This window comes from Kitasatospora sp. NPDC002040 (genome assembly GCF_040296785.1).
GTDB lineage: Bacteria > Actinomycetota > Actinomycetes > Streptomycetales > Streptomycetaceae > Kitasatospora.
In genome coordinates this window covers 568,998-626,668 of the sequence record NZ_JBEOXV010000002.1, presented here as the reverse complement: position 1 = coordinate 626,668, position 57,671 = coordinate 568,998, and the positions used below count along the sequence as shown (strand labels likewise).

Here is a 57,671-nt window from a genome sequence, read left to right as displayed (position 1 = left end):
CCGCGGTCTGGCCGGCCACGATCAGGTCGAGCACGCCGTCGTCCGAGAGGGTCAGGAGCCTGCCCAGCGGGTAGCGGCGGTCGACCCGCGCCGAGGCGATCGCATCCGCCGGAACGGTCAGGTCGAAGAGGGCTCCGTAGCGGATCCGCAGGGAACCGTCGGCGCCGACCACGTGCGGCCGGGTCACGCATGCGGCCTGGAGGCCCAGCACCTGGAGGACGCCGTACACGTCGAGGACCAGCATCGCCAGGTGGACGGCGGGCCACGGGATCAGGAACGCCAGCGCGATCGTCTCGATCACCGAGACGCAGAGCAGTACGTACAGGAGTGCCGTCTGCGGGCTGGTGTATCCGGCAGCGTGGTCCCCGGGGCGGACGCCGTGCTTCCTGCGTGCGACCCATCGGCCGAGGGAGGCGGCCGCACGCAGCTCGTGCACCAGGAGACGACGGACCTGCACCGGCAGCAGGTCCCCGGCGGCGAGCCGGGCCGACCGCCGTCGTCGGGGTTCGACTGCGCTCATCCCCGGCCCCTTTCCGTGAACGCTGCCATGACCCTGCGGATGACCTCCGCCTGTGCGGGGGCGTACTCGGCGAGCAGCGCCTCCTGGAATCCCGCGTGAACCGGCCCCTCGGCGGGGACCGCTGCGAACACCTCGTCAGGAACGGCCGCCACCAGCTCGGCGGCGAGCGCCGGGATCCGCGGATCGTCGGTCGACGCCTCGTCGAGCTCGTCGAGACGTTCGTACAGCGCGAGCACCGCCGGGTCGGCCGCCAGCGGTCCGAGTGCGGCGTACACCTCCTGGCCGCCGGCGCCCGCCGTGTCGAGCAGGGTGAGGTGCTCGCGGTCCTTCGCGGCGGTGGGCGAGGCGGTGTGCGGGGCCTTCGCGAGGAGGGCGGCGAGCGCGGGGGACAGCGTTTCGGTGTCCCCCGGACCCGCGGCGAGCAGCACCGCGAGGCGCTGCTGGCGCTCCCTGATCCCGGCCTCCTGGCGGGCGAGGTCGGCGTCCAGCTCCTCCAGTACATCGGCCAGTTCGCGGCCCGCGTCGTCCGCGAGGACGTCGCGCACCTCGTCGAGGCTCAGCCCGAGTTCGGTCAGCCGCCGTACCCGGGCCAGCAGGACGGCGTCGCGGACGCTGTAGGCCCGGTATCCGTTGGGGCGCCGCTCCGGTTCCGGGAGCAGCCCGACATGGTGGTAGTGCCGGATCGCCCGGGTCGTGACCCCGACGAGCGCGGCGATCTCTCCGATCCGCATGACCTCAGTAGAAACCCTGCCGCTGCGACAAGGTCAAGCGGGCCGAAGCGCCTGTTCCCCGTGATCGCGCGCCAGTGGGCGGCCGGCTCCGCGAAGAAGGAGGGTTCGGCGCACAGGCCGCCAGGGCCGTCGCCGAGGTAGGTCCGGCTGCGCGGCGGCGTCCTCTGACGAGACACCCTGAAACGCCGTCACCGCCTGACCCGCGATCAGTTACTGATCACGACGGGCCACCCTCGCTGCGGCCTGGGCGCGGCCGTATGTCCCCACTTCCATGCGGCTCCCGGCCGGGTTCAGGACGTGGGGTCGAGGGAGTCGAGGAGGGCCGGAAGGGAGGTGATGCTGTCCAGGATGTGGGTGTGCGGGACGGTGGCGAAGTCGGTGTCGGTGTGGGTGCCGGTGCGGACGGCGGCGGCGATCCGGGCGCCCGCGCGGTGGGCGGCGAGCAGGTCGCTCGTGGTGTCGCCGGCAGCGGCGAGCCGGTGGACGGAGTCGGTGCCGGTGCGCAGCAGGGCGGTGAGCAGCATGTCGGGGTGCGGGCGGCCGCGGCCGGCGTCGGCGGGGGAGAGGGCCAGGGACACGAGCGACCCCCAGCCGAGGGTGCGGATGATGCGGTCACGGGTGACGGGGGAGAAGCCGGTGGTGAGGACCACGTGGCGGCCGGCGGAGCGCATGCGCTCGATCGCGTCGGCGGCTCCGGGGATCTCCCGGGCGCCTTCGGCGGCTGACGCTTCGTCGTACGCGGCTTCGAAGGCCCGGTTGCCGAGCGCGGCGCGGTCCTGGTCGCCGCCGGTCAGGGCGCGGAAGACCTCGATCTTCGACTGGCCCATGGTGTCGAGCGCGAAGGTCACGGCGGCCGCGTGCTCGGCGGTGCCCTCGGCGAGGCCGATGGCGTCCAGTGCTCGGTGGAAGGCCGCCAGGACGGTGCCGCCGTCCTCGACGGTGGTGCCGGCCATGTCGAGGCAGACGAGTCGGATGGCAGGGCGGGAGAGGGACATGACGGTCCTGTCGTGGAGGTGACGGGGGAGGGGCGAACTTGTCCTTACAAGACGCCGGGCGTTCACCCGTGCCCCTGTAGGGTCGGGCTGTGAAGGAATCACTGCACGGCGTCGTCGCCGCCCAGCTGCGCGGGCGCATCAGGAGCGGTTCGTTGAAGGTGGGCGAATTCCTGCCCTCGGAAGCCGAGTTGTGCGAGGAATTCGGAGCCTCGCGCACACCGGTGCGCCAGGCGCTGGCCACCCTCCGGGAGGAGGGGCTGATCAGCGGCGGCCAGGGGCGACGCTCGGTGGTGCTGGACGCGGTGCCCTCGCAGCCGTTCGAGTCGCTGCTCTCCTTCACCACCCGGGCCCGGCTGACCGGCCACACCCCGGGGCAGCGGCTGCAGGAGGTCGCCCTGCGCAGGCCGCCGACGGCGGTCGCCGCGGTACTGGAGGTCGAGGCCGACGCGCTGGTGGTGCAGCTGCTGCGGCTGCGCCTGCTGGACGGACGGCCGGCGATGCTGGAGCGGATGACGTACGTCGAGTCGGTGGGCCGGCCGTTGCTGGGCGCCGACCTCGACGCGGGCTCGATCTACGCGTTGCTCACCGCGAACGGGGTGGAGCTGGCCACGGCCCGGCACACCTTCGACGCGGTGGCCGCCGACGAGGTGGACGCGGAGTTGCTGGAGGTGGAGGTGGGGGCGCCGCTGCTGCGGGAGCGGCGGCTGACCACGGACGCCCAGGGGGTGCCGGTGGAGTGGTCGGAGGACCGCTACCGGCCGGACGTGGCCAATGTGACGGTCACCAACACCCGCTCGGCGCGGTCGGCGCAGCTGTAGGGGTGCCAGGATCCTCCGCCGGCTTCGCGCCGTCATGGGGCCGGTGTGGCGTGGGGGGCGAGCGCCTGGCGCGGTGCGGTGCCGGTGCGGGCCGCCTCGATGGCCTCGGCGATCCGTTCCAGCGGGTGCGCGGCGGCCACCAGGGAGGCGAACGGGAACGCACGGTGATGCTCCGTCAGGAAGCGGACGGCGGTGTCCAGGTCGTGGGGGTGGTAGTTGTGCACGCCGACCACGGTGTGCAGCCCGCGCACCAGGCGTTCGGGGTCGAGCGCGACGGTCGGGCCGGGGGAGACGGAGCCGACCAGGACGGCCCGTCCGCCGACGGCGAGTGAGTCCAGGCAGCGCTGGACGGCGGCGGGGTGGCCGGAGAAGTCCAGGGCGATGTCGGCCTCGGCCGGCGGCTCCGTGCCGTCGGAGACGGTGCCCGCACCGAACTGCAGGGCGCGGGAACGGCGTTCGGGGTCCGGGTCGACGGCGCTGACCTGCGCGCCGGCGGTGGCGGCCATCGCGGCGGCGGTCAGGCCGAGCATGCCAGCTCCGGTGATCAGCACCCGACGGCCGGCGAGCGTGCCGGTGCCGCCGACGGCTGCGAGCGCGGCTGCGACGGTGGCGGTGGCGCAGGAGGCGGGGCTGGCGACCTGGTCGGGCAGCCCGGCGGGGACGGCCACCACGGCGGTGCCGGCCAGCACCACGCAGTGGGTGGCGAATCCGCCGTTCAGCGGGGAGCGCTCGGACCAGGGCTCGTGGCCGTACTTGCGCAGGTGGAGGCACTTCTGCGGCAGCCCGTCCCGGCACCGCTCGCAGCGGCCGCAGGAGGCGGCCACCGACCAGACCACCCGCATGCCCGGCTCGACCGGCGTGCCGTCCACGCACCGCACCCCGCCCGTTCCCACACCCACCACCGTGCCGACCTGCTCGTGGCCCAGCAGGGAGGGCGCGGGGGAGGGGCGGCGGCCCTCGACGGTGTGCAGGTCGCTGCCGCACACGGTGGCCAGGTCGATCCGCACCAGCAGTTCGCCGGGGCCGGGGGTGCGGGCGGTGGTGCTGACCAGCAGGGAGAAGGGCCGGTCCACTCCTTCCCAGCGGGCGAGACGGACCGGGACCGTGTCAGGGGAGAAGCTCATGTCTCGAACTTGTCATGGAAACTCGTTCAGATCAAGTACTTGTCATGACAGGTTGGCGGAAGAATGGATGAACCCCCTGCCCCGCGCGGGCGGGGGCAGGGGGTACGGGGGACGGCGGGTCAGGGAGCCGGGTGGCCCAGCTCGGTGGCGGTGCGGCGGACCTCGAACAGCCGCTTGCCGTCCCGGTTGATCCAGGTGGCGGTGAGCGTGGCCGGGGAGACCGTGGTGTCCGCGACCAACTTCAGGAAGGTGTACGGCTGGACGGCGCTGGAGACCAGGGCCGGGTTGGCGGCGTTGAGGCCGGAGATGGTGCTCCCGTGCAGCGGGCTGACGACGAACTGCCAGAGGTCGTAGCCGATCCGGGGCCCGTAGTTGAGCGCCTGCGAGCTGTGGATGTCTCCGCTGACCAGGAAGCAGCCGGGGATCCGCTCGGCGGCCAGGAAGTCCAGCAGTGCGTCCTTCTCGTGCTGGTAGGTGGCCCAGTCGTCGGTCTCCGCGTTGCCCTTGTCGTCCCAGATCATGCCGGAGGCGATGGCCTTGAACGGGGCCGTGCTCGCGCGCAGCGCGGCCCGCAGCCAGTCCCACTGCAGCTGTCCGAGGCAGGTGGTCTTCGTCGGGTCGGCCCAGCTCGGCCCGGTGTTGCTGAACCACCGGGGATCGAGCAGGAAGACCTCGACCGGGCCGCGCCGGAAGGAGGTGTAGACGGCCTGGCCCGGGGTCCTGGCGGTCAGCCGGGTGCCGTCGTCGGCATGACCGAAGGAGGCGTTGGCACGGTAGTCGACGAAGGCGGTGCGGGTGTTGACCTTGCCGGCGAAGGAGCCGTTGACGCTGTTGCCACCGAAGTCGTGGTCGTCCCAGGTACCCCAGGTCGGCATGGTGGCGACCATCCGGGCGATCTCCGGCTGGGCGAGGAACTCCCGGTGCTTGGTGCGCGCCACCGCCAGGTCGCCGGAGTCGACGTACGGGGTGTCCCCGAGCAGGACGAAGCTGTCGCAGCCCTCGTTCACGATCCGGGTCCACACCGTGTTCGGGGTGGACGGGGCACAGGAGCCGAGGCCCATGGTGACCACGGCGGCCGCGCCGTCGGCCGGGGCGGTGCTGAAGGAGCCGGCCAGCGGGGTGAACCCGGGGGCGCCCTGGACCGGGGCGATCGTGAAGTCGTAACGGGTGGCGGGCTGCAGACCGGGGACGTCGGCCAGCAGGGTGTCGTCGTTGGCGGCGGACACCGGCACGTCGACGGCGGTGGACCAGCCCGCCGCCGTGCGCACCGTGCAGCGCCAGACGGGGTAGACAGCGGTGTCGAGGCCGGGACGGGCCCAGAGCCGCGCGGTGGTGGTGCCGACGTGCCCGACCAGTGGGCCGACCGGCGGCTGGGCCGGCATCGGGGTGGGCGGGACCGCGGGGGCGGTGCCCGCGCGCACCTGGGCGACGTACCCTGCGAGGGCGGTGAAGAAGGTGACGCTGTCCTGGACGGCGGTCGCCGAATGCAGGGCGGTACCAGCGGAGTTGAAGCACTTGTCGACGGTCAGGCTGGTCACCAGGAACCGGCCCGCGCCGTGCGCCCCTTCGAGCAGGCACGGGTTGGTGCCGCCGGTGGTGCAGGCCATCAGCACCCGCATCGAGCGCCAACTGCCGACGGTCTCCCAGCTGACCCGGATGTTGGAACTGCGGCCGGTGAACAGCTTGCCGGAGCGGACGGGCAGGGCCGAGACCAGCGGGTGGTCGGCGGCCACCGCCAGCACGGTGTCGAAGTCGGTGTCGGTGCGCACCGCGCCGAGCGCGGGCGGCAGGTAGGAGACCGTCGCGCCGAACTGGTCGGACTGGGCGAGATCCAGCACCACGCCGCCGGCGGCCGCGAAGTCGCGCAGCGAGGCGGCCTGGGCGGCGACGTAACTCGGGTACTGGGAGCCGTTGTTGGTGAAGCTGCCGAAGGCGATCAGGTCGACGCCCTGGGCGGTCGCGGAGCGGCCGGTGTCCAGCGGGACGACCGTGAAGCCGGCGCGGCGCAGCAACTCGGCCAGGCCGGTGGCCTTGGTCCACTGGTCGGTGTACTCCAGGACGGCGGCCCGGAGTTGGCCGGTGGTCGCGGCGTGGGCGGGGAGGGCGGTGGCGACGGCGGTGGTCAGCGCGGCTGCGCCGCCGACCAGGAAGGACCGTCGGTGGATTCCGTCTGGGCTCATGGGTGGCAACGGTCGCAGCGGAGGTCACCAAGCGGCAAGTACATATCACTACAAGTCATGCAGTGTTCACTCGTCGAGATGCGGAGTGGATCGGCCGCCGATCGGGCTGATGCTGTCACTTCCAGGGATGATGCGATGTCATGCCCGCCTCGGAGTGGTTCCCATGGGCCCCCTTGAGGTGGAGTGATGGGGCTACGGGCAGGTGAACGACAGATGACTTGTCACAACAAGTGGTTGACCTGGCGTGCCGGAGCTGACAGCTTTTCGGTGCCGGCCCCAACCGCGGTGCCTCCCCGGCCACACCGGTCCACGCCGCACCCCGCCAGCCCGGCCCCTCCCCGCTGCTCACCCCGGAGCCCACCGTGCGTCTTCGCCCTGCCCTCCTCGCCGTCACCGGCGTTCTCACCGCCGTCTCCCTCACCGCCTGCGGCAGCGGCGGCGGTACCTCCGCCGACGCCGGCGCGTCCGCCACCTGCCCCGGCGGGAAGATCCGCTTCGGCGTGGAACCCTTCGAGGACCCGGCCAAGCTCACCCCCGCCGCCAAGGTCCTCGCGGAAGCCCTCGGCGAGCAGCTGCACTGCCCCGTCCAGCTCGCCGTCACCGAGGACTACGCCGGTGAGGTCCTCGCCCTGCAGAACGGCAAGCTCGACATCGCACTGTTCGGCCCGCTCGGCTACGTCTTCGCCCACCAGCGCGCCGGGGCCGAGGCCGTCGCCTCCTTCGGCGACAGCAGCGGCAAGGTCTCCAGTTACACCGCCGGGCTCTGGGTCCCCGCCGACTCCCCCGTCCGCGAGGTCAAGGACCTCGCCGGGCACTCCCTCGCACTCTCCTCGGTCGGCTCCACCTCAGGCGACGCGCTGCCCCGCAAGGCCCTCGCCGACGCCGGCCTGAAGACCACCGACCTCAAGACCAACTACGCCGGCGGCCACGCCGAGGCACTGCTCGCCCTGGCCAAGGGCACCGTGGACGCCGCCGAGATCAACTCCCAGCAGCTGGCCAGCGCCACCCAGTCCAAGACCTTCGACCCGGCCAAGTTCCGCAAGATCTGGGCCTCCGATCCCATCCCGAACGACCCCATCGCGCTGCGCAAGAACCTGGACCCCGCGTTCAAGAAGGCCGTCACCGACGCCCTCCTGCACCTGCCCGCCGACAAGGTCGGCCAGCTCGGCGCCCTGCTGGCCGTGAAGCAGGCCGCACCCCTGGTCGCTGTCGACAAGTCCACCTACCAGCCGCTCTTCGACCTCGCGGACACCCTCAAGCTGACCGACAAGGACCTCTGATGCTCGAGCTCTCCGGCATCACCGTCCGCTACGGCCCGAAGCAGGTCCTGCACGGCATCGAACTCACCGTCCCGCGCGGCCAGTTCCTCGCCGTGCTCGGCGCCAACGGGTGCGGCAAGTCCACCCTGCTGCGCGCCGCCGCCGGGCTGGAGCCGGTGGCGGAGGGCACGGTGACCGTCGACGGCCGGGCGGGAGACCCGCTCGCCCTCGCCATGGTCTTCCAGCAGACCCACCTGGTGCACCGGCGCACCGTCCTCGACAACGTCTGCGCCGGGGCCCTCGGGCGGCTGCCGCTGCGCCGCTCGCTCACCCCCCGGCTGTTCCCGCCGGAGCTGCGCGAGGAGGCCATGGCCTGCCTGGACCGGGTCGGCCTGGCCGGCCGGGCCCACGACCGGGCCGGCCGCCTGTCCGGCGGCCAGCAGCAGCGCGTCGCCGTCGCCCGTGCCCTGTGCCAGCGCCCCGACGTCCTGCTCGCCGACGAACCGGTCTCCGCCCTCGACCCCGCGGCCTCCGAGCAGGTGCTCGCGCTGCTGGCCCAACTCGCCCACGAGGAAGGGCTCGCGGTCGTCGCGGTCCTGCACCAGCCCTCGCTCGCCGCCCAGCACGCCGACCGGGTGGTCGGCCTGCGCGAGGGCCGCGTCGTCCTGGACGGCCCGCCCGGCCAGAACCTCGACTCCCTCTACCAGCCCGCCGACCGGACCACCCGCCGGCCCGCACTCGCCGAAAGCCCGTCATGACGACCGCACCCGCCCGCGACGGCGTCCGCCGCCTCCCCGTACCGCCCCGCCCCCGGCGGAGCCCCCGCACCGTCGCGACGACGGCGGTCCTCCTCCTGCTCATGGCCGCCGTCCACGCGGTGGCCTGGGACACCACCGAGATGTCGTTCACCGCACTGGCCGAGGGCTGGCAGGGCATGGCCTCCTTCCTGGACGAGGCCTTCCCGCCCCGCCTGGACTGGGCCGTCCTGAAGACCAGCTCCGCCGCCGCCCTGGTCACCCTCTGGATCGGCCTGCTCGGCACCACCCTGTCGATCCCGCCGTCCCTCGCCCTCGCCCTGCTCGCCGCCCGCGACGTCGCACCCAACACCTGGGTCTACCAAGCCGCGCGCTCCGTGCTCTCCTTCCTGCGCTCCGTCCCCGACGTGGTCTTCGCGCTGGTCTTCGTCACCGCCGTCGGCCTCGGCCCCTTCCCGGGCGTTCTGGCTCTCGTCGTCCACAACGTCGGCGTGATGGGCAAGTTGTGGGCCGAGGCGATCGAGGACGCCGACCCCGGACCGTCCCGGGCCCTCCGGTCGGCCGGCGCGAGCCGGGCACAGGTCGCACTGCACGCCCTCCTGCCGACCGTCACCCCCAGGCTGGCCGGGCTCCTGCTCTACCGGCTGGACGTGAACGTCCGTGCCTCACTGATCCTCGGACTGGTCGGCGCGGGCGGCATCGGCTTCCTCATCAACCAGTCGATCAAGCTCTTCCGGTTCGACGAGATGCTCACCCACATCCTGGTGGTGCTCGTCCTGATCGTCGCGGTCGACCGCCTCTCCGCGACCGTCCGCCGCCGCCTCGCCCTGGACCCGAAATAGGAAGGACCGTCTCCCCGTCGGACACCGGCAACGCCGACCGGCGGTCCGTACGGACGGAGCGCGTGGGCCGCAGGTCCGTTTCGTGAGCCCCGGCGTGGCCCGGGGGCGCGTGCGGGCAGCTGGGGGTATGCAGGAGTCATGGACGTTCGGCGACGTCTCGCGGATCTCCGATGGCCTCGGCAGCAGAGCCGCGCGCTCGTCGCCATCCCGCTCGTCCTGATCGTCGTGATCTCCGTCGTGGACATCCTGGCGCCGTCCGAGGTCCACCTCGGGCCGCTCCTGGTCGCCGCCCCCGCGATCACGGCCTCGTTCGCCGGTCCGAGGACGACCGCCGCCGTCGGAGCCCTCGCCGTACTGGCCCAGAGCATCGTGGCAGCAACGCGGACCACCCTGCTGGACCTGAACCACTCGGTCCAGATCACCTCGCTGGCCCTGATCTCCGCGCTCGTCACCCTGTTCGCCCACCTCCGTGAGCAGCACGAGAGGAGGATGACCCAACTGCGGTCGGTGGCCGAAGCCGCGCAGACGGTGGTCCTACGGCCGCTGCCGCACCGGATGGGCCCACTCCGGATCGCCTCCGTCTACCTCGCGGCGGAGGCCGAGGCGCAGATCGGCGGCGACCTCTACGCGGCCGCGCGCACCGCCCGGGGTACCCGGTTCCTGGTCGGTGACGTCCGGGGCAAGGGCCTGGCAGCGATCAGCGACGCCTCCCTGCTGCTCGGGGCATTCCGGGCGGCGGCCTACCGGCAGCCCGACCTCCCCACCCTGATCACCCACCTGGAAGGGGCCGTCTTCCGCGACCGCGAGGATCCCGACACCCCCGTGGAGCGGAGCGAGGAGAGCCAGGAGTCGTTCATCACCGCGGTCCTCCTCGACATCCCCGACACCGAACCGGCCATCCACCTGGTCGACTGCGGACATCCGCCGCCGCTGGTCCTGCGCGGCGGTCGGGTGACCTCCCTCGACGTCAGCCGACCCGCCCCGCCGCTCGGCCTCACCGGACTGCTCGGCGACGACTTCGTCGTCGAGACCTTCGCCTTCGAACCCGGCGACATCGCGCTGCTCTACACGGACGGGGTGATCGAGGCCCGCGACCGTTCAGGAGCCTTCTACCCCCTGGCGGAACGGATCGCCTCCTGGCCGCCCTGCGATCCGCAGACCCTCCTGCGGCGCCTGTGCGCAGACCTCGTCGCCCACGCCGGCGGGCGGTTGGGCGACGACGCGGCCATGGTGGCCGTGGAGCGCCTTCCGGCAGCGCCCGAACCCGACGGCCCGTGACACGGCGGTCAGGATCTCCTCCCGTACCTGCTTCGGCCCGAACGGCCAGGTGCCCTCCTTCCGGGCCCAGACCAGGAAGGCGCCGCAGCCGGCCGCGACCCGGAGCAGAGAGAGCTCGATCGGGTGGAAGCCGGGAGCGTTCCGGTCCGCGAGCGCGGCGCGGAGCTCACCGGGGCCTGCTGACAGTGGAGTTGGCATGCCGTCAGCGCACAGTACGGGTCCGGCAATCGCCCTCACCCCTGCTCCGGCGGTCGACGGTGATCCCGCTCGTGCGTACGGAGGGCGCAGCCGGGAAAGTAGGACGGTATGACCGCTGACGATTCCGGCCGGCGCGGTCCCGGGCCACGGCAGGACCTGGCGCGGCGCTCGGCACCCTTCCTGCCTGCCGGTAGCGAGATCCGGCAGGTGTTCATCGCACAGAGCGCGCCGAGCGCCTGGTTCTTCGTTGTCACCTACCTCACCGGCCTGACCATGTTCTGGATCAGGTACCGGTGCGTGGTGGTCACCCAGGACGCCGTCCACGTGCTGGAAAGCGCCAAGCTGTCCGGCGGCGCCGACCCACAGCGGCTGGCGGGCACGATGCCGCGCCGTACCCGGCTGGGGCCGGTCTCCGGCCGTTGGGGGCAAGTGGACCTCCTCGGCGAGCGCCACTGGGTCCACCGGCGCTTTCACGACCAGATCGCCGCCGCGGATCGGGAAGCGGGCTTCGTCCCGTAGGTCACGATCTACGGCTGGAGTGCCAGACGTGCTGGTGCGGGTGAACGCGGGTTTCCCTCGGGGGCCGACCGGCGCGAAGTTCGGTAGCGGCCGGTACAGGCCACGGGAACAAGAGTCTGGACCGACCTCCCCCCGGCCTCCCTGCACCGCCTGGCAGTTGACGTCTCATCGGGTGAGCGTGGGGGCGGTGATGAGCGGGGTGGTGACGGACTTCGGCGCATCAGGGTGAACGGTGCCGAAGTGCCTGATGGGCGTGGTGTGGTGGCTGTATCCGGTGGTGTGAGGTGTACGGATGAGGGAGGGCTGACGGGTGCGCCGGCGACGTCAGGGTGTCGGGCGGGGGCCTCCCGCTCCCGCTCGCAGACGGGCGGGGGCCACCAGGGAGTGGGCGTCCAGGACCAGGTCGTCGATCCGGTGCCAGTCCAGCGGTTCGGCATCCAGGCGGACGCCGATCCAGCCGCGGTGGCCGACGTAGGGCGGCCGGAAGAAGCGGTCCGGGTCCTCGGCGATCAGCGCCTCCTGGGCGCCCGGCGGGGCCGGGCACCAGAAGGCGAGGACGTCGTCGTGGTGGTGTTCGGCGAACATCACGAACACCCGGCCGCGCGGGGCCGGCCCGGTGAACCAGGTCGGCTCACCGTGGCTGACCCGTTCCTCCGCCTCGGGCAGGGCCAGGCAGAGGGAGCGCAGCCGTTCGAGCGGCGTGGCGGCCACCGGGGTTACCCCGCCTCAGGGCGCGGGGCACCGGGGTAGGTGCCGAAGAACCAGTGGTTGCCCTCGGGGTCACGGGCGGCGAAGGTGCGCGAGCCGTAGTCGGTCTCGGACAGCCCGGTGGTGATCACGGCGCCGCCGGCGACCGCGCGGTCGTGGACCGCGTCCGGGTCGGCGGTGACCACGTAGGCGCTGAAGGTTCCGGGCACAGTCGCCCGGAACTCCGGACCCGCTGCACCCGCGGCGGGCGGGCGGAGGGAGCCCAGCATCACACCGCCGCCCTCCGGCCAGGCCAGTTCGGCGTGGGCGACGAAGGCGTCCTGCCCGTGGACCACGACCTCCTCGAAGCCGAACGCGTCCACCAGGAAGCGGATCAGGGCCCGGGCATCACGGGCGTGCAGGCTGGGCCAGACCTGCGGAGCGGGGGCTGCAGCCATCGTCGACGACCTCCTCGGAACGGCGCCTCAGGAACGGGACCTGGGGTCACGCCTCGTACTCTGGCGCCACGGGGTCCCCGCTGCCTTGGACGTTTCGGAACTTCGCCAGTTCCAGGCCCTCGGACTCCAGCCAGGTGCTGGGCGCGCACCCGGCCAGCGAGCGGAACTCCCGCGCCAGGTGCGCCTGGTCGAAGTACCCGCAGTGCGCGGCGAGGTCCGCCAGCCGCCACGGACCGGACGCCGCGCCGAGCATCCGCCGGGCGCGGTCGAAGCGGATCACCCGGGCGGCCGCCTTCGGGGTGAGGCCGGTCTCCCGGCGGAACCGCTCCTGGAGGTGGCGACTGCTCCAGCCCGTCTCCCGGACCAGATCCGCCACCGGGAGCGCGCCACCGGTCCGCAGCAGCGCCTGCCAGGCCCAGTGGACCTCCGGCTGGGGCTGCGGCCGGTCGGCTGCGGCGCCGGCCAGCGTCAGCAGGGCGTCGTCCAGGGCCGCGAACCGCTCTGCCCAGCCGTCCACGGTCCGCAGGCGCTCCCGAAGCAGTTCGCCGAGCGGCCCGAGGACGGTGTCGAGGGGGAGGTCCTGCCCGCCCAACTCCCCGGCCGGCAGCCCGAACAGGGTGCGGGCAGCCAGCGGTCGGACGGCGATCTGGATGCCCGACTGCCGGCCGGAGTGGGTGATCAGCGCGGGGGAGGTGTGCAGCCCGCCCAGGAGCGCGGTGTACGAGCCGCGGGCCTGGGCGGGGTCGGGGTGCGCGGCGATCACCAGGGGATCGTCGAGGGTGAGGATGAAGGTCAGGTACGGCGAGGGCAGGCCCCGGTGCACGGCGGGCGCCAGGCCCTGCTGCCGGTAGCCGGAGTACCAGGCCACGTAGGGCCGCAGAGCCGGTGCGGGGAGCGCCAGCATCGCCTCGTCGATGACGACGGTATCCACGGTCACCTGCTCAGTATCCGCCCGTCGGGCGGCCACCGTCCGGCGCTGCGTCGGATCGTCGGGGGTCAGTCGCGCAGGTCGCGCAGGCCGCAGCGGTCGGCGATGAACCGGGCGTAGACGCGGACCGCGCTGAGGTACTCGGCCACCTCCACGTGCTCGTCGAAGGTGTGGCAATTGCTGATGTCACCGGGGGCGCAGTAGACGGTCGGCAGGCCCAGGCGGGCGGCCAGGAAGGGGCCCTCGGACCAGTACGGGGCCGCCGCTATCCGGCCCCGGTCGGGCAGTTCGGCGGCCACGGCGGCCTGGAGTGCGCGGATCGGCTCCAGGTGGGAGTCGGTCACCAGTGAGGTACCGCCCACCGGGTGGTCACGGCCGGCCGGGTAGGAGATCTGTACGGCGATCCGGGGATCGGTGACGGCGGCCAGGATCCGGGAGTCCAGTTCGGTGCGTGCGCTGTCCAGGTCCTCGCCCGGCACGAGCTTGCGGATCAGGCTGATCCGGCACTCGCCGGGCACCGAGACGTAGCCGCCCCCGTTGATGCCGGTGACCAGCAGGGAGGGCGAGCCGATCAGCGGTGCGCCGGGCCGGACCCGGAGGTCCTCGTCGTGCCGCCAGAGTTCCCGCAGCACCTCGTCGGCGGCCCGCAGTGCGTCGACGCCGAGCTCGGGGGTACCGAAGTAGGCGGACTTCCCGGTCAGGGTGATCTCGGTGATGAAGAAGCCCATGTGCGCGGTGTAGACCTGCATGGTGGTGGGCTCGACGTACACGGCGAGCTCCGCCGAGAGGTCGATCCGGCCTTCCTCGGCCGACTTGAGTGCGCGTCGGATGCCCTCGCTGGTGCCGCTGCCGGGCTCACCGCTCTCCTCGTCCGCGACGAACAGCGTGCGGATGGGGGCGAGCGGGGCGTACCCGGCCCGGTGCAGCAGCTGGAGCGCCGCGAGCACGGCGGCGATGCCCGCCTTGAGGTCACCGACGCCGCGACCCCAGACGCTGCCGTCGACCACGGCCGCGCCGAACGGGTCCTCGCGCTCGGTCCCCGCCCAGTGCTCCTGCCAGCCGGTGACGTGCACGGTGTCCAGGTGCCCGGCGAACAGCAGGCCGGGGCCGGGCTGTTCGGGGGAGCCGCCCCAGGAGCTCCAGACGTTGGCCCGGTCGGGAGCGAACTCGTCCACCACCACGCGGTCGCACAGGTCGGTCAGTCGGTCGCCGACGAAGCGGGCGAAGGCCGCCTCGTTGCCGGTCACGCTCGGGACCGCGACGGCGGCGCGCAGCAGCTCCAGGGCCTGGGCGTCGTCGCGGGCGGCGTCGATGCGGGCCGGGTCGAGGTGCGTCGCGTCCTGGGTACGGGCGGTGGGGCGGGTCATGGGATGGGCTCCTGTCTGTCCGGCTCTACCGGGAGGGCGGGCGGGCGTCGGGGCGGGAGTCAGTGAGCGGCGACGGTGTCCAGGGCCAGCGCCACCGCGCCGTGCAGTGAGGCGTCCTGGGTGAAGTGCGCCGCCACCACCTCGGGCGGGAACGGGACGGCCCGGCGCAGGTGGGCGGCGAGCACCGGCAGGACGGTGTCCGCCGAACCCATCAGGCCGCCGCCGACCACCACCCGCTGGGGATCGACGAAGACGGTGAGGTTGGCCAGGGCAACCGATAGGGCGCCTAGGGCCTGGTGCACGACCTGCTGGGCGACCGGGTCGGTGCTGGCGTACGCCTCGGCGGCGGTCGAGGCGGTGCCGAGCAGGAGGCCGGCCCGTTCGCCGACCGCCTTGCCGCCGGCCAACTCCTCCAGCGGGGCCCGGTCCTGGCCGGCCGCGCCGGGGTCGAAGGCGGTGTAGCCGATCTCGCCGGCCGCCTGGTTGGCCCCGGCCAGGACGGTGCCACCGACGGTCAGTGCCGCCGCGATGCCGGTGCCCACGCTGAGGTAGATCCCGGGGTCCACCCCGCGCAGCCGGCCGAAGCGCAGTTCGGCGAGGGCTGCGGCCCGCACGTCGTTGGCCACCGGCACGCGCTCGGCACCGAGCAGCTCCACCAGCCTTGCCGCGAGCGGGAGTTCCTCCCACCCCGGCAGGTTCGGGGCCAGCAGCACCCGGTCGGGGAGCACGACGCCGGGGCTCACCGCCGCATGGCCGACGACCTGGCTGCCGTACTCGGCCCGGGCCCGCCGGGTCAGCTGGGCGGCGGCCTCGGCGGCCCGGGCGAGAGCCTGCTCGGGGCCGAGGGCGGCGCGGGTCTCCAGCCGGATCCGCTCCAGGACCGTGCCGGAGCGGTCGGCCAGCGCGACGTCGATCTTGGTCCCACCGATGTCCAGGGCGATGACCACCCCGGGGTGCATGGCGGGATCGGCGCCCGGCGCGGACCGGGGCGGGCTGACTCTGATCATGGTTAAGAGTCTTTACTAAAGACTCCATAGCGTCAATACCCGGATTGGCTCGTGCAGGCCCGAACCCGGCGCCGTCAGGCCTCGGTCGGCTTCACCGGCTCCACCGGCCGGGCGGTCCGGGTGGTGAACGACGCCTCCCGGGCGGCGATCACCCCGGTGGCGATCGCCCCGCGCACCACCGCCTCGGTGCCGAGCGCGCTCGCGACCAGCTTCGGCCGCAGCGGTGTCATCTCCTCCAGGGCCGCCAGCACGGGCGGTTCGAGCAGATCCAGGTTCTGCCCCACGCCCCCACCCACCACGATGACCTCGGGATCCAGGAAGGCCAGCACCCCGGCCACCAGCCCCGCCAGCTCACCCGCCACGGCCGCGACCGCGGCCAGGGCCCGGGTGTCACCGGCGCGGGCCGCCGCGAAGACCGACTCGGCGGTCAGCGGCCCCGGCATACCCTGGGCGAGCGCCCGCCGGACGAAGGCGTCGGCAGCCACCGCCTCCTCCAGCGCGCCTCGCGGCGGCAGGGTCTGACCGCTCCTCAGCGGCCGTCCGGGCGCCGGACTGCCGGAGGCCGGCAGGTAGCCGACCTCGCCCGCCGCCCCCGTGGCCCCCCGGTACACCCGTCCGTCCAGGAAGAGCCCCAGGCCCAGTCCGGTGCCGATGGTCAGGTAGGCGAAGTGCCGCAGGCCGCGCGCCGCACCGTAGGCGTGCTCGCCGAACGCCGCGAGGTTGGCGTCGTTGTCGATGGTCAGCGCGGCGCCGAGGCGGGAGGCCAGGGTGTCGGCCAGGCCGGTGCGTTGCCAACCGGGCAGGTTCGCGGCGAATCTGATGCTGCGTCGCTCGGCGTCGAAGACCCCCGGCGAACCGATCACCGTGTGGGTCACCGCCGAGGCCGCCACGCCCGCCTGGGCGGTCGCGGTGACCACCGCGTACTCGACCTGTTCGACCAGCTCGTCCGCGCTCTGCGCGGTGTTGCGGACCTCCAGCCGGCTCAACAGCTGCCCGCCGAGGTCGCTGACCAGCAGGTGCAGCCGCTCGCGGCCGATGTCCACGCCGACCACCGTCCCCGCGGTTGGGTCGGCTTCGTAGGCCGCGGCCGGGCGGCCCTGCAAGGACTCCGGGCGCTCGGCCGGCCGGACCAGGCCCACGCGTTCGAGGTCGCCCAAGGCGGCGATCACCGTCGGGAGCGACAGGCCGGTGGCCCGGGCCAGTTGCGGGCGGATGGCCGGCCCGTGGTCGAACAGCCGCTCCAGCAGCAGCCGTTGATTCATGCTGCGCATCAGCGAGGGGGCCACGGCGGCGGGCGCGCCGGTGGGCTGGTGCCGGGAGACCATCGATTACCTCGGGTGGGGTGGTGGGGAGTTCGGTCGGGCGGCCCGTCGAGCGCCCGGGGATTGACACTAAAGAGTCCTTAGAAAATACTCTGCAACGCCTCCCAGTGCCAGCCGAGGAACGACCGGCGGGCCCGTACCAGGTGCCTCCGACCCGCCTCCCGTAGGAGTCCCGTGTTCCTCGACGTCCTCCGCCGCCGCAATCCCGCCCTGCTCGAAGCCGCCATCATGCTCCACCAGCAGGGCGCGCTGCCGGCGAACACCTATGCGCTCGACCTGGACGCCATCCGCGCGAACGCCGCCGCCTTCGCCGCCGAGGCCGGCCGGCTCGGGCTGGACGTGTTCGCGATGACCAAGCAGATCGGCCGGAACCCGGACGCCTGCCGGGCGATCGCCGCCGGCGGCATCACCGCGAGCGTCGCCGTCGACATGGAGTGCGCCCGGGCCGGCGCCCGGGGCGGACTGCGGCTCGGCCACGTCGGGCACCTGGTCCAGGTGCCCCGCGCCGAGGCGGCTGCGGCGGCAGCCCTGCGCCCGGACAACTGGACCGTCTTCACGCTGGAGAAGGCTCGTGAGGCGGCCGCCGCGAGCGCCGCCCTGGGGCGCGAACAGGCGCTGCTGGCACGGCTGTTCGGTGAAGGCGACGAGTTCTATCCCGGTCATGAGGGCGGCTTCCCGGCCGAGGACGTGCTCGCCGTCGCCGACCGGTTCGACACCCTCGACGGCGCCCGCTTCGCCGGGATCACCACCTTCCCCGCCCTGGTCTTCGACCACGGCACCGGCACGGTCCGCCGCACCGGCAACCTGGCCACCCTGGAGCGCGCCGCCGAACGACTGCGCTCCGCAGGCCGTACCGAGTGCCGGATCAACGCCCCGGGCACCACCTCCACCGAGGCGCTGGCCTCCCTCGCCTCGGCCGGCGTCGCCCAGGTCGAGCCGGGCCACGCACTGACCGGCACCACGCCCTGGCACGCCACCCGCGACCTGCCGGAACTCCCGGCCGTCTGCTACGTCAGCGAGGTCAGCCACCTGCACGCGGGCCGCGCCTACTGCTTCGGCGGCGGATTGTACGTGGACCCGGTCTTCCCCGCCCACCAGGTCCAGGCCCTGGTCGGCCGCGAGCTCTCCACCGCCCGCCTCCTCGACGCCACCCTGCCGCCGACTCAGGCCATCGACTACTACGGCCAGTTGGCCCCCGACGCGAAGGGCCCGGCCGCGATCGGTGACACCGTCGTCTTCGGCTTCCGGGCCCAGGCCTTCGTCACCCGCGCCTACACCGCCGGCATCACCGGCCTGGCCACCGGCACCCCCAGGGTGGCCGGCATCTGGTCCGCCGACGGCTCCGCGACGGCCTGGCCCAACTAGGCCGCGCCCTGGCTGATTGGTTGAGCCGTTGACAGGACTGTCGGGCACGGGGGTCGATCTGACGGGTGCTCAGTGGGGGCGGTTTGAGTCGCTGCTGCTGCCGCTGCGCCCGGGGGAGGGATGCGGCCGTCGCCCGTTCGGGGCGCCAGCTCCAGTACGTCATGCTGGGCTTGCTCTGGGGGCGACACCCTGGGCGAGACTGTCACCTCGCGGGACCGCAGGCGATCGGCCCGTCATTTTCCCATGAAGGCGCTCCAGTTCGCGTTGTTGGCGGTGTTTATCGGGCAGCAAGGGGACGGCAATCCGCGTCCGCGACGCTGGAGGTGTCGTCACCATCGCTACCGGGGGGCTGGATGAACGGGCATGCGACAACACTGAGGGTGCGGGCCAGGTACTGGTGGATGGTGCTGGCGGTGACCACGGCCGCAGTCGCCGTGATCGCGCTGGTGACCGTGTCAATGGTCGGCACCGGCGGCTACGACATCCCGGACGCCGAGCTCGTCATGGTCGGTGCCATCGTGCTCGCAATGTCCTTGATGGCGGCCGCTGTCCTCGCACCGCCCGTTTCCTATCTGGTCCGTCCGGTCAAGTTGGCGGTCGGCTCGGAGGGCATCAGGGTACGACTGCCACTGTCGCGGACCCGTACGGTCCCGTGGGAGCAGATCCGGCGGGTCGATCTGGTCAGCTACACCTCCCGCAGGAGCCCGCAGCCCATGGTGGTCATCGAGAGTGGTGTTGTTCTGGGGCCTTCGGCGGCCAACTGGCCGGCCGCCGCATTCGGGCGGTTGGTGGCGGTGGCGAACGGCAACCGTGCGGCCCGAGGGCTCGTCTTCGGTACTGCTCTGTTCGCTTTCGACGCGTTCGCTCTGTTCGCTACCGTGCAGGGCCAAGCTCCGCAGAGCGTCGTCTGCGCAGACTTCACCGCCAATCCGGTTCGGAGCGGGGTGTTCCAGCCGGGGCCGCTCACCTGGTAGCCGCCCTCGCGGACCAGTTGGCCGGCCATGACGGGAGCGATGTCCGTGTCCCATGTCCAGCTTCGGCTCGTAGAGGCGCGACACCAGGGCAGCTCGGCGCACATGATGGGGTCGACTCTCCGTCGACGGGCCGTCAACCTCGGTGCCGGGTCCGGGTCCGGGTCTGCTGGAGCCGGTGGTGCCGTCGGTGGATCGTTCTCCGACGGCACCACGTCGGGAGTGCCCGAGAACCGCGGGCGACCCGCGCCGTCGGCGTTCCGCCCGACGGGTACCGGCACGCACCGCCGCGACCTGGGTTGAGCCGGTCACCACCTCGGGCTCCAGTGGGCGGGGCCGAGCCGCTCGGTCAATGTCCGCTCCGGCCCACCGGGCTCGTCGGCCCGGACGACGGGATCGGCAAACCCACCTGGTACGGCGCCTGCTGGCCGACCCGGACCTCGCGGCGCACAAACCGTCCCGTCGCGCACTGCCTCTACCTGGACCACCTCCTACCGCTCCGTCCGGTGCTTGAAGCCCTCGCGATCTGGCAGTCGCCCGCGCACACCGCGCTGCCACCGCTGACCAGGTTGACTCTGTTCACGAGACTGGACAGCAGATGTTCACCACTTCGGGAGGCGCCTCAGCACACCGGTAATTCGAACACCGGGTGAGTCGCTTGCCAGGGTCCAAGGCGGCGGCTGACATCCGCTCGCACTGCCTAGACACTCCGCGACAGTGGCAGTGCCGTTCCCACAGAAGATGAGAAAACATGTTGGCCGCCCGTCGGTGAGCTGCGACGATGCGCGTGTTTTCCCAGGTGGAGGAAGTTTGTTCGTTTTCGTGTGTGCGGGATGCGGCGCCGAGCTGACCGTTCCGCTGACCCAGGTCTCACTACCAGTACACGCCCGTCAGCAGTACGGGAACGGAATCCAGCTTCCGGTGCTCATGGAACCCGGGACGTTTGCCGTGGACCTGGCCCCTTGGGGAGGACCGTGGCGGCTGTGGGACGAGATTGATCCGGGCGAGGCTGAGGCGCGCGGCATCTACGCGCCAGTCCATGCCCTGTCCGACGGCACGCCCGGGGACAGTGTCATTGCGCCCGGTGATATCCGTGGAACCCGGTTGATTCCCGAGAAGCATGGCAGTGCCTGCTGTGGCGTCAACGGGGCCGACGGGCCCAACATGGCCTGCGAGGCATGCGACCTCCCCGTGGCGACCCGGGTCGACGATTGCTCGCTCTGGCAGATGGTGAGACTCGGCTCAGACGTCGTGCACCGCGTGCCCCTCGACGGTATCCGCTCTGTACCCCTGTCCTGGGTGGAGTTGGCGGAGAAGTGGGAGAAAACGCCCCCGTTCGAGCCGATCGCCACGTGGGGAGGACGGCTAGGGCCGAACCACTACTGGTCGTGGAGTCCGCAGTGGGAGGCGGCAGCCGGCCAGGCGCTCGCCCACCTTCTGATTGCCTCCAAGGGGCAGCGGGTGAAGGTTCCGGAGGGCCTGACCGCAGACGTGTTCCAACGCACGCTCGACGCCTTGCTTCCAGCAGGCACCCGGGAGCGGCATGCCGTCCTGGCCGGACCGGGACAGCCCTCCCCGGACGCAGGCGTCGACATCCTCCTCGTCCCCGTCCACCCCATGACGGGCTGGACCTGGACCCCTGCAGACCCGACCACACCGGCGTACCTGGTGCCCCTGCCGCTGGGGGTGTGGCTGTGGCTTGTCTCTCCCGAACCGGACTTGCCGGTTCCCGCGTCGGGCCGCATAGCCCAAGATGTCCTCCGGGATTACCCGCTTCCGCTGCTGTCCAATCACCTGTTCCGGGCCGATTGGGGAACGTTCCAACACACCTTGGCCCGGCTACCAGCCGTGCGCAGCCCGTGGCTTCACACGATCCTCGAGAACCTCACGCAGAGCACCTCGGTTGGCCTCTTCTAGCCGTCCGGCAATCGAACAGCACCAGATTCTCGTGTCTCCCGAAGTGGTGAACATCTGCTGTGCCAGTCTCGTGAACGGAGCCACCATGTAGTTGCTCGTCTTCGAGGACTTGTTGGTGATGGTCACATTGACGGACGGTCACTTCAACACGCTGTCCACGGAGCAGTCGCTCAGCTGCACGGCGCCGTCGCTGCCGGCGGCCGGCGCGGGGTGACTGGACCGGCGTCGTGGGCGAGGGTGCGCTGGCTGGGGAGCTGACGGGCACGGGGGCGAGGGTTTGGTGTGCGTGGGGTCGCTCTTGTCGCTGATCAGGGCACCGACGATCGCGAGCAGGACGAACAGCACGACGAGGCCGCCGCCGAGCCCGATGACTTTGCCGGTCGGGTTCTTCTTCGGGGGCTGGGGTGGGGGTACTCCCCAGGAGGGCTGTTGGGGCTGCTGCGGGGGTGGGTCACGGGCTGGCCTCACGCCGTAGACCGCGGTGATGCGGTGCTGACCACGCTGCCGCTGTTCCGCTGCTCCTCGGGCGAGCAGGGCGGCTTCGTGCGCTGGGCTCAGCGAACCACCGGGCCGCCGGCGCGCCAGTCTGCGAGCCGCTTCCGGATGCTCGCGACCATCGGCAGCGCGTCGGTCTCTTCCAGGGTGAACCACGCCACCTCGAACGACTCGTCGGACACGTGCAGTTCGCCGCCGAGCGGGCGCCCGAGCAGGCAGATGGAGAACTCCTGGCGGACCTCGCCGTCGTCGTACGCGAAGACGTGACCGGGGTTGGTGTAGGTCCCGACAATGCCGGTGATCTCGATCCGGATGCCGGTCTCCTCCTGGGTTTCCCGGATGCCGCACTGGGCGAGCGATTCCCCGAGCTCCATCACCCCGCCGGGCAGGGCCCACATCCCGTTGTCCGCCCGGCGTTGGAGCAGGACCCGGCCGTCGTCGCCGACCACAACGACACTGGCGGCCGGTACCAGGCTGTTCGCCTTCGGGGCGTTGGGGTCGTCCTCGTAGTCACGCCTCGGCATGCTGTACCTCCGGGATCGTCCACACGTCGTGCCCCTTGGCCCACAGGTCTTCGACGTGGCCGGCGAACCGGTCGAACGCGCCATCGTCCTGGGCTCGCCGAAGGTGCATCATCGGAGCGTCGTGGCCGATCCTACCGGGCAGCAATGGTGTGACGATCATGTCCTGGTCGAAGCGGAAGACCGACAGGGAGACGTGCCCGGTCTCGTACCTCGCCTCGACGGAGGTGTCCCGCAGTTTCGCCAGCTCGGACAACGTCACCTGGATTCGGGTGGACAGGGTGAGTGGGACGTCTTCCTCCAACTCCCGCCTGCCGCCTGCCGCACCTCCGTGCCGCTACCCCTTGGTGGTGTCGGCCGGCTGTTGGGCGATCCAGGTCCGTCCTTCGTCCAGGGCGCGGTCGAGCGGGGCGAGGAGTGCGGGTGAGGCGGGGATGACCGCGTCGGCGCCGAGGTCGGCGGTCAGGCCGGTGCGGTTCATCACCTCGACGAGGGAGGGCTGGAGGCCGGTGAGGATCAGGCGGCCGCCCTGGTCGTGGAGTCTGCCGGCGTAGCGGCGCAGCAGTTTGATCATCGCGGACGAGGGGACGTCGGGGGCGGTGCGCAGGACGAGTACCAGGACCGCGTTCCTGGCGCCCTTGACGTCGGGGAGGTCGCTCTCCATCCGGGGGAGTTCGGCGAAGAAGCTGGTGCCCTCGTAGGTGAGGACGGTGACCTCACCGGGCGTCAGCTGCTTGGGCGGCTCGGCGGTGGACCAGGTCCCCATGTCGTCGCGGACCAGCGCTTCGAGGCGGACCTGGCGGGCCGCCTGGTAGCAGTAGAGCAGCAGGGAGAGGACGGCCCCGATCACGATGGCCTGCTGGAGCGGGAGTTGGGTGGTGGCCGCGAAGGTCGCGATCATGGCGGCGGCCGAGAGCCGGGAGGTGCGCAGGACCAGCACGATGTCCTTGCGCTTGCCCCAGATCAGCTCGCCGCCGATGACGAGGATCAGGCCGCCGATGACGGGCATCGGGATGCGCTCGGCCAGCGAGCCGAGCAGGACGACGACCAGGGCGAGGAAGACGCCGGAGATCACGCCGGCCCACCGGGTGCGGGCGCCGGCGCTGGCCGCGACGCCGGTACGGGAGAGCGAGCCGCCCGACGGCAGGGCCTGGAACAGGGCGCCGCCCACGTTGGCGATGCCCTGGGAGGCGAAGTCGCCGTTCACGCTGGAGCGGCTGCCGTCGGGGTTGGGCATGGACGGGGCCACGCCGGCGGCCTGGGCCAGCGCCACCAGGGCCACCGACAGGGCGCCGCCGACCAGGTGCGGCATCGCGCCCCAGTCGGGGGCGGAGAAGTGGGGGAGAGCGGCGGGGATCTCCGCGATCGACTCGACCGTCTCCACGTCCGCGCCGAGGATCACGACGGCGACGCTCACCAGGACCATGGCGATCAGCAGCGCCGTGGCCTCCAGCTTCCGTACGGCGTGCGCTGCGGCCCAGACGCCGATGGTGGCCAGGGCGACCAGGGTGGCGGAGGGTTTCCAGTCGCCGATGTGGACGGCCCAGTCCCAGAGTTTGGTGAACTGGTTGTGCCCGGCGGGCTTGTAGCCGGTGGCGTCCTTGAGGACGCCGGTGATGATCTGCAGGGCGATACCGGTCGAGAAGCCGGTCATGACGGCGTTGGAGACGAAGCTCATCACCGCGCCGAGCCGCAGCAGCCCCAGCAGGAGCATGATCACGCCGACCATCAGGGTCAGCGCGGCCACGTTGCCGGCCTGATGCGGATCGAGTCCGGCGTCCGACAGCACGGACTGGCCGGTCAGCGCGATGGCGCTGGTGAGCGTGGTGACCATCAGCACGGTGGGGGCGGTGAGCGAGCCGAGGATCGGGGGGAGCACACCGGCGTAGAGACCGGCGACCGGGTTGAAGCCTCCGATCGAGGCGTAGGCCATGCCCTCGGGGATGCTGAACAGGCCGGTCACCATGCCTGCGGTGACGTCCTGTCCGGTGGGTCTTCCCAGACGTCGCTGCATCCGCCGCATTCGCCACGGCCGGGCACTCGACACTAAGCCTCCCCGATGACGTGGATGTCAGCCGTGCTGCGGTCGCGCCGGGGCCGACCGTCGTGCACCACGACTCCCCCAGTAAGTCCCACCTCCGGGCGGCGGGCACCACGGGTAGGCCGTTCGGGTTGCTCTGATGCGCCGTCAATCCGTCAACCTGTCGCACCGCGCGGCTCCCGCAGCGGAGGTCCGGTCGGTGAACCGATGCCGGCCTCCCTTCACCCCGGTGCCGCCTCTCGCCACATGGTCGGCGCAGCCTCGCAGGCGCGGTCGTGGCGACGCTGGAAACACTGTGCTCGGTGGCCTGGCACCCGTATCGTCACTGCGGTGAAGGACCTCTACCAGGGCACCGGCCACCTCCACCGCTACCGCGACCACTGCACCGGCCGACTCGGCGGCACCACCACCTCGGCCACCGCGATCGTGGACGAGACGCTCACGGGAGGGGACGCTGCCCGGATCGGCAACGAGAGCAGCCGAGCGGCGAAGCGGTGAGCCTGGTCGCGGTCCTGGCCGTGCTCGCTGCAGCCGTCCTCGCCCTCGCCGCCCGGCGGTTGTGGCGGGGTGCGGCCCATGGCCCGGGCCGCCCGGCCGACGCCGGGACCCTGGTCGGCGGCGCATTGCTCAGCCTGATCGCGGGCCTGCTGCTGTACGGGGGCGGCTGGCTCCTGTCCACCCCGCTGCTCTCCCTCGGGCAGGGTGAACTCTGTGCCGCCCGCGACCACGGCACCGATGTCCGGCACCAGGCGGACGACCTGACCACCGTCCGGCGCTCGGTCCTGCCACTGCGGGCCACCTGCCAGTGGGACGACGCGACCGCCACCGAGCTGATCCCGGGCTACTACACGCCGCTGGCCGGAGCCTCGCTCCTCGGCGCGGTCGCGGGCGCGGGCGGAGCGCTCGCCGTCCGGGCCGCACGCCCGTCCTAAGGTCCGTCTGACGGCCCGTCGGGTCTCCTGCTCCCGTCACGAACGGAGCCACCATGCCCGAAACCACCTCTCGGACGAGGCCGACCGCCTGGTCGCGCAACTCGACGGGGTGCGCGGTGCCGGGGTGTTCCGGCCGGTGGCGCTGCCGGCCGGCACCATCCTGAGCTCCGCCCCGGTGGCCGGCGTCTCAGCGGTGGCAGGCGGCCACGACGACGAGCAGGGTGAGCGCGACGGCCGTCAGGCGCAGGCAGCCGTGGGCCACGGCCGATCCCCTCCGGCGGGTCTCGACCTGGCCGCCCGGGGGAGTGCCGGGGTGCCTGTCGGCGTAGTGCTCGATCTGGCGGCGCAGCCCCTCGGACTCCCCGAGCCAGGGTGTCTTGAAGCTGCACTCACCGCACCAGTAGCGGTTGGCCACGTCTGTTCCTCGTCTTCCGTCGGTGCACACGCGGGACACCGCCCCCGAGGGTGAGGTTTGTCATGTTCGCTGTACAGGTCAGGGAACCGGCCATCTGTGACCGGTGCGCCCGGGTAGGCTCGCCGCCGTTCGTACTGGTGGGTAGGGAGACTCGCGGTGACAGACGATCTCGGCACGTTGTTACGCCGGCTGCGCGATGAGGCCGAGCTGACGCAGGAACAGGTGGCGGAGCGGTCCGGGGTCAGCGTGCGCACCATTCGCCGGCTGGAGAGCGGCACCTCCACGAACCACCGGATGGGGACGGTGAACCTGCTCGCGGACGCGCTCGGCCTCGGCGAGCAGGACCGCCGACGGCTGGCGGCCACCCTGGCCGGATCGGGCAGCCCGACGGAGCCCGCACCCGCGCCGTCGCCCCCACCGGCCCCGGCCCCGGCGCCCGCCCACGGCCCGCTGGCCGACGCCGCGCGGGAGTTGGCGACCGAGGTCCGGCGCCGCTGGCGCAGCGAGGAGGCGCAGCGCCGGGTCCACGACCCGTTCCCGCTCCCGGTCCGCTGGCAGCCCGCACCGGCCGACCTGACCGACCGTCCGGAGAACATCCAGCGTCTCGGGCCGGGGGAGACGCCGCGCGAGGTGGATCTGGGCGGTGACCTGCGGAGCGTGGCCGAGGTCTATCTGCGCATCCCCTCCGGGCGGTTGGCGATCCTCGGCCGGGCGGGCTCGGGCAAGTCCGTCCTGACGATCAGGTTCGCGCTGGACCTGCTGGACGCCCCCGTCCCGCACAGCCGGGTGCCGGTCATCTTCAGCATCGGCTCCTGGGACCCGTCCACCACCGCGCTGCGCGACTGGCTGATCGGCCGGCTGCTGCGCGACCACCCGCACCTGGCCGGCCGCGGCGGCCCGCACGGGGCGACCCTGGCGGCCGCGCTGGTCGACGCCGACCTCGTGCTCCCGGTCCTGGACGGCTTCGACGAGATGGCGGAGGGCCTGCGCCGCGACGCGCTGGAGGCGCTCAACGCGACCTCCACGCCGCTGGTCCTCACCAGCCGGCGGGACGAGTACGCCGAGGCGGTCCGGGCGGCGCACGCACCGCTGGTCTGGGCCGGGGGTATCGAGCTCACCGACCTCACCCTGGACGACCTGGTCGGCTACCTGCCCCGCACCACCCGGACCGTCCCGGCCGGGGAGGGCACCGGATGGGACCGGGTGCTGGCGGAACTGCGCACCCGTCAGGCCCCGGCGGGCACCGACCTCGCCACCGTGCTGACCACCCCGCTCATGGTCATCCTGGCCCGCACCCTGTACAGCGAGACACCCGGCCGGGACCCCGCCGAACTGCTCGACCCCACCCGGTTCCCGTCGGTGAAGAGCCTGGAGGAACACCTGTTGGCGGGCTTCGTGCCCGCCGTCTACCGGCGCCGCGCACCGGAGCGGGACGCCGCCGGCCGGCAGCCGAGGACCCCGTACGCGGACCCGGTCCGGGCCGAGCGCTGGCTCGGACACCTCGCCCATCACCTGGTGCGGCTCGACCGCGAGCGGCACGACCTCGCGTGGTGGCAGCTCGGTGACCTGCTGCCCGGCCCGACCCGGGCCCTGGCCGTCGTCCTGTCCACCACGCTCTGCGTCACCCTGGCCGACTGGCTGGTCGGCCTGCTCACCCCGCTCGGGCTGCTCGAACTCCTGTTGCAGGGCGCTCTGATGGGGCCAGCTGCCGGACTCGCCTTCGGCTCCGTCTACGCGATGGCGGGCCGGTCCCGGGGCGGGACGGCCTTCGAACCGGCCCGGGTCCGGCTGACGCTGCGCACCACGCACCGCGGCCTCGGCCGCCGGCCGCTGCGGACCTTCACCGTCCGGTTCGGGCAGGGCCTGTTCGGCGGGGCCGTGATGGGGATCGGCTGCTCCTGCACGCTCACCCTCCAGCACGCGCTGGCCGCGGGGACCTCGCTCACCGATCCGCGCCTGGTCGGGTTCGCCCTGACCGACATGCTGGTCTTCGGGCTGATCTTCGGCACGGCCGCCGGTCTGGTCTTCGGGCTGATGGCGGCGCTGGAGGCACCCGTGGACGTCACCGAGGCGGCCACCCCCGTCGGCCTGCTGTCCGCGAACCGCACCACGGTGGGCCGTCAGTTCCTGTTCCTGGCGCCGGCGCTGACCCTGGCCATCGCTTTCGGCGGCTGGGTGATCGTCGCGCTGCTCCAGGGCACGCTGGGGCAACTCGCCTGGCCCCCGGAGGACGGCCTGCTGATCGGTGCGGTCGGCGGCCTCGGGGGCGCCGCCGCCTACGTGCTCGCCTTCACGGCCTGGGGGCAGTGGCTCCTGCTGGCCCGGGTCTGGCTGCCGCTGACCGGGCGGCTGCCCTGGCACCCCGCCGCGTTCCTGGACGACGCCTACCGGCGCGGGGTGCTGCGTCAGACCGGGGCCGTCTACCAGTTCCGCCACGTCCGGCTGCAGCACCACCTCGGGAGCGCGTTCCGCCGCAGGCACCCGGACTTCGCACCGGCCACCTTCCCGCCCGCGCGGGCCGACACCCCGTGACCGCAGGGCCCGGGCACCGGGCGGCCGTCGGCCCCTGACGGCCGGTCCCTGACGGCCGGTCACGAATGGCCGGTGGCCTGGCCTGTCCGCCCGAGGGTGCGGGACAGCAGCATCGGGACGTCCGGTCCACGGCGGTCCACCCGCCGCGGCCCTCCCCGACGAAGGGCTCCCGATGACCCCCCTGTCCCTGCGCCTCGCCGCCCTCGGCGCGGCGGTGGCGCTCGCCGCTCTGACGGGCACCGGCACGGCCGGTGCCGTTCCGGCCGCTGCTCCGGCTGCCGCTGCCGCCGCCGTTCCCGCCTTCGCTGACGGCTACGGCCTGACCGTGGTCCCCGGGGCCACGGAGGTGCACAGCCCCACCGACTTCACCCTCACCGTCACCACGGCGCAGCTGTCCGGCAAGCACCGGATCCGGATCCTGCTCCCGTCCGGGTACGACACCGAGCCTGGCCGGCGCTGGCCGGTCACCTACTTCCTGCACGGCGGTGGCGGCGGGGTGGACGACGTCGCGGCCGCGCCGGCCCTGCACTCGGACTCGATGATCACCGTGGTGCCGGACGGCGGGCTGAAGGGCTGGTACGCGGACTGGCGGATGCAGAACACCGCCGAAGGCGCCGCGAACTGGGAGACCTTCCACCTGACCCAGGTGGTCCCGTTCGTCGACGCCAACCTCCGGACCGTCGCCGACCGGGCGCACCGGGCCGTCGTCGGGCTGTCCATGGGCGGTTTCGGGTCGCTCCACTACGCCGAGGCCAGGCCGGACCTGTTCGGCCAGGTCGCCGCGATGTCGGGCGGCATCGACTTCGGGCAGTGGACCATCCGGGCCACCGTCCTGGCCACCGAGCTCAACCTGACGGGCGCCTGGTGCGCGGTCAGCACCTCCGGCTCGGCCGGCTCCGGCCGGTGCACCGGCTACGGCCCCACCGTGGACAGTGACGCGATCTTCGGCTCCCCGTACCCCGTCTTCAACACCGACCGGGTGTGGAAGGCCGTCGACCCGGCCGCGCCGGTCAACCTCGCCAAGCTGTCCGGCACCGGCATCGCGCTCTACACCGGCAACAACGACGTGATCGACGCCAACACCGCGGTGGCGTCGGCGACGGTCAAGGGGCGGCTGGACCAGCTGGGCATTCCCAGCCGTCTGGTCGACTACGGCAACGGCGCGTCGCTCGCCCCGACCTGCAACGGCGGCCACAATTACGGCTGCTGGGCACCGGCGTTCGCGGACTACGTCCCGCGCCTCGCGGCCGCGTTCGCCGCTGCGGGCTGACCGGTCGTCAGGCCGCACCCCTCTCCCACCCCGTCTGTCCTCCGGAGGAACAGCCATGCCCGAATCGTCCCCTGTGTACCCCCGTCCCGCCGTCTCGCGCCGCACCGTCCTCCGGGCCGGCGGCGGCCTCGCCCTGGGCGCCGGCCTGGCCGGTCTCGCGCCGGCCGCCCCCGCCTGGGCCGCCCAGCACGGCACCCCCCTGTGCGACGAGGCCGGCGACTCGGCCGCCGCCCAGGGGATCGGCTCCAGCGACCTGGGCATCCCCTACTACCGCGAGCACGACGGCAGTTGGGGCTACGTCTTCGGCGACACCTGGGCCGGGATGCAGCAGTACGGCGACTACCTCGGCTCGCCGCTGATGCTCTGTCAGGATCGCTTCGACGCCTCGGGTTCGGCCCCGATCTCGTTCACCTGGGCGATGCCCACCGGCGGCCGGGCCGAGCAGCTGTTCGACTACCGGACCAACGCGGACAACGGGTTCGGTTTCGAGGTGAGCCGCATCCCCAACGACTGCATCGAGTTCGGCGGCCGCACCTACATCCAGTACACCTCGGTCGGCACCTGGACCCCGCCGGCCGGCTACGACGGGTCCGTGATGTCCGGCGTCGCCTGGTCGGACGACCACGGCATCACCTGGCACGACTACCCGTACCACTGGCCCGGCGACATGCAGGGCGTGAACCAGTCCATGTACGGGATGTGGTCGTTCGCGGGCATCGACCCTGACGGCTGGCTGTATATCTTCTCCAAGCGCTGGAACGGCACCCACCGCAACACCGCCGACGGCGGCGCGATCCAGCTGTTCCGGATCCAGCCCGGCGAGTTCCGGGCCGGGAACTTCGGCGCGCAGCAGAACTGGGCCTTCCTCGGCGGCCGTTGGCAGTGGACCACGGACGCCGCGCCCTCGCCGATCCTGACCGGCAACAACATCGGCGAGTTCTCGGTCAAGCGGATCGGCAACCGGTACTGCATGAGCTACTTCGACGTCGCCGACTACTCGATCTCCACCCGCACCGCGTCCCGGCCCGACGCCGCCTGGACCGCGCCCAAGCCGCAGATCGTCGGCAACAACGGCTGGCCGGCCAGTCACTGGGGCAAGCCGCAGGTCCCGACCCTGTACGGCGGCTACATCCACCCGGGCAGCGCGAGCGCCACCTCGCTCACCCTGATCGTCTCCCAGTGGCCCGGCGTCCTGCACCAACCGCCGTACCGGGTGCTGCAGTTCGACGGGATCAATCCCTGAGCCGCCCGCACGCCCGCTGACGAAGGAGAGACATGACCAGACCCGCCGCACGACGCGCGGCCTCCGGCGCCGCCGTCCTGCTCCTGGCCACGGCCGCGGTCGCCCTCGGCGGCCCAGCCGGGGCCCGCGGGGCCGGGCCCGTGCCCGGTCCGCTGAACCACACCGCGACGGCCGCGGCCTTCTGTGCCATCCCGCCCGGCCGGGACATCGCCGTCACCCGCAAGGTCTACGAGGTCGGCCAACGCCGGGGCGTGTCCGCCAAGGTGATGCTGGCCGGCTTCGAGACCGGCTGGGTGGAGACCCGGATGAACAACCTCGCCTGCGGACAGGACGACTCGCTGGGCGTGTTCCAGCAGCGGCCGTCGATGGGCTGGTGCACCCCCGACCAGTGCCTCGACGTCGGCTACGCGGCGAACAAGTTCTTCGAGGTCGCCCAGCAGATGGAACCCGACCACGCGGGCGGCACGCCCGGCCAACTCGCCCAGGCCGTCCAGCGTTCCGCCTACCCCGCCCGCTACGACCAGGCCGAGGGCACGGCCCGCGAGCTGATGGCCGAGGCCTTCGCCCCGTACGGGACGATCGGCGCCAAGTACGAGGGCCTGGGCGGCCGGGGCGGCTACCTCGGTGCCCCGGTGCGGGCCGAGGAGGACGCTTCGGCGGGCGGGCGGTTCCAGCTGTTCGAGGGCGGGATCGTGCTCTGGCACCCGGATGTGGCGTACGCCGTTCACGGTGACATCCTCACCAGGTTCTGGGCGACGGATGCCGAACGGCGTTGGGGTTTCCCGACCATGGACGAGGCCGATGCCTCGCGGGCTCCGGACGGGACCAGGGGCCGGTACCAGTTCTTCGAGCGGGGCCTCTTCCTCTGGTCGGCCGCCACGGGCACGCATGTGGTCCATGACGCGATCTACGACGCGTTCCACGCTGCCGGGCACGAGGCGGTGCTGGGCTACCCGACCGGTGAGGAGGTCGCCGAACCCGGCGGCGTCGCACAGCAGTTCCAGAACGCCACCATCCACTGGAACCCCACCCGGGGCACCTGGATCACCCACTGAAGGGGCGGTACGCGATGAAGTTCCCCCTCCGTCTCATCCGCGCGGCAGGCCTGGCCCTGGCGGTCTGCGCGCTCGCACTCCCGGGCGCACCGGCCGCCCACGCGGCCGGCCCCGACGAGCCGCTCGGGCGCGCCGAGGTGATGGACCGTTCCTGGTCCTGGATCGCCGAACAGGTGCCGTACAGCTGGACCGGCTGCCACCAGAACCAGTTCGGCTGCTACCGGCCGGACTGCTCGGGCTTCGTCTCGATGGCCTGGCACCTCGGCACCTCACTGACCACCTGGGACCTGTGGAACGTGACCCGGGGCATCCCCGCCGACGACCTCCAGCCCGGCGACGCCCTGCTCAAGGACTCCGACGGCACCGACCACGTGGCCCTCTTCCTCCGCTGGGCCGACGGCGCCCACACCCGGCCGGTGGTCCGGGAGGAGTACGACTTCGGGCAGGTGGCCGAGGAGCGGGTCTGGAACGACGGGCTGCGCGGGTTCGCGCCCCGCCGCTACGACCGGCTCGACGACCTCATGCCCTACGGGACGATCGGCGCCAAGTACGCCGCCCTGGGCGGTCCGGGCGGTGTGCTCGGGCAGCCGGTCCGAGGTGAACGCGACTCCTCGGCGGGCGGGCGGTTCCAGCAGTTCGAGGGCGGGATCGTGCTGTGGCACCCCGACGTGGCGTACGCCGTCCGCGGGGACATCCTCACCAGGTTCTGGGCGACGGATGCCGAACGGCGTTGGGGTTTCCCGACGATGGACGAGGCGGATGCGTCGCGGGCTCCGGACGGGACCAGGGGCCGGTACCAGTTCTTCGAGCGGGGTCTCTTCCTCTGGTCGGCCGCCACGGGCACGCATGTGGTCCATGACGCGATCTACGACGCGTTCCACAGCGGCGGGCACGAGGCGGTGCTGGGCTACCCGACCGGTGAGGAGGTCGCCGAACCCGGCGGCGTCGCACAGCAGTTCCAGAACGCCACCATCCACTGGAACCCCACCCGGGGCACCTGGATCACCCACTGAGCCGGAGGAACGGACCATGAAGCAGCACAGCAGGAAGCGGCTCCCGGCCGTCATCGGCGCGGCGGTCGCGGCAGTCGTCGTGCTGACCGGCACGACCACGGCGCACGCCGCCGAGGACCACTCCGCCACCCGCGCGGCGCTGAACTCGTTCCAGTCCGCCGCCGGCCCCGGCGCCGCCGTGTACGCGGGCAACTCGGCCGGCTCGTGGACGCTCTCGGCCGGCACCGGCACGATCAACACCGTCAAGCCGATCCGCTCCGACGAGCACTTCCGCATCGGCAGCCAGAGCAAGACCTTCACCGCGGCGACCGTGCTCCAACTGGTCGACGAGGGCCGGGTCGCGCTGGACGCGGGCATAGACACCTACCTCCCGGGCACCGTCACCGGGAACGGCTACGACGGCGCCCGCATCACGGTGCGCCAGCTGCTCCAGCACACCAGCGGAATCGCGGGGTACGACCCACTGGGCTCGATCGCCCTGGTCGAACCGGACGGCACCTACAAGCTGACCACCCTGATCCGGGAGGGCCTGAAGCGGGCCCCGGTCTCCGCACCGGGCGGCGGCTTCACCTACTCCAACACCAACTACCTGATCCTCGGCCTGCTGATCGAGAAGGTGACGGGCCAGCCGGTCCACCAGGCCGTCACCCAGCGGATCATCGAGCCGCTCGGCCTGACCCACACCGTCTTCCCGGTACCCGGCCACCGGTCCCTGCCGACCCCGTCCGTGCCCGGTTACCACGGCGGCCGGCTCGGTCCGTTCTTCTTCTGGAGCCCGGTCCTCGACTACGACCCCTCCGTCTTCAGCTCGGCCGGGGCGGTGATCTCCACGCTGGAGGACCTCACCACCTTCTACCAGGCCCTGACGGCCGGCCGGGTGGTGTCACCGGCGGCGCTGGCGGAGATGGAGCGGCCGAGCCCCGTCACCCCCATCCCCTACGGCCTCGGGATCGTCCGGACGACCCTGTCCTGCGGCGGCGACGCCTGGTGGCACAACGGCGCGGTCCCCGGCTACCTCAGCGAGACCATGGTCACCAAGGACGGCCGGCACGCCTCCGTCATGACCAACGCCTACCTCGCCTCCAACCCGCCGCTCCAGCAGCTGAACACCCTGCTGGACACGGCGCTGTGCGAGAAGTAGTCCACTGACCCCGCCACCTGGCGCGGGCACCGGTCGGACCTGAGCGACCGTCACCTTGGCGGCGGCTCCCCTCGGCGGAGGGGAGCCGCCGCTGCGGCTTGCGCGAAACGCTCGACCGTGTCCGGGTCCGGGTCCGGGTCAGGCGCGGGGGTGGTCGGTGGTCTCGGTGGTGAGGTGGTGGTGCCAGGGGACGGGGGTGGCGGGGGTGGGGACGAAGGTGGTGAGCAGCTGGTCGAGCTTGCGCTGGCGCCAGTCGCGGTCCTTGGCCGGGGTGGCGTCGTTGAGGGCGGTGAGGCGCTGCTGGGCGGTCATGCCGACGGTGTGGCGGTTGGGGCCGATGGCCTGGGCCACCGCGCCGAGGGAGGCGAAGGAGAGGCTGTCGGGGGCCGGGTCGGCGAGCGGAACGGCAGCCGGGTTGGTGCCGGTGAACGGGGTACGGGGGTCGAGGTGGCCCTGCTCGCGGAGGTCGATGAGCTCCACCAGGAGGGTGCTGCGCAGGCGTTGGAGCTCCTGCTCGACCTCGGTGCGCCGGTTGCCCCAGCTCTGCTTGAGGATCGCCTCGGCGTCGGTGTCGAAGCGCTTGAGCTCCGTCTCGGCCATGCCCGTGTAGATCCGGGCGAGGTGGACGGCCTCCGCGCCCGCCGTCGGCGGGCCCAGCTCCAGCGGGCGCCGGCGGACGGCGGTGATGGCGGCACCGGCCTGGTCGGCCGGGTCGACGCCGGTCTCCTGGCTGATGATCTGCCAGCCGTCGGTCGGGCTCTTCCAGAGCAGGTTGGTGACCTCGTAGAGCGCGGACTGGGTACCGCTCTCGTACTCCTCGGGGCCGAACCAGTCGGTGGGCTGCTGGGTGCGGCGGAAGTCCAGGGCGCTGGAGTTGTTGGTGCTGCAGGACTGGTAGTGCCAGGCCGTGAAGGTGTCCGGAGTGGCTCCGGGGGTGACGGCGAGGGCGCAGCCGTTCATCACGGCGGTGAAGACGAACTCCGAGCCGGGGGTGCCGGCATCCGGGTCGAGCGGCACCGGAGTCGAGCCCACGGTGTGGAGCTGTCCGCCCGGGGCGCCGGCCAGGTAGGGGATGTAGGAGGAGGTCAGGTACTGCTGACCGGCCGGCGGGGTGGCGAAGCGGTCGGCGAAGCGGGAGACGAACGGGTGGTCCGGATGGGCCTCGACGTACTTCTCGACGGCCGGGGTGAGTACGAGGGCGTTGTTGCGGCGCGGGTCCGGGACCAGCGTGAACCAGTTCCGGGGCTGGGTGTTGGCCCAGGCCATGAACTCCCGGGACTCCTGTTGGCCGAGGCCGGGGCTGCGCAGCTCCAGGCCGAGGGCGCCGTCGTAGGAGAGGATGTGCTGCTGCAGGAACGCACCCGGGTCGGTGGTGAGTTGGGCGTGCGCGGCCACCGGGTCCGCGAGAGTGAGCGGCTGGGCGGTCGGCAAGTCCGTTGCAGGGGCGTCCGCCTGGGTGGTGCCGAAGAGGCTGCCTAGGCTGAACGGTGCACCGAACTCGGCCTGGAGGCCGCGGTCCGGAGTGAGGCCGGGGAGGGTGGACTCGTCCGGCCCGGCGGCCGAGGCCCAGACCTTCCAGCCGCCGGTGCGTGGGTCCGGGAGCGAACCGGGCTCGGCGTCCCAGGACTGACGGGTGCTCGGGTCGACCCAACGGAGCTGTCCGTCGGTCCCGTTGACGAGCGCGACGGTGTGGCCGACCTCGCCCTCCCGGCCGACCAGCACGGTGGCGAACGAGCCCGGGCCGCCGCGCCGGACGTGGTCGAGCAGCGAGTCCACGGCCGGCTGCCCCTCGCCGAACAGGTGCGGCAGGTCGTGGCGGTGGTCGAGCACCCGGGCGGCGCCCGGCTCCACCGCACCGGAGCGGGTCTGCCCGGACGGGCGGGGGCGCCCGAAGTGCGTGTCCCGGTACGCCTCGACGGCCTCCAGGCAGCTCTGCAGGTCGTCCCCGAGCCGGAAGCCCGGGCCGGGGCTGACCGGCTCCCGGTGCGGCGTGATCAGGCCGAGCAGCTCCGGCGTCGGCTCGGGGAAGCGGCGTCCGTCGGTGAACTGCCGCAGCGCGGCGTGCTGTTCGGTGTCGGCCGGACGGTAGCCCCGGTCGTGCAGGACGGCGTCGGTGTTCTCGTACGCGGGCGTGCGGCGGCGCTTGGCCGGGGGCTCGCCGCGGTCCTGGGCGGGCGCGGACCGGACCGGGCCGAGCTGGAACGCGGCGGAGGCCGGCGGAGGCGGCGAGGGGACGTGCTCGCCGTCGCTGTCGCTGTCGTCGTTGAGCGTGAAGTCGTCGTCGAACAGGCTGGGCCCGCTGTCCGAGGACTGGAGCCGGAACGGCGCCTCGGGCGAGGGCGGCCGTACCTCCGGGGCCGGCTCCGGCGACGGAGCGGACTCCTGACGGGGCGTCGGGACCGGGCTGCGCTCGGGGGTGTGCATGGGGGTGGGCTCGGGGACCACCGACGGTTCTACGGAGGGCTCCACGGACGGGGAGTCGCGGAGGACCTCGTGCGGCCGGTCGTCCAGGTGGAGCAGCGCCACCAGCAGCTGGTTCTGCTGCCAGTCGGCGGCCCGGCCGGTGAGCTCGGAGGTGTACTGCTGGAACGGCGAGCCCTGCTGCGCATAGCCGTTGAGCACGTCGGCGATGACCTGGACCTGTTCGGGCCGGGGTGCGGTGGACTCGCCCTGGAGCTCGGCGGAGTCCTTGAGCTCCTGGATGTACCCCTGCTCCAGCTCGCGGATCGCCGCCGCCACGTCCGCCAGTCGCTGCCTGGCCTCGGGGACGGTGCCGAGCGGGATCTGGGAGAGGTCGTCGCCCCGCATCATCAGGCGCTCCTCGGCCCTCCGCCCCTGCGGGGAGAGGGAGTGGTCGAGGGCCGCCCGCTGCTCCGGGGTCATGCCCGCGCCGAGCAGGTCGCCGAGCCGGTCGTAGTCCTGGCCGAGCGCCTCGGCGAAACCGTACAGCTGGTCGCTCTTGAGGTCGAAGGCCTTGCCGGAGGTGTCGTCCACGGGCAGGGTGGCCAGCCAGCCGTCGGCGACCTCGCGCTGGTAGACGGCCTTGCGCAGCTCGTCGTACGCCGGGGCCTCCTCGACGGCCGCGGTCCAGTCGTTCCCGGCCGCGAGGGCGTCGGTGACCTGCTGGAGCCGCTCGCGGACGGCGACTGCCGCGTGCGAGCGCTCCAGCGCGTCGGCGCTCTTCGTCCCGTTCTCGGCCAGCTCGCGCAGGGCGCGCTTGCCGGCCGGGTCGGCCACGCCGTCCGTCCGGTCGGCCTGGTCCGCCAACAGGTCGGCGGCGGCGCGCAGTTCGCGCACGGCGGTGTCGACCTCGGCCCGGGTGGCCGCAGGCTTGAGGGCGTCCGCCCAGGACCGCTCCAGCCGGGCCCGGGTGTCGCCGGACAGGTGGTCACCGGCGCGGGCGGAGAGGTCCTGGGCGGCGGTGGAGGAGACCGCCTCCGGGTAGGGCGTGGTGGAGGTGACGGGGGAGAAGTAGGGGCGGCCGGTGAGCTGGCTGGTGCCGGTGGTGTTGGCGCCCTCCTGGACGGCGGGCAGGCTGCCGAGCTGGAAGACCTGCTCGAAGGCCTGCTGGTCGAGCGGGCCGGAGCGCAGCACCAGTACGTCGTCCGGGCCGAGCCCGTCGAGCAGCCGGTTCAGGCCGTCCGCGTCCAGGCCCGGGTCGGCCAGGTCGGCGCGCTTGAGCCAGGGCTGCTCGTACGGCGGGGCGTACGGGATGTCGTGGTTGCCGACCTGGAGCAGCACGGCCGGCCTGCCCAGCCCGGCCTGGTGGATGCCCGCCGCCAGGTAGTCGGGGGCGCCCGCCTGGCGGTCCGGGGTGAGCCGGGCCAGACCGTAGAGCGGCATCAGGTCGATCCGGCCGGTGGCCACCCGGTCGGCCACCGACCGGAGGTGCGGGTGGTCGGTGAAGGAGCTCGGGTCCGGGGCCGGGACGTGCTGCTGGAACAGGGCGTTCTTCCGATCCACCGTCCCCTCCAGCGGCAGCACGCCGAAGCCGCCGTCCTCGGTGCGGGAGAAGACCGCGCGGCTGGACATCCCCCAGGCGTAGGGTGCCAGTACCACCGCCTGGTCGGCGCCGGTGTAGGAGAGCAGGGCCTTGGCGTTGTCGCCGTCCGCCCCGATCTCGTCGCTGGCCGCGACCAGGGTCAGGCCGCCGGGCCGGACCGGGGCCGTCCCGTTCTCGCCGTGCGGGTCGAACTCGTCCGGCGCGTAGTGGACCTGGCCGCCACCGAGCAGCTCGGCGTCGAGCATCCGGTCCAGCCGGGCCCGCACGTTGGTCGGCGCGACCAGGTTGACCTGGCCGTCGTAGCCGAGCTCACGCAGTGAGCGGATCATGTTGACCGCCGCCGCCTGGTGGCCGGAGCCGGGGCCGGAGGCGACCACGACGGTGACCTCGGACCGGCCGGCCAGCTTCTGCAGCACCTCCTGCCTGGCCTCGACCTCCAGGTCGGTCGGCGGCACGCCGCCCCGCCGGTGGGTGATGACGTCCCGCAACTGCTCGGCGCTCTCCGGCTGTTCACCGCTGAGCCGCCACAGGGTGTGCTCGGGCACCTCGCGGCCGAGGTCCTTGAGCAGGTCCGGGCCGTGCGCACCGCCGAGCAGGTCCCGGACGGCGTCGAGGTCGCCCGCGCGGACGTCCCGTACCTGCCGGGCCAGGGTGCCGGGATCGGCGATGCCGTACCGCGCGGCCAACTCGGCTGCACGGGAGGCAGGTTCGGGCAGCGCCCGGCCGGTGGACGGCCAGGTGTGCGGCGGGGTGCCGGAGTCCGGGTGCGCCGGGCCGGCCTGCGGCGGCGGGGACGGGAGGCCGGTGTCGGCCTCGGCGGTCGCACCGCGCTCGATGGGCTCCGGACGGTCGGCAGCCTCCTGCGGCGGGGTGTCGCCCTCCACCCGCGCGGTGAAGTCGCGCAGGCCCTGGTACAGGTCGTTCTCGGCGTCGGTGGCCTGCACCGGATTGGCCGGGGCGCCGTGCAGCGCGGACGGGTCGGGACCGTACAACCGCTCCAGCAGGGGCAGGAGTTCGGGCTCGTTGGCCCGCACCCAGTCGGCGCCGTTGTTGCGCGGCTGGCCGGTGTACGGGTCGGTGCCGTGGTTGGTGCCGAGGTAGGCGTTGCTGACCTGGGCGAAGTACTCGTGCTCGTCCCGGGCCGCGTAGTTCTCCGCCTCAGTGCCGTCCTCGCGGCGGCGCGGGCCGTCGGACCACTCCGAGGGGCCGTCCTCGTTGAACAGGCGCGGGATCGCTTCGCTGTCCAGCTTCGCCCCGAAAGTGTCGGTGATCAGCTGCCGGTCGGCGTCGGTGAGGCCGAACTTGTGGATGGTGTGCGCGAGTTCGTGGGTGGTGGTGGAGTAGCCGTCGCTGTAGTGCGGGTCCGGGCCGACGGTGGTGCGCTCGCCGAGCAGGTTCTCCTCGGTCACGGCGGCCCACTTGGCGCCGGAGCCGCGCACGTCGTCCCAGCCGCGCCCGCCGCCCGCCTCGCTGTCGGCGGTGCGGCCGCCCAGGTGGGCGAACGGGGCGAGATCGGTCATCGGCACGTCCTTGGGCACCACCACCAGGCGGCTGCCCTCGGTGAGCAACCGGGCTGCGGTGTCCGGGTCCTGGAGCATCCGGGCGAGCTGGTCCGTCGCCTCGGCCCGGGCGGAGGCCGGACGGTCGGTGCCGCGGTCGACGTCCACCATCAGCTGGGCGGCGGTCCTGGCGAAGTCGCCGGCGGGCAGGGTGTCGCGCAGCGCCGCGACGAAGGCCGGGTCCCGGGCGAGCCCGCGCCGGTCCGAGGCCGGGAGCGACTCGATCGCCTGCGCCCGCTCACGGGGCGGGAGATGGGGCAACTCGCGGGTCAGGTCGGCGAGGTCGGCCGGCCTGGTGACGGCGTAGTCGTCGCGCTGCGGCGCGGAGCGGGGGCGGTCCGTGCCGTCGTCCCGGCGGTCCGTGGAGCGATCCACGGAGCGGTCCGCAGAGGGGTCGACGGAGCGGTCGGCGGCCGTCGGCGGGGGAGAGACGTCCTGCATGTCGATGTCCGACTGCTGGGTGGCGGACGGCTCGGCGGCGGTCGGCTCGGGGGCCGGGGTGAAGTGCTCCCGGAGGATGCGCTGGCCCTCCACGTAGGAGGAGGAGTCGGTGCTCCGGTAGCCGTACTGGGTCGGGCTGTAGGCCGAGCCGTACTGCTTGGCCAGGCCCTGGAGCACGTTCCGGGCCTCGGTCGGGGTGAGCTTCCGGTCCCGGCCGAGCATCTCGCCCAGGCGCTTCTCGATCTCGGCGCGCTTCCTGTCCTTGGCACCCTCGAGCGGGGCCGGGACCCGGTCCTTGAACTCGCCCAGGTTCTGCTCGAAGCGCTGCTTCTCGGCCTGCTGACCCTGCACCAGGGCCTGCACGAACGCCTGCTGCTCCGGCGTGCCGCCACTGCCGAGCCGGCCGGCGTCCAGCGACGGGTAGAGGGTCTCGGCCACGTACGGACGGGAGGACCAGAGCGAGCTCTGCTTGTCGTCGATGTGGCCCTCGGACTTGTCGGCGGTGATGTCCAGCCAGCCCAGCTCCTGCCTGCCGCCCGCACCGTCGGCCTTGCTGATCACCAGGTCGGGGCGGGTCGAGCCGTGCGTCACCTGGGTGTCGATGCTGTAGCCCGCCGGGAGGGTGACGTCGTCCTTGATCATCTGAGTGGTCATCGACTCGACCACGTAACCGAAGTGACTGGGCAGCCACTTCTGGATCTCGGCCCGGCGCTCGGGCGTGGTCGCCGGGTCCGACCACTCGTTGTAGTTCCTGGTCCAGAGCCTGGTGTGGCCGTCCAGGTCGGGCACCGAATCCGGGTTGGCCAACGCCAGCCGGGCGGCCTTCTCGACCTGGGTGTCGATGTCCTGGGCGAGCCGGCGCACCACGTCCCGGTCCGCCGGCGCGAGCGTGCTGCCGTCGGTGACCACGGAGAGCACACCGAAGGTCGGCGCGTCACCGTCGAAGACCGACAGGTCCGTGCGGGGGTTGACCGAGTCGCCGGCCGAGTCGGAGGTGGCGGCCCAGACGTGCTTGCCGTCGGCCCAGTCACCGGGCAGGGTGTCCGGCCGGGCCTCGCGCACGTCCCCGTTGCTGGGGTCGGCCCAGCGCAGCACGCCGTCCTGACCGTGCACCAGCGCCACCACGTGGCCCTGGGTGCCGGGGCCGTCGGAGAAGAGGACGGTGGAGAAGCTGCCGGGACCGGCGGCGCGGACCTGGCCCAGCACCGAGTCCACCCCGGGTCGGCCGGTGCCGTGCGGCACCGGCGTGCCGTGACGCTTGGTCAGCGTCCAGGCGGAGTTGTGCTCCGGGACGGAGGAGTGCGGGAGCGCGGAGGGGCGCGGGTTGCCGTAGTGGGTGTCGCGCAGCGCCTCGACCGCCTCCAGGCAGCTGTAGAGGTCGCCGCCGTCCATGGTTGCGGTGTGCGGGTTGACGTGGTCGAGCAGCTCGGGGGTGAGGTCCGGGTGCGGGGTGCTGCCGTGCTGGTTCAAGTGGTCCGCGAGGGCCTGGTACTGCTCCCGGGTGGCGGGCTCGTAGCCGCGGTCGCGGAGCGGCCCGGCGGTGTTCTCGTACGCGGGGGTGCGCTGGCGCTTCGGGCCTTCGGGACGGCCCTGCTGCGGGAGGCTGTCGTCCTCGCGGCCGCGCTTGGTGCCGCGCGGTTCGGGGGCCGGGGTCGGGGCAGTGTCGGGGGTGGGGCGAGGGGTGAACCGGGGCCCGCCGGTGGGCTGTTGGGCCCCGGGGCGGTCGGTGCGGTCCGTACGGGGCGGGGTGCCCTGGACCGGGCCGGTGGGTCGGCCGATCGGACCGAGGCCGCCGCTCCGGCCGGGTGCGGGTGCGGGTGCGGACGTTGGTGTCGGGGTGGCGGCGGGTGGCGGCGGGGAGGCCTGGGCGGCCGGCGGCACCTGGGCGGGCGCCGGATCGGCGGTGGGCGGCAGGAGGGTGTCCGAGCGGTCCGGGGTGGGCGTCGCCGACGGCCGCGGCGCGGTGATCGGTCCGCCCGCGATGCGGGTGCCGCTCTCGGCCGCGGGTGCGTGCTCGGGGGTGGGTGCGTGCTCGGGGGTGGGGGTGTGCGGGGCCGAGCGGTCGACGGGTGCCGGGCCCGCTTCCTGGTGCGGCGCGGGCTGAGGGGTGTGCTGCGGCTGTGCCTGCGCCTGCGTCTGCGGCACGGTGGTCGGGTCGGTGTCGGCCCGTGCGGCGGCGGGCCGGGGCTCGCCCTCGGGGCGGACCGACGGCGTCTCCTGCTGGGTGGGCGTCCGGCTGCCCGGGTCGGACGACGGATCGGCCTGCTGCGGCGGGACGTTCGGCTCGGGTCGGACGGCGGCCGGGGTCTCGGCGGTCGGGGTCTCGGTCGGCCGGGTCTGTGCGACCGGGCTGTCCGGGGTGCGATCGGTCACCGGGACGTCGTGCGAACCGGACTGCTGCTGCGGAACGTTGGGCTCTGGCCGGACCGTCGCGGGGGTGTCCTGCTGCTGCGGGACGTTCGACTCCGGGCGGGTCGCCGCCGGGGTGTCCTGCTGGGGACGGACCGCCTCGGTGACCGGCGGGTTGTCGGCCTGCGGACGGATCGCGGGCTCCGGCCGGGCGGGAGCGGCCTCTGCTTCGGGACGGACCTGCGGTGCGGGCGCGTCGGCCTGACGGGGGCTCGGCGAGGTGTCGGCCTGCGGTACGCGGTCGGGGGCCGGTGCGGCGGGCGGTGTGGGGGCGTGCTGCTGCTGGCCGGAGTCGGCGCTGCGAGGGGACGGCTCGGTCTGACGCGGCGTCGGGTCCGACTGCACCGCCGGAGGGCTCTGGTCGGCCCGGGCCGGGGCCGGACGGGAGGAGGTCTCGGCCGTGGCCGGGGCCTCGATGTGCGCGGCGGCCTGCGGGCGCGGGGCGCTGCTGTCGGGGGCCGGGGCGTGCTGGGCGGAGCCGGCGGGCGTACCGCCGAACGGCGCGGTGTCGCCGCCCCGTGAGGTGGTGCCGGAGACCGTGCCGGTGCTCGAACTGCCGGGGTGGGAGCCGCCGGTGCCGGTGCTGATGCCGGTGTCGTGGCTGCCGGAGCCGGTCCGGTCCGAGCCGAACGGTGCGAGGCCACGGCTGCCACCGGCGGTGGACGGGCCGGTGCCGCCGTCGCCGCCGACGTCGGTGGAACGCGAGCCGCCGGCGGGGCCCTGGTACGCCTGAGCGCTGCGGTCCCCGCCGCCCGCGCCGTCGGGGGAGCTGTGGGAGCCGGCCGAGCCGCCGCCCGGCTTCCCGCCGAAGGTCGGCGGGGCATCGGCGCCGGGAAGGCTGCCGCCCGTCGGGATGTCCGGGACGCCACCCTCGCCGAACTTGCCCTTGATGGCCGAAGCACCGTGCTGCAGACCGACGTTGGAGCCGCCGCTGAGGCCGGAGCCGAGCAGGCTGCCGCCGTCGACGGTGCCGGTGGTGATGAGCTGGGTGGAGACGTCCGCTCCGACGCCGACGGCCGCGCCGTGCACCATCTTGCCGCCGACGGTCTCCATCGCGTTGCCGAGTCCGGCCTTGCCCGCCGCCGAGCCCAGGCCCTTGCCGATCAGGTGGCCGGAGGCCCCGCCGACCGCGCCACCGAGCGCGCTCTGGCCCAACTCCTTGGTGTCGAAGCCCTTCCGGTTGCCCTCGACCACCTGGATGGTCTGGGCGAGCATGTTGATGGCGACCTCCTGGGCGGCCTCCTTGGCCGCGTACTCCAGTGCCTCCTTCAACAGCTTCTTGAGGACCTGTTGCACGACGGTACGGGTGACCGCGACCGCCGCCGGGATGGTGGCCAGCGAGGCTCCGGCGGTGAACGGCGCGGAGGCTTCGGCGGTCGCGATCTCGAAGGCCAGGATGCCGAGTTGGGCCACGATCTGGATCTTGGCGGTCTCGGTCGAGTTGGCCATGCTGTCCAGCATCTCGCCCATGCCCTCGCAGGACTTGACCATGCTGGGGAAGAATCCCGGGTCGTCTTCGGTGCCCTTGCCCACCGCGAACTTGGCCCAGTGTGCGGACAGGCCTTCAGCGGCCTTGCCCTGTTGGCCGTCGAGCGCCCGCTGGACGGCCGAGTTGACCGAGGTGCCGACGTCCGCCAGGGTTTCCCCGGCGGCGCGCCAGCGGTCGGCCATCTCGCGCATCACGTCCTCCTCGCCCTCCGGCCAGCGGGTGCCGGCCAGCAGGAGCAGGACCCACTGGAGGGGTTCGGGGAGCTCGACCGCCATGGTTGATCAGGGCCTTCCGGTCTGGTGCGGACGCCCCTGGGCGACGTCCCGCAGGGCAAGGTCGGGGTGGAACAGCGCCGTCTCCGGCAGCTCGGCCTCCATCGAGGTCAGCCCGGTGGAGAGACCCTCCTCGGTGTTGTCGTAGCTCTCGGCCATCACCTTCAGACCGTCCGCGATGTACTTGAGCGCGGCGGGCAAGTTACCCAGCCCCTCCAACACCTTGCCGCTGTAGGTGAGATAGCCCTTCTCCCCGTCGGCGAACTTCTCCCCCGAGTCGTCGGTGCCCCACGGCACCCGGGCATTCATTCCGGACATGTAGGCACTCAGGCCACGGGTCAACTCGGCGAGTTGGTCCGACCCGGACAGCACCGGACCGACCGCCGCCGCGTACTGCGCGGGATCGACCCGGAACCCCGTCCCGGCATCGCCGCCGCCAGCGGGAGCGGCGGACTGCGCCAACCGCTTGCTGCTCTCGGCCGGTTGGGCATCGACCCGGGTGGCGGCCTGCAGGGGTTCGGTCCGTTCGACCGGCTCCGCCGCGACCCGGCTCATGGGCTCGGCCATGTGCATGGGCTGGAGCCGGTCAGTGGCTTGCAAGGGTTCGGCGATGTGCGCGGGTTGAAGGCGGTCTGTGGCCTGCATCGGCTCACCAACGTGCATAGGTTGGAGGCGGTCGGTGGCTTGCAAGGGTTCGGCGATGTGCGCGGGTTGAAGGCGGTCTGTGGCCTGCATCGGCTCACCGACCTGCATGGGTTGGAGGCGGTCGGTGGCCTGCAAGGGCTCAGCGATGTGCGCGGGTTGGAGCCGGTCTGTGGCCTGCATCGGCTCGGCCATCTGCATGGGCTCCAGGCGGGCCGTGACCGGCTCGGCGGCCTGCGTTGCGTCGACCTGCCTCAGCTGCTGCTCTTCCATGGTTCTCCTCAGCGTCCCTGGGCGGGTGCCGCACCGGCCGGTCCGGAAGTCGGCTCACCGCTGCCTTCCGGGAAGCCCCCGGAACCGGCCAGCCGTGCCAGCGCGGCCCGCATGAACGGGCTGGGCACCTGGAACCCCTCCTCCTCGCGGAGCGGCGGCGGACCGGCCGCCGGTGCGGCGGGCGCGGCCGTGGCGGCCGCGTCACCGGTCGACTCCTCGTCCGGACGTCCGCGGCGCTCGGCCACCGAACGGGCCCGCTCCAGGTACGCCTCCTCCGACGCACCCGAGCCCGAACCCGAGCCCGAACCCGAACCCGACGCCGTCGACGTGTCACCGGAACCGCCGGACCCACCGGACCCGCCGGAGCCCGAACCACCCTGCTCCGACGTCCCGTTGAGCGTCGTCGCACCCTCGGTGCCGAGCACGGCGACCGCCAGCTGGCTCATCAGGTCGCCGCCGCCCGCCGCCGGAGCGGCCTGCTCCGCGCCGGCCACCACGGTCTGCGGCAGCTCCCCGGCCGGGGCCAGGCCGGACTCCTCGACCCAGCGGCGGCGCATCCGCTGCCACTGGCGGTCCTGGGGCTCGTGGCTGACGGCCTGTCCGAGGATCCCGCGGTCGGTCAGGACCGCCTCGTCCTCGTCGTCGTCCTCCACGCCGAAGCGGGTGGGCCGGACGAAGCGCGAGCCGGACTTGCCGGCACCGGCACCGGCGCCGCCTGCGGCACCCATCCCGCCCATTCCGGGCATGCCACCAGCCGCACCGCGCCCGGCGGTTGCGGCGGACCCGCCCGCGCCGGCCGCACCGTGCGCCGACCCGGCCGCACCACCGGTGCCGCCGGCACCGCGCCCGGCACCTCCGGCCGTCATCGGGACACCGGCGGCGCCTCCGTGCGCGCCGCCGCCACCGAGGGCCCCGGCGCCCCGGCCGCCCGGGCTGTACCCGCCGACCGCGGAGCCGCCGCCCGTGCGGGCGCCGCCGCCGAGGCCGCTGCCGCCCGATGCGGACCCGCCCGGACGTGCGCCGGTCCCGCCCGGGCCGCCGAGGCTGCCCGGCACCCGGCCGCCGCCGGGGGTGAACGGGGCTGCGGTGTTACGTCCGGTCAGGGTGCCACCGGGCAGCCCGGCCGGACGCCCGGTCAGGCCGCTGCCACCGGGACGCCCGGTGGCGGGGGAGCCGCCGCCGGGAATCCGGAAGCTGCCGAGGCCGCCGGGCCCGCCGAGCGAGCTGCCGGGGTCGGCCCCGCCCGGCGAGAACGGTCGCAGCGAGGTGCCGGTGCGGGGCATCCCGAGCGGGCTGTCACCGCTCGCGGGCTGATGCCCCGCCAGCGTGAGGCCGGGGGCCGAATTGGCGGGCGGCAGCTTGAACGCGGGCTTGCCGTCCGGGCCGAGCGAGGACCCGCCGCCCCCGAAGCTGCCGCCCCCACCGCCACCGAAGCCGCCGCCGAGCGCACCCGGCGCCTGGGCGGTCGGCATCCGGAACGGCTGGAGCGCGGGAGCACCCGCTCCGCCCCCGCCCGGACCGGCCAGCGGCCCGCCGGGCATGCCGGGGACAGCGCCGCCGGCCCCGCTGCCGCCGAACCCGGAACCACCGAGTCCGGAGCCGCCGAGCCCGCCGGGCATGGCGCCGCCCGGCTGGAAGCCCTGGATGTCCACCGGGGCGGGGGCGCCGCCGCCGGGGAGGTTGAGCGAAGTCTGCAGGGCGTTGGGCGCGTTGACGCCCGAGACCCCGTCCAGCCCGGTGCGGGGTGCGCCGGACGGACCGCTGGCCGGGCCGTCCTTGCCGCCGCCGGTCAGCGAGGCGACCTCGGCGGCCGCCGTCATCCGCTGGAAGTGCCCGGAGCCGTCCCGGAGCATCGCGTCGACGTTGCCGCCGACCTGGCCGACGTACGTGTTGTACGTGCTGACGGCCTCCTTGATGCCCTCGGACTTGGCGATGTCGTCGTTCTTGCCGGCCGGGTTGTCCTCGATGTACTCCTTCGTGTACTGGAGTTCGCGGATCATCTCGTTCTTGGTCTGGGTGACCGCCTCGATCGAGCCGCGCAGCGACCGGGCGATGGCACTCGCGGCCGCGACCGTGGTGGAGATGTGCGAGCCCTCGCCTTCGCTGAACTTGCGGAGGTAGCCCGCGAAGCTCTCGGCGGCCTCGCCCTCCATCGCCTCCATCGCCAGCTTGGCGTTGGCCACGATGGCGCCGATCCGGGTCTCGGCGAAGGTGTTCCACTTCTCCCAGGCGACGGCCAGGTCGTCGAGGAGGTCCTCGTTGCTGTCGGGGAAGGTGATGGCCTTCCCGTCCTCGTTGCTCTGGATGACCTTGAGCACTTCTGCCAGGTCGGGGGGCAGCTGGATCACGGTGTCCGTCCTTCTGCGAGGGTCGACTCGGGCAGGGTCAGATCTGCGGCTTGTTGCCGGAGGAGTGCGGCGGCGGTGGCTCGGGGTCGTCCCAGGCGTTGTAGTCGAGCGTGGGTGCGTCGGCCGAGGAGAAGCCGGAGTCGGCCTTCACCGGCCCGCCGGTCTCGCCCGCGACCACCACGGTGACCGGCTTGCTCCGAGGGCCGGGCCCGACCGGGGCGACCGGGGCGTCCGCGCCCTCGATCGCCCGCAGCGAGGTGGCGTTGGACTCGTCCACCGAGCGGTAGTTGGCGACCACCGTGCGCAGGTTCACCGCGACCTGGGCGCTGTTCGCGAGGAACTTCTGGATGCCCTCCAGCACCTGCTTCTGGTGGTCCGCCAGGCCGCCGACCGAACCGGTGGACCCGGTCAGCGACTTGGCGAGCCGGTCGGTCCCGTAGACCGTCGGCTTGATCTGTTCGACCGTCGCCTTCAACTGGGCGGTGGGTCCTTCCAGGTCGTCCAGCATGGTCTGGATCATCTTCGCCGCCGCTTCGACCTGTTCGAGGTCGACCCGGAACTTCCCATCCGCCATTTCCGCCCCTTGCTCGTGCCCACCGATGGCCGACGCCCCCAGGCCATCGGCGATGAATCTGCTCTGCTGTCACGGTTACTGACGCAGCGTCAGGACCGCAAGTGCTGCGGTCAGAGTGTGACGGCCCCGCCGGGGCCGACCACGAACAGGCCGGTCTCGGTGAACGAGATCGCCAGCGGCGCCCGGTCCAGCGGCGCCTCGTTCAGCAGCGTGCCGCTGCCCAGGTGCCAGAGCCGGACGGTGTCCTGCCCGTCCCCGGCCGCGACCAGCGCCTCGCCGTCCATCTCCTGGCAGACCAGGGTCCGCACGCCCGACGCACCGCCGGCCAGCTCGGTGACCGGCGCGCCGTCCTGGGTGTCCCAGGCCCGTACGGTGCCCTCCGCCGTGCCGGCCAGCAGCACCGGGCGGCCGCCGTGGCTGGCGAAGGCCAGCGCCGCGACGGGGCCGGCCAGGCCGCTCACCACCGGGCCGGGCTCACCGCTGACGGCATCCCAGATGCGTACGGTCCGGTCGCCGCCGGCGGTCGCCAGCAGCGGACGCGGCCCGGCCTGACCGAGTGCCAGTGCGGTGACGCCCTGCTGATGGGCCGCCAGCCGCAGCACGGGGGCGCCGTCCAGCGCGCCGCGGATCCGGACCACGCCGTCGGCGCCGCCGGTGACCAGGGTGGACTCGCCGATCGTCAGGCAGGTCACCGGGCCGGTGTGCGGGGTGGGCACCGAGAGCGGGGCGCCGTCCACCAGCCGGTGGCAGCGGACCGCGCCGGTCACGGTGCCGCAGACCAGCAGGCCCTCGGCCAGCGCGACGGAGCTCACGGCCCCGCCGTCGGGGGCTGACTGGAGCAGCTCCAGGCCGTCCTGCCAGACCCGCAGGGTGCCGTCGCCGTACCCGGCCGCGAGCAGCTCGGCGCCGTCCGAAGTCCTGCTGGCGGCCAGGGCGTTGAGCGGCCGCGGGCCGGTGGCCGGGGCGGTCGGCTCCCAGGTCGCCAGGGCCGGTCCGCCGGCCGGGTCGAAGAGCCTGATCCGGCCGCGCTCGTCGCCGACCGCCAGGGCCGGCCGGTCGCCGTGCCGGACCACCGCCAGGGCGGTCAGCCAGGCACCGCCGGTGGCCCAGCCGTCCAGGCCGGTGCCCTGGTAGACGTCCCAGGTGCGGACGGTGCCGTCCAACGAGCAGGAGGCCAGCACCGGTTCGCCCGCCAGTTCGGCGAAGGCCAGGCCGGTCACGGTCGCGGAGTGGCCGGCCAGTACGGCCAGCGGCTGGCCGGTGGCCAGGTCCCAGAGCCGGATCTCCCGGTCGACGCCGCCGGAGGCCAGCACCGCCTGGTCGCCCAGCGACAGCACCGCGAGGCTGGTCACCCGGTCGGTGTGCCCGACCAGCAGGTGGAGCCGGGCACCGGCCGCCGCGTCCCAGACCCGGATGGTGCCGTCGCCGCCGGCCGCGGCCACCAGGTCGAGCCCGGCGCAGTGCGCGTGCACGAGCGCCGAGGCGCCCCGGCCGTTGACGGCGAGCAGGCCCAGCCCCTTGCCGTCCTCGGCCCGCCAGGCCCGCACCTCGCCGTCCCGGCCGCCGGAGAAGGCCAGCGGTACGCCGTCGACCACCGCCGCGGCCACCACCTGCGCGCCCTCGCCGCCGGAAGTACCGTGCAGCAGTGCACCGGTGGCGGCGTCCCAGACCTGGACCGCGCCGTCCTGGGCACCGACCGCGAACAGGTCGCGCCCGCCGACCCGGCCGAGCGCCACCGCACTGGGCAGCAGGCCGGCGTCGGCGTCCGAGCCGCCCAGCGAGGCGCCGCCGGTCACCAGCTCGCCCAGGCCGAAGCCCCGGCCCGCCTCGGCCAGGGCGTAGGCGGGCTTGCCGGCGACGGTTCCGATGGCCGCCGCAGGAGCCGCCTCGGCCGGATCGACCGCATCCAACTGGACCAGGATGCCGGGGAGTTGAGCGGGCAGCTGGGGCTGGATCAGCTGGCCCGCCAGGGCCTCCAGCAGCCGGGCGATACCGGGCACCGGGGTCTCGGTGCCGTCCGCCCAGGCCAGCTCGCCGGCCACCAGCCGACGGGCCTCGGCCGCGCCGCCGCCGGCCCCCGGAGCGGTCGAGCGGAGTGCGTTCAGCACCCGGGCGGGGACCGCCGGGTCCACCGTCGCGGTGCGCACCACCTCAGCCGCTCCGGCCCGGTGCCGCACCTGCAGTGCACCGGCCTGATCCAGGCTCAGCTCAAGCCGGCCACCCGGCAGTTGCTCCCCGCCGACGGAGAACTCCAACAGATCGGACATTTCCGAACCCCCAGCCCTGGAACATGGTCAACCAGCCGCGCAATGCGCGTAGATCAGTGCGTGCGGTGCACACCGTGCGAAGTCGGGATCAACAGAGATCCTCGGGTACCAAGGTCGCGTACACGGCGTCGTGCAGGGCCTGGGTGCGTGAACTGCGGAAGAGCGCCGGCCGGAACCCGGCCCGGCGGAAGCCGATGGACGCCCCGACCACCTGGACCCCCATGTTGTCGGCGGCCGCGTAGGCGTCGATCCGGCGCAGCCCCAACTCCTCGAAGCCGAACCGGCAGGCCAGCCGCAGTGCAGCAGCCGCCGTCTTCATCCGTCGGTGCTCGGGCAACAGCCAGATCGAGACCTCGGCCGCACCCTCCTCCGGTCTCAGGTCCACCAGTTCGGCGAACCCGATCGCGGGGGCGTTCTCCCGGGCCACCGCGAAGTACGCGGCCCGGTCGCCGGCCCAGAGCCGGGGGGCGACCTCGGTGATCCAGCGCACGGCGGAGTCGCGGTCGGGGTGGGCCAGCACGCCCTGCATGAACTCGCGCACCAGCGGATCGTGCGAGCCCGCCACCAGCGTGTCGGCGTCGCGCTCCTCCGGCCTGCGGACCAGCAGCTCGCCGTCGCGCAGCACTGAGAGCGCTTCCACCGAGCTCAGCGAGCCGACAGCGCCCCGATTCCTCCCCATGTGCGGTATCGAAGCACCTTGAAGCCGCTCAATCAACCTGGCCCGGCGGGCCGTCGATTGCGATGGCGCCGATCCCGGTGTCCGTCCGGGCTGATGACGGCGGGTCAGGTGAACAGCCATCAGTACACGGACCATCCCGGTTCCGGACCGCCGCCCGCGCGCGGGACCGAGCGGTGGGAGGAGGCGGTCGATCAGCGGCCGGAGAGCGGTTTCAGCCGGTGACGGTGGTGAAGCACACACTCCCGGGCGAGGTCGGCCGCAGGTTGGACTGTCAAGGTTCCTGGCAGATCGGCAATTTGGACAGGTCAGATCGCTTCAGGACACAGATCAGTCAAGATCTGCGCCGACGGATGGCTTTTCTTGTCGGCTCACCGTCAAGCTCTGTCGCAGCTCTTCACAGCTACCCCGACTGGAGTCAGAGTGAGCCCCTCCTCCTCGCAGCGCCGCCACCTCGCGGCCGGAGCCCTCGCGGTCACCGCCGCCCTCGTCGCCGTCACCTTCCAGACCGGTGCGGCCACCGCCGCCCCCGGCCGCGACGCGGCGATAGCCAACGCCAAGGCCAACGTCGGCCACCACCCCGGAGACTTCGGCTTCGGCGCCGGGCAGGACCTGCTGGTCAAGGATGTCGTCATCGACGCCGACGGCACCCAGCACGTCCGCTTCGACCGCACCTACCAGGGCCTGCCGGTGATCGGTGGTGACCTGGTGGTCCATCAGAACGCCCACGGCAAGCTGATCGACTCCTCCCGTGGCAACGCCCACGACCCCAAGGTGAAGTCGACCACCCCGGCCGTCCCCGCGCAGGCCAGTGCGAGCGGCGCGCTCCGCGAGGCCGCGGGCATCCAGGCCGCCACCAGCACCCCCGAGCTGGTGGTCTGGGCGGTCGACGGCACCGCGCGCCTGGCCTGGCGCACCACCGTGGCCGGTACCGGCGACCACGGCCAGCCGGCCGGCAAGGTGGTCGTCACGGACGCCGCCACCGGCGAGCAGATCGAGGCCTACGACGCCGAGCACCAGGCGGTCGGCACCGGGCACTCGGAGTACACCGGCGACATCTCCATCGACACCACCGCGCAGACCGCCGGCGGCTACGCGCTGATCGACCCGACCCGCGGCCACATCACCAAGGACGCCAAGAACGTCTCGTCCTCCTCGCTCAACGCCAACTCGGGCACGCTCTTCACCGACGCGGACAACGTCTGGGGCGACGGCCGCAAGTTCTCCACCGACCGTGCCACCGCGGCGGTCGACGCCCACGCCAACACCGCCTGGACGTACGACTACTACAAGAACACCTTCAACCGCCGGGGCATCAAGAACGACGGCAAGGGTGCGACCGTCTTCGTCCACGTCGGCACCAAGTGGGACAACGCCCAGTGGTCCGACGCCTGCTTCTGCATGATGACCGGCGACGGTGACGGCGTCACCGACCCCGAGCAGGTCGACCTCGACACCATGGGCCACGAGATGACCCACGGTGTCACCAGCGCCACCGCCAACCTCCGCTACAGCGGCGAGTCCGGCGGCCTGAACGAGGCCACCAGCGACATCTTCGGCACCATGGTCGAGTGGTACGCCAACAACGGCGTCGACAAGGGCGACTACCTGTTCAGCGACCAGTCCACCCCGCCGTGGCTGCGCCGGATGGACAAGCCCTCGCTGGACGGCCGCTCCGCCGACTGCTGGACCAGGAAGGTCGGCCAGCTCGACGTCCACAACTCCTCCGGCGTGGGCAACCACTGGTTCTACCTCGCCAGCGAGGGCAGCGGCACCAAGACCGTCAACGGCGTCACCTACACCAGCCCGACCTGCAACGGCTCGACCGTGACCGGCATCGGCAACACCAAGGCCGCCGCGATCTGGTACCGCGCGCTGACCGTCTACATGACCTCCACGACGGACTACAAGGGCGCCCGCACGGCGTCGCTGAACGCCGCCAAGGACCTCTACGGTGCCACCAGCACCGAGTACAAGGCCGTCGCCGCGGCCTGGAGCGCGGTCAGCGTCGGCTGACCCGTCGACAGCGGCGGGGTCCGGGCGGGGTGATGACCCGGCCCGGACCCCGCGGTCACCCGGCGGCGGCCCGGTTGATGTCCGGGCTGTGCAGGACGTGTTCGCCGGTGCCGTTCCGGCCGACGACGGCGATCATGGCCCGGCCGATGTCCTCCGTGGTGGTGACCTTGCCGGGCACCGTGCGGCGCAGCAGCGGGTACAGCCGGGAGAGCACCGGGTAGATCAGGCGGTAGGCCGGGGTCCTGGAACGCTCGCCGTTCGCGGCGTGGATGTAGCCGGGGCGGAACATGTAGGCGTGGAACGGCATCGCGAGCAGCTCGTTCTCGGTGCGTCCCTTCACCCGGGCCCACATCAGCCGGCCCTGCTCGGTGCTGTCGGTGCCCTCGCCGGAGACGTAGACGAAGGTGAGCGCCGGGTTCGCGGGCAGGGCGCGGGCGGCGGCGAGGGTGTAGTCGTGGGTGATCCGGCGGTACTCGGCCTCGCGCTTGCCGGTGGAGCTGACGCCGAGGCAGTAGAAGACGGCGTCGACGTCCTCGAACTCGGCCGCCAGCGCGGTGAAGTCGGTGAAGTCCGCGTGCACCAGCTCCGTGAGCTTGGGGTGGGTGGTGTCGAGCGGCGACCGGACGACGGCGCGGACGCGGGTGACCCGGTCGTCGAGCAGGCACTCGCGCAGCACGCCCTGCCCCACCATGCCGGTGGCGCCGAAGAGGAGCACGTTCAAGGGTCATCTCCCGAGGTGGTGCGTACCGGTCGCATGCCCGGCGGAGCCGTGACGGTACCACTCCGCCCGGGCCGGGCCGGGGGCGGCGCACGGCACTCGACAGAGAGCCTCCCCGGTCGGCCGGAGGACGGTCGGCCGGGGAGGCGGTCGGGGCGGCAGCGCGTCGAGCGCGGCTCAGAGTTCTGCGGGTTGGGCTTCCTTCGACAGTACGGTGGGCTCCGGGGCCGGGGTCCGTCGCGGCCGGTCGGCGAGCTTGAGCCAGACCACGCCGGCGATGATGACGGCCAGCCAGACCGCCTGGCCCGCGGTGAGGGTCTCGTCGAAGACGACGGGGCCCAGCAGTGCGGCGCCGACCGACCCGATCCCGGCCCAGACGGCGTAGCCGATGCTGACGTCGATGGTGCTGAGCGCGGCGCTCAGGGCCCAGAGGGTGAGCAGGAAGAACACGACGGCGACCAGCGACCAGGCCAGGCGGGTGAAGCCGTGGCTGCCGCCGACGGAGAGCGCGTAGCCGATCTCGAACGCCCCGGCGAGGAAGAGCATGAGCCAGGAGTTGGCAGAGGTGGAGCCGGTGTTGGACATGTGCGCGGGTCCTTTCCTGGAACGGGGTGAGGTGGTGACGGCGGCTCAGGCGCCGCTGAGCTGGAGGCCGACGACGCCGATGATGATGACGGCGATGCCGACCGCCTTGCGCCAGTCCAGGCGCTGACCGAAGAGCGCTGCTCCGAGCAGGGTGATGCCGATGCCGGAGACGGAGGTCCAGATGGCGTAGCCGACACCCACGTTGAAGGTCAGCAGCGCCTTGCTGAGGAAGTAGGTCCCGATCGCGCCGCTGACCAGGGTCGCGGCGGTCCAGGGGCGGTTCTTGAAGCCGTCGGCCTTGCCGGCCGCGATGGCGACGGCGATCTCGAAGACGACGGCGACGGCGAGGTAGATCCACTGCATGGCCAGGTCCTTGGGTTCGATGGAGAGCAGTCGTAGGGGGGCTGGTGGATCAGCAGCCGTCGATGCCGCAGGCGTCGATGCCGCTGCCGACGGTCAGGTCGGCCCGGGCGTCGAGCACGGCCTTGCGGATCTGGGCGGCCGAGGGGACGCCCTCGATCCGGTGGCGTTCGCCGATGACGATCGTCGGAGCGACCGAGACGCGGTACGCCTCGGCCGTCCGCAGCGCCTCCCGATGGGCTTCGGCGTGCCGCCCGGTGGCCAGGGCTTCGGTGAACTCGGCTTGGTCCAGGCCGAGTTCGGCCGCGATGTCGGCCAGGACCTCGGGCCGGCCGATGTCCCGGTCCTCCTGGAAGAAGGCCCGCAGGACGCGCGGCGTGTACTCGGCGGCCCGGCCGTGCCCGGCCGCGTACTGGTAGCCCTCGAAGGCCAGCCGGGTGTACGGCTGCGGGGAGACGGTGGGCAGGGTGAGGTCCACGCCCAGGCGGCGGGCCATCGGGTAGACGGCGCGGGCCCAGATCGCGGGCAGGTACTCGTCCTCGGGGCGCAGCGTCGGCGTCGGGTGGGGCCGCAGCTCGAACGGCATCCACTCGATCCGGACGTCCAGGTCGTGGGTGGCCTGGTGCAGCGGGCCCTCGGCCAGCAGGCAGAACGGGCAGACGTAGTCCGACCAGACCTTGATGCCGACCGGGCCGGCCCCGGTGGCGTTCACGACCGCCCCCGGTTCATGGTCAGGAACTCCTCGAACGGCTTTGTCGCCTCCGGGAGTTGGAGCGAGGTGACCTTGACCGGCCAGCTCGCCGGGTCCTCGGCGAAGATCGAGTACGAGTCGGTGTAGTCGAAGCCGTACCGGGCGGCGGTCCTGCGGTCCGCCGCGTGCACGATGTGGCCGACGCCGAAGTACAGCGAGGCCAGGTAGCACAGGGCGCAGGGCTCGCCGGAGGCGATCAGGACCGCCCCGGCGACCGCGTGCGGGCCGTGCTCGGCGGTGGCGGTGCGGAGCGCCGTCACCTCGGCGTGCGCGGTGGGGTCGCGGTCCTCCCGCACCCGGTTGAAGCCGGTGCCGAGAATGCGGCCGTGGTTGACCACGACACCCGAGAACGGGATGCCGCCCTCGGCGACGTGCTCGCGACTGATCCGGACCGCCTCGCGGACGTACTCGGTCAGCTCGCTCTCTGGGATCTCTGAATAGCGCAATGTCGCTCCCTGGCTCAGACCGCCGAAGGCAGCCCCGAGGGCTCAGTAGTTGCTTGTACCTGCAAATTCTTCACGGTCAGAAGATCCCGCAGGATGGCTGAGCGGATAGGGAAAGCTTGCATGAGCAAGTATCTCGATGTCAAGCACTCGCGGGCTGCGCTCCGGCTGCTCCGGCCGCGTCGGCCAGGCGGCTGAACGCGAAGGCGGCCGAGACCAGGGTCATGTGGTGGTGCCAGCCGGGGAACGAGCGGCCCTCGAAGTCCCGCAGGCCGAAGCCCCGTTGGAGCAGGTCGACGGTCTCGCCGGTGGTGGGGTGGCGTTCGGTGTACGCCACCAGTTCGTCCGCGGGCCGGTCCACCAGGTTGGTGAGCCAGAGCCGGCCGGGCCCGCCGGTGGGGGACTCGGTCCGGGCGAACAGGCGCAGCGGCCGGGGCCGTTGGTCGCCCGGTGCGGCGCCGGGCAGTTGGACCAGCCGGTCCTGGGCGGCCGGTCGGCCGGGTCTCGGGGAGGCGCCCGGTCTCCTCGGGGCGGGGCGGGCCTCGGGAGCGTGCTCGTCCGGGAGCAGGGTCACCGCCGCCACCGGGGTCCGGGGAATGCCGGCGCGGAAGTTGAGCGGGGCGAGCGGAAACCCGTCGGGGATCGCGACCAGGAAATCGCGGCCCTGTCCGGCGAGACCGTCGATGAGCCGGCGCGAGTCCATATATCCGTCGAGGTCGGCGACCACCGGGACGGACAGGTGCGGGGAGTTCCGCACCATGGAGTCGATCAGGTGGAGAATTTCCAGTTCGGTCGAATGGACGCGCGCCTGCGGAATTCTGGCCTGTTCGCGCAGCGGTCCGCGGGTCCACTGCTCAGGGACGAACAGGCGCCAGCCGACCGGGAATTCTCCCGCGTCGGTCGACATGAAGACGGCAATTCCGAGCTGGCAGTTGACGGTGCGTCCGGTGTGCGGGATGAAACGGCGGTGCACGCCGCAGGACTTGTCCCCGCGCTTGGGCAGGACCACGGGGGCAACGGTCCAGGCCCGGGGCCGGACCCGGTCCGCGGCCCACTGCCGCAGCTGGTCGCAGACCGGGTCCCACTCCCAGGGGCTCTCGTTGATGAACTGGTGCAGCGCCTGGGGGGCCGTGGGGGAGTCGCTCGCCAGCGCGGCCAGCCGGCGGATGGACTTCTTGCCGGGGGTGCTGAGCAGGCCGCGTACATATGCGTGCGCCCACCGGCGCTGTTCGGCCCGGCGCAGGTGGGCGAAGAGCTGATCGGTGAACTCGCTAACGGAGTCCCATTCCCTCATTTCCGTCCCTCTCCATGACCCCCGGATGCGCGGTCCTTTCCGCAGACTGCACCCGCGCCGAAGTTGGAGCAATGTATTCCGCCGCCGAAAGGCAGTCCGGTCCGCACTTCGTCAACTCCGCCGGGGGTGCTTCCGCCGCCCAGGGACGGGAGGGGCTGCTGGGTCCCGGGATGTCGGGACTGTCGGAAACTTGCACGTGCATGTATCATTGCGGTGAAACGGCAACCAGAGAGGAGGCGCTGTGGCGAACGCACCACATGCCCCCCTGCGCACGTCCGACCACGCTGCATGGAACCGGGTGCTCACGCTGCACGCCCACGTCGAACGCGAGCTGGCCCTGGCGCTGCAGCGCCGGCACGGGATCGGGTTGTCGGAGTACCGCTCGCTGGAGCACCTGGACCGCTCCGCCACCAGCGAGTTGCGGATGCAGGACCTGGCCGACCGGGTCGGCCTGGGGCAGTCCTCGGTGACCCGCCTGGTGGGGCGGTTGGAGGCGGCCGGCTTCGCCCTCAAGGACCTGTGTCCGTCGGACAAGCGCGGTGTCTACGCGGTCATCACCGACGAGGGCCGCCGGCGCTACCAGGACGCCCGTGCCACCTATGCGGAAGTGCTCTCGTCCGCGCTGAACGCTTTCACCGCCGACCCCGAGATC

Annotated in this window: 47 protein-coding genes (2 of these 47 cut by a window edge); 20 read left to right on the top strand and 27 right to left on the bottom strand. The window is 72.9% G+C overall.

The features are described from left to right. From ABT118_RS08140 to ABT118_RS08130, 3 genes are all read right to left on the bottom strand, one after another. A protein-coding gene (locus ABT118_RS08140; protein ID WP_350645889.1) for a hypothetical protein crosses the window boundary here: on the bottom strand, positions 1-520 show its 5' portion. The gene continues 143 nt to the left of window position 1, outside the view; only the first 520 of its 663 coding nucleotides appear in the window; its start codon is at positions 518-520; the stop codon falls past the left edge of the window. Then, positions 517-1,251, bottom strand: coding sequence for a MerR family transcriptional regulator (locus tag ABT118_RS08135; protein WP_350645887.1), 735 nt, complete (start codon positions 1,249-1,251; stop codon positions 517-519). The genes ABT118_RS08140 and ABT118_RS08135 overlap by 4 nt, the downstream gene beginning before the upstream one ends. A gap of 290 nt (positions 1,252-1,541) precedes the next feature. Continuing rightward, positions 1,542-2,246 carry an HAD family hydrolase gene (locus tag ABT118_RS08130; RefSeq protein WP_350645885.1) on the bottom strand — a complete coding sequence of 235 codons (705 nt, stop codon included), beginning with the start codon at positions 2,244-2,246 and terminating at the stop codon, positions 1,542-1,544. Positions 2,247-2,335: 89 nt separating this feature from the next. On the opposite strand from ABT118_RS08130, the gene ABT118_RS08125 reads away from it, so the two are divergent. Next, positions 2,336-3,064, top strand: coding sequence for a GntR family transcriptional regulator (locus tag ABT118_RS08125; protein ID WP_350645883.1), 729 nt, complete (start codon positions 2,336-2,338; stop codon positions 3,062-3,064). Between the two features lie 32 nt (positions 3,065-3,096). Here ABT118_RS08125 and ABT118_RS08120 read toward each other — a convergent pair whose 3' ends face one another. Both ABT118_RS08120 and ABT118_RS08115 read right to left on the bottom strand, forming a co-directional pair. Continuing rightward, positions 3,097-4,188 (bottom strand): zinc-binding dehydrogenase, encoded by a 1,092-nt coding sequence (locus tag ABT118_RS08120; protein ID WP_350645881.1) that lies wholly within the window; start codon positions 4,186-4,188, stop codon positions 3,097-3,099. Positions 4,189-4,307: 119 nt separating this feature from the next. After that, positions 4,308-6,368 (bottom strand): alkaline phosphatase D family protein, encoded by a 2,061-nt coding sequence (locus ABT118_RS08115; protein WP_350645879.1) that lies wholly within the window; start codon positions 6,366-6,368, stop codon positions 4,308-4,310. A 362-nt stretch (positions 6,369-6,730) separates the two neighbouring features. Between ABT118_RS08115 and ABT118_RS08110 the strand changes: the two genes are divergently transcribed. The 5 genes from ABT118_RS08110 to ABT118_RS08090 all read left to right on the top strand — a co-directional run bounded on the left by ABT118_RS08110 (position 6,731) and on the right by ABT118_RS08090 (position 11,219). Beyond that, positions 6,731-7,648: a phosphate/phosphite/phosphonate ABC transporter substrate-binding protein gene (locus ABT118_RS08110; protein ID WP_350645877.1), complete on the top strand. Its 918-nt coding sequence runs from the start codon at positions 6,731-6,733 to the stop codon at positions 7,646-7,648. After that, positions 7,648-8,385 carry a phosphonate ABC transporter ATP-binding protein gene (locus tag ABT118_RS08105; RefSeq protein WP_350645875.1) on the top strand — a complete coding sequence of 246 codons (738 nt, stop codon included), beginning with the start codon at positions 7,648-7,650 and terminating at the stop codon, positions 8,383-8,385. Before ABT118_RS08110 ends, ABT118_RS08105 begins: the two co-directional genes overlap by 1 nt. Next, positions 8,382-9,224: a phosphonate ABC transporter, permease protein PhnE gene (gene phnE / locus ABT118_RS08100; protein WP_350645873.1), complete on the top strand. Its 843-nt coding sequence runs from the start codon at positions 8,382-8,384 to the stop codon at positions 9,222-9,224. Before ABT118_RS08105 ends, phnE begins: the two co-directional genes overlap by 4 nt. A gap of 138 nt (positions 9,225-9,362) precedes the next feature. Continuing rightward, a complete protein-coding gene (locus ABT118_RS08095) occupies positions 9,363-10,502 on the top strand; it encodes a PP2C family protein-serine/threonine phosphatase (protein WP_502884497.1) in 1,140 nt (379 codons plus the stop codon). A 306-nt stretch (positions 10,503-10,808) separates the two neighbouring features. After that, positions 10,809-11,219: a hypothetical protein gene (locus ABT118_RS08090; protein ID WP_350645869.1), complete on the top strand. Its 411-nt coding sequence runs from the start codon at positions 10,809-10,811 to the stop codon at positions 11,217-11,219. A gap of 324 nt (positions 11,220-11,543) precedes the next feature. Here the strand turns inward: ABT118_RS08090 and ABT118_RS08085 are convergent, their stop codons facing one another. The 6 genes from ABT118_RS08085 to ABT118_RS08060 all read right to left on the bottom strand — a co-directional run bounded on the left by ABT118_RS08085 (position 11,544) and on the right by ABT118_RS08060 (position 16,991). Then, positions 11,544-11,930 carry an MmcQ/YjbR family DNA-binding protein gene (locus ABT118_RS08085; RefSeq protein ID WP_350645867.1) on the bottom strand — a complete coding sequence of 129 codons (387 nt, stop codon included), beginning with the start codon at positions 11,928-11,930 and terminating at the stop codon, positions 11,544-11,546. 5 nt (positions 11,931-11,935) lie between these two features. Then, entirely contained in the window at positions 11,936-12,364 is a 429-nt protein-coding gene (locus ABT118_RS08080; protein WP_350645865.1) for a VOC family protein, read from the bottom strand. Between the two features lie 46 nt (positions 12,365-12,410). Beyond that, positions 12,411-13,301 (bottom strand): AraC family transcriptional regulator, encoded by an 891-nt coding sequence (locus ABT118_RS08075; protein WP_350645863.1) that lies wholly within the window; start codon positions 13,299-13,301, stop codon positions 12,411-12,413. A 59-nt stretch (positions 13,302-13,360) separates the two neighbouring features. Then, positions 13,361-14,659, bottom strand: a complete 1,299-nt coding sequence (locus tag ABT118_RS08070; protein WP_350645861.1) for a M20 family metallopeptidase — start codon at positions 14,657-14,659, stop codon at positions 13,361-13,363. A gap of 59 nt (positions 14,660-14,718) precedes the next feature. Beyond that, positions 14,719-15,666 carry an ROK family protein gene (locus tag ABT118_RS08065; RefSeq protein WP_350645859.1) on the bottom strand — a complete coding sequence of 316 codons (948 nt, stop codon included), beginning with the start codon at positions 15,664-15,666 and terminating at the stop codon, positions 14,719-14,721. A 74-nt stretch (positions 15,667-15,740) separates the two neighbouring features. Next, on the bottom strand, positions 15,741-16,991 hold the full coding sequence (locus tag ABT118_RS08060; RefSeq protein ID WP_350645857.1) for an ROK family transcriptional regulator: 1,251 nt from the start codon (positions 16,989-16,991) through the stop codon (positions 15,741-15,743). A 171-nt stretch (positions 16,992-17,162) separates the two neighbouring features. Between ABT118_RS08060 and ABT118_RS08055 the strand changes: the two genes are divergently transcribed. The 4 genes from ABT118_RS08055 to ABT118_RS08040 all read left to right on the top strand — a co-directional run bounded on the left by ABT118_RS08055 (position 17,163) and on the right by ABT118_RS08040 (position 21,455). After that, entirely contained in the window at positions 17,163-18,353 is a 1,191-nt protein-coding gene (locus tag ABT118_RS08055; RefSeq protein ID WP_350645855.1) for an alanine racemase, read from the top strand. A 401-nt stretch (positions 18,354-18,754) separates the two neighbouring features. Further along, the gene (locus tag ABT118_RS08050) at positions 18,755-19,327 is read left to right on the top strand and encodes a PH domain-containing protein (protein ID WP_350645853.1); all 573 of its coding nucleotides are present in this window, start codon (positions 18,755-18,757) and stop codon (positions 19,325-19,327) included. A gap of 807 nt (positions 19,328-20,134) precedes the next feature. Further along, entirely contained in the window at positions 20,135-21,241 is a 1,107-nt protein-coding gene (locus ABT118_RS08045; RefSeq protein WP_350645851.1) for a hypothetical protein, read from the top strand. Between the two features lie 91 nt (positions 21,242-21,332). Further along, positions 21,333-21,455, top strand: a complete 123-nt coding sequence (locus ABT118_RS08040; protein WP_350645849.1) for a hypothetical protein — start codon at positions 21,333-21,335, stop codon at positions 21,453-21,455. Positions 21,456-21,795: 340 nt separating this feature from the next. Here the strand turns inward: ABT118_RS08040 and ABT118_RS08035 are convergent, their stop codons facing one another. The 3 genes from ABT118_RS08035 to ABT118_RS08025 all read right to left on the bottom strand — a co-directional run bounded on the left by ABT118_RS08035 (position 21,796) and on the right by ABT118_RS08025 (position 24,271). After that, positions 21,796-22,260 (bottom strand): NUDIX domain-containing protein, encoded by a 465-nt coding sequence (locus ABT118_RS08035; RefSeq protein ID WP_350645847.1) that lies wholly within the window; start codon positions 22,258-22,260, stop codon positions 21,796-21,798. Then, the gene (locus tag ABT118_RS08030; protein WP_350645845.1) at positions 22,247-22,513 is read right to left on the bottom strand and encodes a hypothetical protein; all 267 of its coding nucleotides are present in this window, start codon (positions 22,511-22,513) and stop codon (positions 22,247-22,249) included. Before ABT118_RS08030 ends, ABT118_RS08035 begins: the two co-directional genes overlap by 14 nt. Before the next feature lie 81 nt (positions 22,514-22,594). Further along, positions 22,595-24,271 (bottom strand): SulP family inorganic anion transporter, encoded by a 1,677-nt coding sequence (locus ABT118_RS08025; RefSeq protein ID WP_350645843.1) that lies wholly within the window; start codon positions 24,269-24,271, stop codon positions 22,595-22,597. A gap of 45 nt (positions 24,272-24,316) precedes the next feature. Between ABT118_RS08025 and ABT118_RS32725 the strand changes: the two genes are divergently transcribed. Together ABT118_RS32725 and ABT118_RS08015 are read left to right on the top strand one after the other, a co-directional pair. Then, complete coding sequence (locus tag ABT118_RS32725) at positions 24,317-24,796, top strand: hypothetical protein (protein WP_502884496.1); 480 nt, start codon at positions 24,317-24,319, stop codon at positions 24,794-24,796. Next, positions 24,793-25,230 carry a hypothetical protein gene (locus ABT118_RS08015; RefSeq protein WP_350645839.1) on the top strand — a complete coding sequence of 146 codons (438 nt, stop codon included), beginning with the start codon at positions 24,793-24,795 and terminating at the stop codon, positions 25,228-25,230. The genes ABT118_RS32725 and ABT118_RS08015 overlap by 4 nt, the downstream gene beginning before the upstream one ends. A gap of 187 nt (positions 25,231-25,417) precedes the next feature. Here ABT118_RS08015 and ABT118_RS08010 read toward each other — a convergent pair whose 3' ends face one another. Beyond that, positions 25,418-25,645 (bottom strand): hypothetical protein, encoded by a 228-nt coding sequence (locus tag ABT118_RS08010; protein WP_350645837.1) that lies wholly within the window; start codon positions 25,643-25,645, stop codon positions 25,418-25,420. A 156-nt stretch (positions 25,646-25,801) separates the two neighbouring features. Here ABT118_RS08010 and ABT118_RS08005 point away from each other — a divergent pair, with 156 nt between their 5' ends. The 6 genes from ABT118_RS08005 to ABT118_RS07980 all read left to right on the top strand — a co-directional run bounded on the left by ABT118_RS08005 (position 25,802) and on the right by ABT118_RS07980 (position 33,899). Next, a complete protein-coding gene (locus ABT118_RS08005) occupies positions 25,802-28,177 on the top strand; it encodes a helix-turn-helix domain-containing protein (protein ID WP_350645835.1) in 2,376 nt (791 codons plus the stop codon). A 172-nt stretch (positions 28,178-28,349) separates the two neighbouring features. After that, positions 28,350-29,447 (top strand): alpha/beta hydrolase, encoded by a 1,098-nt coding sequence (locus ABT118_RS08000; RefSeq protein ID WP_350645833.1) that lies wholly within the window; start codon positions 28,350-28,352, stop codon positions 29,445-29,447. A gap of 55 nt (positions 29,448-29,502) precedes the next feature. Beyond that, positions 29,503-30,690, top strand: coding sequence for a glycoside hydrolase family 183 protein (locus ABT118_RS07995; protein WP_350645831.1), 1,188 nt, complete (start codon positions 29,503-29,505; stop codon positions 30,688-30,690). Positions 30,691-30,722: 32 nt separating this feature from the next. Beyond that, a complete protein-coding gene (locus tag ABT118_RS07990; protein WP_350645829.1) occupies positions 30,723-31,745 on the top strand; it encodes an LGFP repeat-containing protein in 1,023 nt (340 codons plus the stop codon). Positions 31,746-31,759: 14 nt separating this feature from the next. Next, positions 31,760-32,758 (top strand): NlpC/P60 family protein, encoded by a 999-nt coding sequence (locus ABT118_RS07985; RefSeq protein ID WP_350645827.1) that lies wholly within the window; start codon positions 31,760-31,762, stop codon positions 32,756-32,758. Positions 32,759-32,774: 16 nt separating this feature from the next. Beyond that, on the top strand, positions 32,775-33,899 hold the full coding sequence (locus ABT118_RS07980) for a serine hydrolase domain-containing protein (RefSeq protein WP_350645825.1): 1,125 nt from the start codon (positions 32,775-32,777) through the stop codon (positions 33,897-33,899). Between the two features lie 138 nt (positions 33,900-34,037). Here ABT118_RS07980 and ABT118_RS07975 read toward each other — a convergent pair whose 3' ends face one another. The 6 genes from ABT118_RS07975 to ABT118_RS07950 form a co-directional block, all read right to left on the bottom strand. Further along, on the bottom strand, positions 34,038-44,075 hold the full coding sequence (locus tag ABT118_RS07975) for a WXG100-like domain-containing protein (RefSeq protein WP_350645823.1): 10,038 nt from the start codon (positions 44,073-44,075) through the stop codon (positions 34,038-34,040). 6 nt (positions 44,076-44,081) lie between these two features. After that, a complete protein-coding gene (locus ABT118_RS07970; protein ID WP_350645821.1) occupies positions 44,082-44,987 on the bottom strand; it encodes a hypothetical protein in 906 nt (301 codons plus the stop codon). Between the two features lie 8 nt (positions 44,988-44,995). Further along, complete coding sequence (locus ABT118_RS07965; RefSeq protein WP_350645819.1) at positions 44,996-47,335, bottom strand: WXG100-like domain-containing protein; 2,340 nt, start codon at positions 47,333-47,335, stop codon at positions 44,996-44,998. A 37-nt stretch (positions 47,336-47,372) separates the two neighbouring features. After that, positions 47,373-47,909: a WXG100 family type VII secretion target gene (locus ABT118_RS07960; protein ID WP_350645817.1), complete on the bottom strand. Its 537-nt coding sequence runs from the start codon at positions 47,907-47,909 to the stop codon at positions 47,373-47,375. Between the two features lie 110 nt (positions 47,910-48,019). Beyond that, the gene (locus tag ABT118_RS07955) at positions 48,020-50,176 is read right to left on the bottom strand and encodes a WD40 repeat domain-containing protein (protein WP_350645815.1); all 2,157 of its coding nucleotides are present in this window, start codon (positions 50,174-50,176) and stop codon (positions 48,020-48,022) included. An 88-nt stretch (positions 50,177-50,264) separates the two neighbouring features. Continuing rightward, positions 50,265-50,816 (bottom strand): GNAT family N-acetyltransferase, encoded by a 552-nt coding sequence (locus ABT118_RS07950; protein ID WP_350645813.1) that lies wholly within the window; start codon positions 50,814-50,816, stop codon positions 50,265-50,267. A gap of 459 nt (positions 50,817-51,275) precedes the next feature. Here ABT118_RS07950 and ABT118_RS07945 point away from each other — a divergent pair, with 459 nt between their 5' ends. Then, the gene (locus ABT118_RS07945; protein WP_350645811.1) at positions 51,276-52,868 is read left to right on the top strand and encodes a M4 family metallopeptidase; all 1,593 of its coding nucleotides are present in this window, start codon (positions 51,276-51,278) and stop codon (positions 52,866-52,868) included. A gap of 55 nt (positions 52,869-52,923) precedes the next feature. Here ABT118_RS07945 and ABT118_RS07940 read toward each other — a convergent pair whose 3' ends face one another. The 6 genes from ABT118_RS07940 to ABT118_RS07915 all read right to left on the bottom strand — a co-directional run bounded on the left by ABT118_RS07940 (position 52,924) and on the right by ABT118_RS07915 (position 57,019). Then, a complete protein-coding gene (locus tag ABT118_RS07940) occupies positions 52,924-53,583 on the bottom strand; it encodes an NAD(P)H-binding protein (protein ID WP_350646299.1) in 660 nt (219 codons plus the stop codon). A gap of 180 nt (positions 53,584-53,763) precedes the next feature. Further along, on the bottom strand, positions 53,764-54,171 hold the full coding sequence (locus tag ABT118_RS07935; RefSeq protein ID WP_350645809.1) for a DMT family transporter: 408 nt from the start codon (positions 54,169-54,171) through the stop codon (positions 53,764-53,766). A gap of 45 nt (positions 54,172-54,216) precedes the next feature. After that, on the bottom strand, positions 54,217-54,534 hold the full coding sequence (locus ABT118_RS07930; RefSeq protein WP_350645807.1) for a DMT family transporter: 318 nt from the start codon (positions 54,532-54,534) through the stop codon (positions 54,217-54,219). A gap of 49 nt (positions 54,535-54,583) precedes the next feature. Beyond that, entirely contained in the window at positions 54,584-55,243 is a 660-nt protein-coding gene (locus ABT118_RS07925) for a DsbA family oxidoreductase (RefSeq protein WP_350645805.1), read from the bottom strand. Beyond that, the gene (locus ABT118_RS07920) at positions 55,240-55,728 is read right to left on the bottom strand and encodes a nucleoside deaminase (protein WP_350645803.1); all 489 of its coding nucleotides are present in this window, start codon (positions 55,726-55,728) and stop codon (positions 55,240-55,242) included. Before ABT118_RS07920 ends, ABT118_RS07925 begins: the two co-directional genes overlap by 4 nt. Before the next feature lie 139 nt (positions 55,729-55,867). Continuing rightward, positions 55,868-57,019, bottom strand: a complete 1,152-nt coding sequence (locus ABT118_RS07915) for an IS701 family transposase (RefSeq protein ID WP_350645801.1) — start codon at positions 57,017-57,019, stop codon at positions 55,868-55,870. A gap of 241 nt (positions 57,020-57,260) precedes the next feature. Here ABT118_RS07915 and ABT118_RS07910 point away from each other — a divergent pair, with 241 nt between their 5' ends. After that, positions 57,261-57,671 carry the 5' portion of a MarR family winged helix-turn-helix transcriptional regulator gene (locus ABT118_RS07910; RefSeq protein WP_350645799.1) on the top strand. The gene runs 39 nt beyond the window's last position, so only the first 411 of its 450 coding nucleotides appear in the window; it begins with the start codon at positions 57,261-57,263; its stop codon lies beyond the right edge, outside the window.

Bases quoted from the DNA above. Each gene is read 5' to 3' on its own strand.
- ABT118_RS08135 (WP_350645887.1), bottom strand. From the start codon at position 1,251: ATGCGGATCGGAGAGATCGCCGCGCTCGTCGGGGTCACGACCCGGGCG.
- ABT118_RS08130 (WP_350645885.1), bottom strand. From the start codon at position 2,246: ATGTCCCTCTCCCGCCCTGCCATCCGACTCGTCTGCCTCGACATGGCC.
- ABT118_RS08120 (WP_350645881.1), bottom strand. From the start codon at position 4,188: ATGAGCTTCTCCCCTGACACGGTCCCGGTCCGTCTCGCCCGCTGGGAA.
- ABT118_RS08115 (WP_350645879.1), bottom strand. From the start codon at position 6,368: ATGAGCCCAGACGGAATCCACCGACGGTCCTTCCTGGTCGGCGGCGCA.
- ABT118_RS08105 (WP_350645875.1), top strand. From the start codon at position 7,648: ATGCTCGAGCTCTCCGGCATCACCGTCCGCTACGGCCCGAAGCAGGTC.
- phnE (WP_350645873.1), top strand. From the start codon at position 8,382: ATGACGACCGCACCCGCCCGCGACGGCGTCCGCCGCCTCCCCGTACCG.
- ABT118_RS08095 (WP_502884497.1), top strand. From the start codon at position 9,363: ATGGACGTTCGGCGACGTCTCGCGGATCTCCGATGGCCTCGGCAGCAG.
- ABT118_RS08090 (WP_350645869.1), top strand. From the start codon at position 10,809: ATGACCGCTGACGATTCCGGCCGGCGCGGTCCCGGGCCACGGCAGGAC.
- ABT118_RS08080 (WP_350645865.1), bottom strand. From the start codon at position 12,364: ATGGCTGCAGCCCCCGCTCCGCAGGTCTGGCCCAGCCTGCACGCCCGT.
- ABT118_RS08070 (WP_350645861.1), bottom strand. From the start codon at position 14,659: ATGACCCGCCCCACCGCCCGTACCCAGGACGCGACGCACCTCGACCCG.
- ABT118_RS08065 (WP_350645859.1), bottom strand. From the start codon at position 15,666: ATGATCAGAGTCAGCCCGCCCCGGTCCGCGCCGGGCGCCGATCCCGCC.
- ABT118_RS08060 (WP_350645857.1), bottom strand. From the start codon at position 16,991: ATGGTCTCCCGGCACCAGCCCACCGGCGCGCCCGCCGCCGTGGCCCCC.
- ABT118_RS08050 (WP_350645853.1), top strand. From the start codon at position 18,755: ATGGTGCTGGCGGTGACCACGGCCGCAGTCGCCGTGATCGCGCTGGTG.
- ABT118_RS08035 (WP_350645847.1), bottom strand. From the start codon at position 22,260: ATGCCGAGGCGTGACTACGAGGACGACCCCAACGCCCCGAAGGCGAAC.
- ABT118_RS08025 (WP_350645843.1), bottom strand. From the start codon at position 24,271: ATGCAGCGACGTCTGGGAAGACCCACCGGACAGGACGTCACCGCAGGC.
- ABT118_RS32725 (WP_502884496.1), top strand. From the start codon at position 24,317: ATGACGTGGATGTCAGCCGTGCTGCGGTCGCGCCGGGGCCGACCGTCG.
- ABT118_RS08000 (WP_350645833.1), top strand. From the start codon at position 28,350: ATGACCCCCCTGTCCCTGCGCCTCGCCGCCCTCGGCGCGGCGGTGGCG.
- ABT118_RS07995 (WP_350645831.1), top strand. From the start codon at position 29,503: ATGCCCGAATCGTCCCCTGTGTACCCCCGTCCCGCCGTCTCGCGCCGC.
- ABT118_RS07990 (WP_350645829.1), top strand. From the start codon at position 30,723: ATGACCAGACCCGCCGCACGACGCGCGGCCTCCGGCGCCGCCGTCCTG.
- ABT118_RS07985 (WP_350645827.1), top strand. From the start codon at position 31,760: ATGAAGTTCCCCCTCCGTCTCATCCGCGCGGCAGGCCTGGCCCTGGCG.
- ABT118_RS07980 (WP_350645825.1), top strand. From the start codon at position 32,775: ATGAAGCAGCACAGCAGGAAGCGGCTCCCGGCCGTCATCGGCGCGGCG.
- ABT118_RS07975 (WP_350645823.1), bottom strand. From the start codon at position 44,075: ATGGCGGTCGAGCTCCCCGAACCCCTCCAGTGGGTCCTGCTCCTGCTG.
- ABT118_RS07970 (WP_350645821.1), bottom strand. From the start codon at position 44,987: ATGGAAGAGCAGCAGCTGAGGCAGGTCGACGCAACGCAGGCCGCCGAG.
- ABT118_RS07960 (WP_350645817.1), bottom strand. From the start codon at position 47,909: ATGGCGGATGGGAAGTTCCGGGTCGACCTCGAACAGGTCGAAGCGGCG.
- ABT118_RS07955 (WP_350645815.1), bottom strand. From the start codon at position 50,176: ATGTCCGATCTGTTGGAGTTCTCCGTCGGCGGGGAGCAACTGCCGGGT.
- ABT118_RS07935 (WP_350645809.1), bottom strand. From the start codon at position 54,171: ATGTCCAACACCGGCTCCACCTCTGCCAACTCCTGGCTCATGCTCTTC.
- ABT118_RS07930 (WP_350645807.1), bottom strand. From the start codon at position 54,534: ATGCAGTGGATCTACCTCGCCGTCGCCGTCGTCTTCGAGATCGCCGTC.
- ABT118_RS07915 (WP_350645801.1), bottom strand. From the start codon at position 57,019: ATGAGGGAATGGGACTCCGTTAGCGAGTTCACCGATCAGCTCTTCGCC.